The organism is Bordetella tumbae (assembly GCF_965139195.1).
GTDB classification, from domain to species: Bacteria; Pseudomonadota; Gammaproteobacteria; order Burkholderiales; family Burkholderiaceae_B; genus Bordetella_A; species Bordetella_A tumbae.
The window spans coordinates 1-43676 of sequence record NZ_CBCSJH010000044.1 but is presented as its reverse complement, the minus strand read 5'-3'; the positions used below and the strand labels follow the sequence as shown (position 1 = coordinate 43676).

The 43676-nt window shown below is 60.0% G+C and carries 36 protein-coding genes and 2 pseudogenes; 13 read left to right on the top strand and 25 right to left on the bottom strand.

Going from position 1 to position 43676, the window contains the following annotated elements; genetic code table 11:
- From ACNA0J_RS26455 to ACNA0J_RS26425, 7 genes are all read right to left on the bottom strand, one after another.
- Positions 1-1475 (bottom strand): efflux transporter outer membrane subunit (locus ACNA0J_RS26455; RefSeq protein WP_415821874.1); only part of this gene is annotated, 1475 nt, incomplete at its 3' end.
- 41 nt (positions 1476-1516) lie between these two features.
- Complete coding sequence (locus ACNA0J_RS26450) at positions 1517-4633, bottom strand: multidrug efflux RND transporter permease subunit (RefSeq protein WP_415821873.1); 3117 nt, start codon at positions 4631-4633, stop codon at positions 1517-1519.
- Complete coding sequence (locus ACNA0J_RS26445; protein ID WP_415821872.1) at positions 4630-7806, bottom strand: efflux RND transporter permease subunit; 3177 nt, start codon at positions 7804-7806, stop codon at positions 4630-4632. Before ACNA0J_RS26445 ends, ACNA0J_RS26450 begins: the two co-directional genes overlap by 4 nt.
- Positions 7803-9104 (bottom strand): MdtA/MuxA family multidrug efflux RND transporter periplasmic adaptor subunit, encoded by a 1302-nt coding sequence (locus tag ACNA0J_RS26440; RefSeq protein WP_415821871.1) that lies wholly within the window; start codon positions 9102-9104, stop codon positions 7803-7805. Before ACNA0J_RS26440 ends, ACNA0J_RS26445 begins: the two co-directional genes overlap by 4 nt.
- 115 nt (positions 9105-9219) lie before the next feature.
- On the bottom strand, positions 9220-9972 hold the full coding sequence (gene zapD, locus ACNA0J_RS26435; RefSeq protein ID WP_415821870.1) for a cell division protein ZapD: 753 nt from the start codon (positions 9970-9972) through the stop codon (positions 9220-9222).
- Between the two features lie 41 nt (positions 9973-10013).
- Positions 10014-10661, bottom strand: coding sequence for a dephospho-CoA kinase (gene coaE / locus ACNA0J_RS26430; RefSeq protein ID WP_415821869.1), 648 nt, complete (start codon positions 10659-10661; stop codon positions 10014-10016).
- Between the two features lie 142 nt (positions 10662-10803).
- The gene (locus ACNA0J_RS26425) at positions 10804-11676 is read right to left on the bottom strand and encodes a prepilin peptidase (RefSeq protein WP_415821868.1); all 873 of its coding nucleotides are present in this window, start codon (positions 11674-11676) and stop codon (positions 10804-10806) included.
- A gap of 179 nt (positions 11677-11855) precedes the next feature.
- Here ACNA0J_RS26425 and ACNA0J_RS26420 point away from each other — a divergent pair, with 179 nt between their 5' ends.
- From ACNA0J_RS26420 to ACNA0J_RS26410, 3 genes and pseudogenes are all read left to right on the top strand, one after another.
- Positions 11856-12593 carry a copper resistance protein NlpE N-terminal domain-containing protein gene (locus tag ACNA0J_RS26420; RefSeq protein ID WP_415821867.1) on the top strand — a complete coding sequence of 246 codons (738 nt, stop codon included), beginning with the start codon at positions 11856-11858 and terminating at the stop codon, positions 12591-12593.
- 471 nt (positions 12594-13064) lie between these two features.
- Positions 13065-13997 (top strand): annotated as a pseudogene (locus ACNA0J_RS26415) (PIG-L family deacetylase); the annotation flags it as partial.
- Between the two features lie 15 nt (positions 13998-14012).
- Positions 14013-15101, top strand: a 1089-nt coding sequence (locus ACNA0J_RS26410; RefSeq protein WP_462935927.1) for a PLL family lectin, incomplete at its 5' end; no start/stop codon positions are given.
- 88 nt (positions 15102-15189) lie between these two features.
- Here ACNA0J_RS26410 and ACNA0J_RS26405 read toward each other — a convergent pair.
- From ACNA0J_RS26405 to ACNA0J_RS26390, 4 genes are all read right to left on the bottom strand, one after another.
- The gene (locus ACNA0J_RS26405; RefSeq protein ID WP_415821866.1) at positions 15190-15423 is read right to left on the bottom strand and encodes a LuxR C-terminal-related transcriptional regulator; all 234 of its coding nucleotides are present in this window, start codon (positions 15421-15423) and stop codon (positions 15190-15192) included.
- A 186-nt stretch (positions 15424-15609) separates the two neighbouring features.
- Positions 15610-16452 carry a pantoate--beta-alanine ligase gene (gene panC, locus ACNA0J_RS26400; RefSeq protein ID WP_415821865.1) on the bottom strand — a complete coding sequence of 281 codons (843 nt, stop codon included), beginning with the start codon at positions 16450-16452 and terminating at the stop codon, positions 15610-15612.
- 33 nt (positions 16453-16485) lie between these two features.
- Positions 16486-17373, bottom strand: coding sequence for a segregation and condensation protein A (locus ACNA0J_RS26395; protein WP_415821864.1), 888 nt, complete (start codon positions 17371-17373; stop codon positions 16486-16488).
- A gap of 32 nt (positions 17374-17405) precedes the next feature.
- Positions 17406-17594: a DUF3460 family protein gene (locus ACNA0J_RS26390; RefSeq protein WP_415821863.1), complete on the bottom strand. Its 189-nt coding sequence runs from the start codon at positions 17592-17594 to the stop codon at positions 17406-17408.
- A 165-nt stretch (positions 17595-17759) separates the two neighbouring features.
- Between ACNA0J_RS26390 and ACNA0J_RS26385 the strand changes: the two genes are divergently transcribed.
- Both ACNA0J_RS26385 and glpK read left to right on the top strand, forming a co-directional pair.
- Complete coding sequence (locus ACNA0J_RS26385; protein ID WP_415821862.1) at positions 17760-19124, top strand: DHA2 family efflux MFS transporter permease subunit; 1365 nt, start codon at positions 17760-17762, stop codon at positions 19122-19124.
- A gap of 132 nt (positions 19125-19256) precedes the next feature.
- On the top strand, positions 19257-20798 hold the full coding sequence (gene glpK, locus ACNA0J_RS26380; RefSeq protein ID WP_415821861.1) for a glycerol kinase GlpK: 1542 nt from the start codon (positions 19257-19259) through the stop codon (positions 20796-20798).
- A 17-nt stretch (positions 20799-20815) separates the two neighbouring features.
- Here glpK and ACNA0J_RS26375 read toward each other — a convergent pair whose 3' ends face one another.
- Positions 20816-21844 carry a Bug family tripartite tricarboxylate transporter substrate binding protein gene (locus ACNA0J_RS26375; RefSeq protein ID WP_415821860.1) on the bottom strand — a complete coding sequence of 343 codons (1029 nt, stop codon included), beginning with the start codon at positions 21842-21844 and terminating at the stop codon, positions 20816-20818.
- A gap of 191 nt (positions 21845-22035) precedes the next feature.
- Between ACNA0J_RS26375 and ACNA0J_RS26370 the strand changes: the two genes are divergently transcribed.
- Complete coding sequence (locus ACNA0J_RS26370) at positions 22036-24099, top strand: TonB-dependent copper receptor (protein WP_415821859.1); 2064 nt, start codon at positions 22036-22038, stop codon at positions 24097-24099.
- Between the two features lie 67 nt (positions 24100-24166).
- Here the strand turns inward: ACNA0J_RS26370 and ACNA0J_RS26365 are convergent, their stop codons facing one another.
- The 8 genes from ACNA0J_RS26365 to ACNA0J_RS26330 are packed head-to-tail and all read right to left on the bottom strand — an operon-like array spanning position 24167 to position 32108.
- Positions 24167-24688, bottom strand: coding sequence for a MarR family winged helix-turn-helix transcriptional regulator (locus ACNA0J_RS26365; RefSeq protein ID WP_415821858.1), 522 nt, complete (start codon positions 24686-24688; stop codon positions 24167-24169).
- 55 nt (positions 24689-24743) lie between these two features.
- Positions 24744-25718 carry a hydroxymethylglutaryl-CoA lyase gene (locus ACNA0J_RS26360; protein ID WP_415821857.1) on the bottom strand — a complete coding sequence of 325 codons (975 nt, stop codon included), beginning with the start codon at positions 25716-25718 and terminating at the stop codon, positions 24744-24746.
- Entirely contained in the window at positions 25715-27376 is a 1662-nt protein-coding gene (locus ACNA0J_RS26355) for an AMP-binding protein (protein WP_415821856.1), read from the bottom strand. Before ACNA0J_RS26355 ends, ACNA0J_RS26360 begins: the two co-directional genes overlap by 4 nt.
- 5 nt (positions 27377-27381) lie before the next feature.
- Positions 27382-28143, bottom strand: a complete 762-nt coding sequence (locus ACNA0J_RS26350) for an enoyl-CoA hydratase/isomerase family protein (protein ID WP_415821855.1) — start codon at positions 28141-28143, stop codon at positions 27382-27384.
- 20 nt (positions 28144-28163) lie between these two features.
- On the bottom strand, positions 28164-29147 hold the full coding sequence (locus ACNA0J_RS26345; RefSeq protein WP_415821854.1) for a Bug family tripartite tricarboxylate transporter substrate binding protein: 984 nt from the start codon (positions 29145-29147) through the stop codon (positions 28164-28166).
- Between the two features lie 24 nt (positions 29148-29171).
- Positions 29172-30368: a CaiB/BaiF CoA transferase family protein gene (locus ACNA0J_RS26340; protein ID WP_415821853.1), complete on the bottom strand. Its 1197-nt coding sequence runs from the start codon at positions 30366-30368 to the stop codon at positions 29172-29174.
- 1 nt (position 30369) lies between these two features.
- On the bottom strand, positions 30370-31107 hold the full coding sequence (locus tag ACNA0J_RS26335; protein ID WP_415821852.1) for an enoyl-CoA hydratase/isomerase family protein: 738 nt from the start codon (positions 31105-31107) through the stop codon (positions 30370-30372).
- 44 nt (positions 31108-31151) lie between these two features.
- On the bottom strand, positions 31152-32108 hold the full coding sequence (locus ACNA0J_RS26330; RefSeq protein ID WP_415821851.1) for an NAD(P)H-dependent flavin oxidoreductase: 957 nt from the start codon (positions 32106-32108) through the stop codon (positions 31152-31154).
- Positions 32109-32327: 219 nt separating this feature from the next.
- Between ACNA0J_RS26330 and ACNA0J_RS26325 the strand changes: the two genes are divergently transcribed.
- Positions 32328-33431, top strand: coding sequence for a mandelate racemase/muconate lactonizing enzyme family protein (locus ACNA0J_RS26325; RefSeq protein ID WP_415821850.1), 1104 nt, complete (start codon positions 32328-32330; stop codon positions 33429-33431).
- 188 nt (positions 33432-33619) lie between these two features.
- Positions 33620-34459 (top strand): tripartite tricarboxylate transporter substrate binding protein, encoded by an 840-nt coding sequence (locus ACNA0J_RS26320; protein ID WP_415821849.1) that lies wholly within the window; start codon positions 33620-33622, stop codon positions 34457-34459.
- 68 nt (positions 34460-34527) lie between these two features.
- On the opposite strand, the gene ACNA0J_RS26315 is transcribed toward ACNA0J_RS26320, so the two are convergent.
- The 4 genes from ACNA0J_RS26315 to ACNA0J_RS26300 all read right to left on the bottom strand — a co-directional run bounded on the left by ACNA0J_RS26315 (position 34528) and on the right by ACNA0J_RS26300 (position 38766).
- Positions 34528-35268, bottom strand: a complete 741-nt coding sequence (locus ACNA0J_RS26315; RefSeq protein WP_415808803.1) for an amino acid ABC transporter ATP-binding protein — start codon at positions 35266-35268, stop codon at positions 34528-34530.
- Between the two features lie 60 nt (positions 35269-35328).
- Complete coding sequence (locus tag ACNA0J_RS26310) at positions 35329-36429, bottom strand: amino acid ABC transporter permease (RefSeq protein WP_415821848.1); 1101 nt, start codon at positions 36427-36429, stop codon at positions 35329-35331.
- 1 nt (position 36430) lies between these two features.
- Positions 36431-37621: an amino acid ABC transporter permease gene (locus tag ACNA0J_RS26305; RefSeq protein WP_415821847.1), complete on the bottom strand. Its 1191-nt coding sequence runs from the start codon at positions 37619-37621 to the stop codon at positions 36431-36433.
- Between the two features lie 128 nt (positions 37622-37749).
- Entirely contained in the window at positions 37750-38766 is a 1017-nt protein-coding gene (locus ACNA0J_RS26300) for an amino acid ABC transporter substrate-binding protein (protein ID WP_415821846.1), read from the bottom strand.
- Between the two features lie 214 nt (positions 38767-38980).
- Here ACNA0J_RS26300 and ACNA0J_RS26295 point away from each other — a divergent pair, with 214 nt between their 5' ends.
- The 4 genes and pseudogenes from ACNA0J_RS26295 to ACNA0J_RS26280 form a co-directional block, all read left to right on the top strand.
- Complete coding sequence (locus ACNA0J_RS26295; protein WP_415821875.1) at positions 38981-39649, top strand: cell division ATP-binding protein FtsE; 669 nt, start codon at positions 38981-38983, stop codon at positions 39647-39649.
- Positions 39646-40554 (top strand): cell division protein FtsX, encoded by a 909-nt coding sequence (locus tag ACNA0J_RS26290; RefSeq protein WP_415821845.1) that lies wholly within the window; start codon positions 39646-39648, stop codon positions 40552-40554. The genes ACNA0J_RS26295 and ACNA0J_RS26290 overlap by 4 nt, the downstream gene beginning before the upstream one ends.
- A 269-nt stretch (positions 40555-40823) precedes the next feature.
- Positions 40824-41128, top strand: a pseudogene (locus ACNA0J_RS26285) (A/G-specific adenine glycosylase); the annotation flags it as partial.
- Between the two features lies 1 nt (position 41129).
- A partial coding sequence (locus tag ACNA0J_RS26280) for an A/G-specific adenine glycosylase (protein WP_415821844.1) occupies positions 41130-41882 on the top strand: 753 nt, incomplete at its 5' end.
- A 14-nt stretch (positions 41883-41896) separates the two neighbouring features.
- Here ACNA0J_RS26280 and ACNA0J_RS26275 read toward each other — a convergent pair.
- Entirely contained in the window at positions 41897-42718 is an 822-nt protein-coding gene (locus ACNA0J_RS26275) for a helix-turn-helix transcriptional regulator (protein ID WP_415821843.1), read from the bottom strand.
- 99 nt (positions 42719-42817) lie between these two features.
- Here ACNA0J_RS26275 and ACNA0J_RS26270 point away from each other — a divergent pair, with 99 nt between their 5' ends.
- On the top strand, positions 42818-43588 hold the full coding sequence (locus ACNA0J_RS26270; RefSeq protein ID WP_415821842.1) for a class I SAM-dependent methyltransferase: 771 nt from the start codon (positions 42818-42820) through the stop codon (positions 43586-43588).
- Positions 43589-43676 lie beyond the last annotated feature (88 nt).

The window sequence follows — 43676 nt, the reverse complement described above, 5'->3', positions numbered from 1 at the left end:
TCCCATCCCCCACCCAGCGCCGCAATCAACTGCACACTAGCCGTCAACCGATTAGCCATCAACGTCAACGCTGTCCGCTCGCTATTGAGCGCCCCAGCCTCCAACGTAGCCACATCCAGATAGTCAATCGTCCCAGCCTGGTATTGATTCCGAGCCAACTGCAACGATTCCCGCGCCGCTTCCAGTGCCCGATGCTGCACCACCTGCTCTTGTCCCATTACCCGCAATTGGATGAGATAGTTCTCCACCTCTTGCAAGGCGCTCAATACCGTTTGACGATATGCAGCAGCCTGCGCATCGTAGGCTGCGCGGGCCTGTTCCAATTGAGCCTGCCGTGCGCCGCCATCGAACAAGGTCAACGCCAATGCAGGCCCCAGGGACCAGAAACGCGCCGGTGCCGTCAGCCATTGTGCAAACTCACCGCTGCGAAATCCGCCACTGGCGCTTAACGTCAGATCGGGAAACCACGCCGACTGCGCCACGCCGATCTGTGCATTCGCAGCCGCCGTCAAACGTTCAGCCGATGCGACGTCCGGACGGCGTTCCAGCAATTGCGATGGCAATCCCACAGGAATCTGAGGAATCACCTGCGCGAAAGGCTGAGCCGCCAGCGTAAAGCGCGATGGCGCCAAACCGATCAACACCGCGATCGCATGCTCATACTGACCACGTTGCCATTCCAGGTCCACCAACTGTGCGCGCGTACCCTCTAATTGGGCCAATGCCACCGTCACGTCTGATTTGCCGACAACACCTGCGTTATAGAGGTTTTGCGTCAATTTCAACGAGCGCTCATAGGCTGCGACTGTCGACTCCAGCAATCGCTTTTGCTCATCCAGCACGCGCAATTGAAAGTAGTTTTGCGCGAGCGATGACTGCGTACTCAACCGGGTATTCGCCAAATCCGCAAAACTCGCTTGGGCCTCGGCACGGCTGGCTTCGACCTGGCGGCGCACGCGTCCCCAGATGTCGACCTCCCAACTGACCGATGCATTCAGGTCGTATTCATTGCCGGTGCTGCTGGTAGAGCCGCTGCCCGATCCTGATCGGGTCGCGCCGGCACCCGTCCCGACATTAGGGAAAAAGCTGGCACGCGCGCCACGCACCAACGCCTGCGCCTGCCGGTAGTTGGCCTCGGCCTGCACAATGGTCTGATTCGATGCGTTCAACTGGTCCATCAGACCGTCCAGCGTGGCGTCTCCGTAAATCCGCCACCATGCGCCACGTTCGGCAGCGTCCTGCGGTTTCGCCGGCGTCCAGCCGTCCGTTTGGACGGCGTCATTGGGCGGCTGAGCCTGAGCGTCCTTACCCTGCATAGCAGGGCTCGATGGGACAGACACCTGACTCTCGGCTTGCCTATACCCTTCGCCCACGTCAATCTCGGGACGCTGATAATCCGGCCCGACCGCGCACGCAGCCAACAAAGCGCAACACGTCATGGCCGCAGTCAAACGCGGTAAACGTACATCGGCCATTCGACCAGGCCGGAACGATAAAAAAGAAAAAGATGCGCGACTCATTGGCGTTCTACATCAGGTTGCGGGCCTATCGTGCGACGTGCAGCACGGCGGCGAGCCCATAAACGGAAGCGGTCCAGATAAAGATAGACCACAGGCGTGGTGTACAGCGTCAAAATCTGGCTGAGGATCAGACCGCCCACGATCGTCACCCCCAGAGGCTGGCGCATCTCTACACCTGCCCCCGTGGCCAGCAACAACGGCAGCGCCCCGAAAATCGCCGCCATCGTGGTCATCATAATGGGCCGGAACCGGGTCAGGCAGGCCTCGAAAATCGCATCGCGCGGCGACAGATTCAACCTGCGCTCCGCATCCAAGGCGAAGTCGACCATCATGATGGCGTTCTTCTTGACAATGCCGATCAGCAAGAACACTCCTATCAACGCGATGACCGTGAACTCGCTGCCCACCAGCATCAACGCCAACAGCGCCCCGATACCGGCCGACGGAAGCGTCGACAGAATGGTCAAAGGATGCACGAAGCTCTCGTACAAAATCCCAAGCACGATATACATCGTGACCAGTGCGGCCAGAATCAGCCATGGCTGCTGGCTCTGCAAGGCCTGCTGCGCCGCAGCTGTACCGAGGAAACCGGCCTGGATCTGGTCCGAAGGCAGTCCAATACGTGCGACCGCAGCATCGATCGCACGTATTGCCTGGTCTTGCGACACACCCGGCGCGAGGTTGAAAGAGATTTCGTCGGCGGCAAACAAGCCATTATGTTGCACGCTCAATGGTGCGTTGCCCATTTCAAATCGCGCAAAGGCCGCCAATGGCACACGAGACCCGTCGCTCGTAATGACATGCACCTGCTTGAGCGACTCGGCATCCTGGGCAAAGCGCTGATCCACACCCAACACGACGCGGTACTGGTTCAACGGCCCATACATCACCGACACCTGGCGTTGGCTGAACGAGTTGTTCAACACCGCCGAAATATCCGACATATTGATGCCCAGCCGTGTCGCCGCCTCGCGATCAATGATCAAATCGACCTGGCGGCCTTTGTCTTCAACGCTGGAATCCACATCCGTCAGCTCGGGTAACTCGGCCATGGCCTGCCGGACCTTGGGTGTCCACGTGCGCAGCAACGACAGCTCTCCGGCCAGCAGCGTGTAGTCGTACGAACCACTACCCTGCCCGCCGCCCAAAAAGATATCCTGCTGAGGAATCAGGAACACGCGCGCGCCAGCGACGCTCTGCAATTGCCCTCTCAGGCGATTCACGACATCGACTGCACCGGCTTTCCGCTCGTCCTGCGGCTTGAGCTGGATCATCATAAAGCTGCTGTTACTGCCACCGCGGCCGCCCGCGTGAACCGTAATACTCGCCACTGCCGGATCGGCCAGGATGACTTTGCGAAAGTACTCCAGCTTGGGAACCATGGCTTGAAACGAGGTGCCTTGGTCTACGCGAAAAATCCCGATCAATTGCCCCGTATCCTGCTGCGGGAAAAATCCCTTTGGTACGGCGGTATACAGGTACACGTTCAAGCCGATGGTCACTGCCAGCAACACCAGCATCAGACGCCCATGCGTCAACGCCCACGCCAGCGAGCGGCGATAGCCACGCAGCAATGCGTCAAAGAATGACTCGAGCATCCGCCACACACGGCCAGGAGGCTGCTGTTCTAATGCCTGCTGACGCAGCAGCCGTGCGCACATCATGGGCGTCAAGGTCAGTGACACGACCATGGATACCATGACCGATGCCGACAGCGTCACGGCAAATTCGCGAAAAAGCCTGCCAACCACGCCGCCCATCAGCAAGATCGGAATGAAAACCGCCACCAGCGACAGGCTCATCGACAACACCGTAAAGCCTACCTCACGCGATCCACGCAAGGCCGCCCGCAATGGCGACGCACCACGCTCGATATGCCGCATGATGTTTTCAAGCACCACGATGGCATCGTCCACCACAAAGCCGGTCGCCACGATCAACGCCATCAGCGAAATCGTATTCAACGTAAAGCCGCACCAATACATGATGCAGAACGTGCCAATCAACGATACCGGCACTGCCACGCTGGGAATCAGCGCCGCACGCCAATGCCGCAGGAACAGCAGCACCACCAGCATCACCAGGCCGACCGCCACCACCAGCGTGAGTTCAGCCTCGTGCAATGAGGCGCGGATGCTGGGCGTGCGATCCTGTGCAACGGTCAGATCGACATCACCCGGCAAGAGCGCCGCCAACTGCGGCAATTGCGCCCGCACGGCCTCGACCGTCTCGATGATGTTGGCGTCTGCCTGACGCCGCATGATGATCAGAATGGCATTGCGATTGTTGTAGTAGCCCGTCTGGAACAGGTCCTCGACCGAGTCCTCGACGGTCGCGACATCCGACAGCCGGACAGCCGATCCATCGCGCCATGCCACGATCAGGGGTCGATATTGTTCGGCGCGATCGAGTTGATCACTGGCCATGATTTGCCAGTGATACTCGTCGCTTTCGATCATGCCCTTGGGTTTGTTGGCGTTGGCTTCGCTCAGGGCCGTGCGTACCTCGTCCAGCGACACGCCGCGACTGGACAATGCACCAGGAATCAAATTGACGCGCACAGCGGGCAAGGAGCTGCCCCCGACGGTGACTTCGCCGATGCCGTTCACCTGCGCAAGCTTTTGCGCCACGATGGTCGAGGCCAGGTCATACAGTTTGCCCTGGCTCAATGTTTCCGACGTCATGGCCAGCACCATGATGGGCGCCGACGATGGGTTGACCTTGTGATAAGTCGGGTTGCTGCGCATCCCTGTGGGCAGCAACGATCTCGCCGCATTGATGGCGGCCTGTACATCTCGGGCGGCGCCGTCGATATCGCGGCTCAGGTCAAATTGCAGCGTGATGCGCGTAGAGCCCTGCGAATTACGCGAAGTCATTTCGGTAATGCCGGCAATGCTCCCGAGGGAACGCTCTAATGGTGTCGCCACACTGGAGGCCATCGTCTCGGGACTCGCGCCGGGCAAACTGGCCGACACGGAAATGATCGGCAAATCGACTTGAGGCAGCGGCGCGACAGGCAGCAGGCGAAACGCCAGCACGCCTGCCAACACCATCCCCAGGCACAACAGTACGGTGGCGACCGGACGAACGATGAACGGCGCCGACAAAATCATGGCTGCTCCGCCGCGACGCGCGCGCGGCCCCCGCCTCGTCGCGCCAGACGGTCAAACATCAGGTAAATCACCGGCGTGGTGTAGAGCGTCAGGATTTGGCTCAACAAGAGTCCGCCCACCATGACCAGGCCCAATGGCTGGCGCAACTCCGCCCCCGTTCCGGTGGATAGCATCAACGGCAATGCGCCAAACAACGCCGCCAACGTCGTCATCAGAATCGGACGAAAACGCAGCAAGGCGGCCTCGTGTATCGCGGCTCTGGGCGCGAGCCCGCGCTTGCGCTCGGCCTCCAGCGCGAAATCGATCATCATGATCGCGTTTTTCTTGACGATGCCGATCAACAGGATGATGCCGATGATCCCGATCATATCGAGCTGCGTACCGCTGATCATCAAGGCCAGCAAAGCACCCACCGCCGCCGAAGGCAAGGTCGACAGAATCGTGATCGGGTGGATATAGCTCTCATACAGCACGCCCAGCACGATGTACATCGTGACAACCGCTGCCAGGATCAACCATAGCGTGCTCGACAACGAGTTCTGGAATGCCAGCGCCGCCCCTTGAAAACGCGTCTCGATGCCTGCCGGCATGCCGATTTCTGCCTCTGCTGCAGTAATCGCCTCGACCGCGCCCGATAGCGATGCGCCCGGCGCCAGATTGAACGACAACGTCGTCATCGGGAACTGATCCAGCCGGCTGATCGCCAGCATGGTGTGCCCCTCTGAGATGTGCGCCACCGTGGACAGGGGGACTTGTGTACCCGATTCGGATGTCAGGTAAACCTGATTCAATGATTCAGGCGATTTGCTGAATTGAGGCAAGACCTCCAGCACCACACGATACTGATTGGACTGAGTAAAGATGGTCGAGATCAGCCGCTGGCCAAAGGCGTTGTACAGCGCCTCGTCGATCGCTGATGTGGTGATCCCCAAACGCGCCGCCGCATCGCGATCGATATCGACCCAAGTCTGCAACCCGTCGTTTTGCAGATCGTGGGTCACGTCCGTCACCTCCGGCAGCGCAGACAGGCGATCGACCAATTTTGGGGCCCATTCGGCCAACACGTCAATGTCCGGATTGGACAGCGTCATCTGGTATTGCGTGCGGCTGACGCGATCCTCGATGGTCAGATCCTGCACCGGCTGCATATATACCGTCAGCGGCGGTTGCGTCGTCGTGGTGGCCTGGAGCGCTGGCGCAGCCCCTGACACATCGCGGCCAGAGGCGGCCGTTCCTGGTGATCCAAAATGGTCTTTCAAGGCGTCCTGCAACCGCTCGCTGATGGTAGCCAGATCGGCATCACGCTCCTTGTTCGGTTTCAGCGCAATCTGTATGCGGCCGCTGTTCAGCGTGGCGTTCGTGCCGTCCACACCGATGAACGACGACACGGACTCGACGTCTGGATCCTGCAGGATGATTTGTGCGGCCTCTTGCTGGCGTTTTGCCATCGCCGCAAACGAGATCGAAGCCGGCGCCTGAGTGATCGCCTGAATCATGCCGCTGTCTTGCTGCGGAAAGAAACCCTTGGGGATCGCGATATACAGCAGCACAGTGAACGCGAATGTCCCCAACGCCACCAGCAGTGTCAGCGGCTGATGGCGCAGCACCCATTGCAACGAACGATCATAGCCGGCAATGCATCTATCGATAAACGCTCCCGTCGTCCGGTGAAAGCGTCCATAGCGATGCTCCGATTCCGGGCGCAACAAGCGTGCGCACATCATGGGCGTCAACGTCAGCGACACCACCAGTGAGATCAATATCGCCACTGCCAAGGTAATGGCAAACTCGCGAAACAGCCTGCCTACCACCTCGGTCATGAACAGCAGAGGGATCAGTACGGCGATCAACGAAAAGGTCAGCGACACCAGCGTAAAGCCGATTTGCGCGGCGCCTTTTAACGCGGCTTGCATCGGCGTTTCGCCGTCCTCCAGGTGACGGGCGATGTTTTCGATCATGACGATGGCATCGTCCACCACAAACCCGGTCGCGATCGTCAACGCCATCAGGGTCAGGTTGTTGATACTGAAGCCCGCCAGATACATGATGCAGAAGGTGCCCACCAACGACAGCGGCACCACCACGCTCGGGATCACCGTGGCGGTCAAGCTCCGTAAAAAGACAAAGGTCACCATCACGACCAGAGCCACCGCCAGCAACAACTCGAACTGCACATCGGCCACGGACTCACGGATCGTCTGCGTCCGATCGGAAACCACACTGAGGTCCAGCGTAGCGGGCATCGATGCCTGCAACTGCGGCATCATGGCGCGAATCTGGTCCACCACATCAATGACATTGGCGCCGGGCTGCCGCTGCACATTCAATAGAATCGCAGGATTGCCGCCTGCCCAGGCCGCTTGGCGAACGTCCTCGGCGCCTTGCACGGCGGTCGCGATATCGGACAGGCGCAGCGGCGCATTATTGCGATAGGCAATGATCAGATCGTTGTACTCGGTGGGAGACTTCAACTGATCATTAGCGTCGATCGTCGTCGAGCGCTCGGGCCCATCCAGATTCCCTTTAGGCTGATTGACGTTGGCCCCCACCACAGCCGTGCGCAAATCCCCCAATGACATGCCGGTCGAGGCCAACGCAATGGGATTGACCTGAATACGCACAGCAGGCCGCTGGCCTCCGGCCACACTGACCAGCCCCACACCCGGCACCTGCGAGAGTTTTTGCGCCATCCGGGTATCGACCAGATCACGCACCTGCGGCAGCGGCATGGTCGGAGAGCTGATGGCCAGCGTCATGACAGGCGCATCGGCCGGATTGACCTTGTTATATACGGGAGGCACCGGCAAATCGCTGGGCAGCAGATTTGACGCGGCATTGATTGCCGCCTGCACTTCTTGCTCGGCCACATCCAGCGCCAGGTCCAGGCTGAATTGCAGCGTAATCACCGATGCGCCGCCCGAGCTGGTCGACGACATCTGATTCAGGCCAGGCATCTGGCCAAATTGGCGCTCCAGAGGCGAGGTCACCAACGAGGTCATCACATCCGGGCTCGCCCCCGGATACAGAGTCACCACCTGAATCGTGGGGTAGTCGACCTCGGGCAGCGCCGACACCGGCAGCAAACGATAGGAAATAAAGCCGGCAATCAGGATTGCCACCATCGATAAGGTGGTGGCAACCGGCCTCAGGATGAACAGGCGAGAGAGACTCACGGCGTCTTCGTTGCAGGTTGGCCTTGAGCGGGGCGCCCTGATGGCCCTGTGCCCATGGCCTCACCCGGTGTTGCGGGAATGGGCGCGGTGCCCGTCACGATGCTTACCTTCGCTCCCGTGCGCAATCGATCGGTACCCTCAACGACTACACGATCTCCGGGCACCAGGCCTTGATTGACGCCGACACGGTCGCCATTGATAGGCCCCAATTGCACTTGCCGGACTTCGACGGTCTTGTCCTCACGCATCAGGAACACAAAAGGCCCTGCCGACCCTTGCTGCACGGCGGCGGTGGGAATCACCGTCGCATCGTCACGTGTTTGCACCAGCAACCGCACATTGACGAATTGATTGGGAAACAACAGATCGTCCTTGTTATCGAAACGCGCCTTGAGCTTCACGGTACCCGTGGTGATGTCTATCTGATTGTCGACGGTTTCCAATTGCCCCGTGGCAATCACTTTTTCATCGGCACGATCATAGGCCTGTACTTGCAACGTATGGCCCTGTCGAACCTGCGCCAGTACCTCTGGCAATTGCGTTTCAGGCAACGAAAACACGACCGCGATGGGCTCTGTTTGCGTGATCACGACCAACCCGTCGGTGTCCCCAGTCGACACCAGGTTGCCCGGATCGACCTTGCGCAGGCCCAAACGGCCACTGATGGGCGCGGTGATCCGGGTATAGCTCAATTGCAGCTGAGCATTGTCGACAGCAGCCTGGTCGACTTTCTGTGTGCCTTCGTACTGGCGGACCAGTGCCGCTTGCGTATCGAGTTGCTGGCGTGCGATGGAGTCTTGTTTGAACAAGGTCTGATACCGCTGCAAGTCACGCCGAGCATTCGCTAATAACGCCAGGTTCTGTTGCTGCTGGCCCTGGGCCTGCGCTAATGCCACCTCGTAGGAACGTGGATCGATCTGCGCCAGCAAATCCCCCGCCTTGACGCGTTGGCCCTCGTTGAAATTTACCCGGATCAATTCCCCGTCGACACGGCTGCGCACGGTCACGGTGTTATACGCGGTCACCGTGCCCAGAGCACGCAGCACGATGTCGATATTCTGAGTCGATGCTGAGGCGACACGTACAGGCGTTTCAGCCATCGCGCCGGCCCCCATGCCGCGCATTGCCCCGCCTGCCCCGCGCCCATTGCCGCTACCGCGCTGCGCAGCGGGGGTCGATGCCGTCGGCTCGGCGGGCTTGTAAAAGACCCACCACACGACTACAGCGGCGACTGCCAGCAGGATGATGACAACCCATAGGGTCTTGCGGCGAGGCGTGGCAGATCGGCTTTCAGGCATAAGAGGTCAAGACGGACTTCGGGAGCCGATATTGTCCCCTAAGTCAGTGGAATTGCCATATCCACAAAACCGAACTGAAATACGCCGCAACAGATATCAGAGCCGCCTGGAAACGCTAGGCACTGCAAAGCGACATCTGAAACTCGATGTCTTTTGCCACTTGCTGGGGTTTGGCATCACCGTCCTGAGACGAGAAGCGGATCCAGATCATGTACTTATTGGCGCTGATTTCCGGGAAAACACCGCGGGTCGGGTCCACCCAGACGCGTAACAGTTGGAATAGCTTGCCCGCGAGCATTTGCTGATAACCGCCCTGCTCGGCCACGATATCGGTCCGGCGGCCAGACTCTCGCAGTAAACGCAGCGCCATGGCAACCGCATCGTATAAAGGCCGCAGAGGGGAGATCCAGGCTTGCAGATCTGCGACACGGTCTGCTTCGGATTTGTGTTGCCACGCATGATAGGACGGCATATCGACCTGGGTGGCGCCTCCGGGAACGGCCAGCCGGCCGCGCAGGCTGATCAACCATTCGTTTTCGCGCAAAGGCTGGCCCGCACGCCCTTGGCCCGCCAATGCGCTGACGGTACGCTCCATGTCGCCCAGCATGGCTTCCAGGGCATCCTGCGCGACACCGGGGTGATCACGCAATGCGACCAGCGCCATGCGCTGGCGTTCGAGGTCTTGGAGGACGGAGGTCTTGACGTCGGCCCGTTCGGTGGCATCCAGGATGTCGAACAAGGTCGAGACAGCAATCTGATGATGATGGGGGTCGCCTTCGCCGGCGAAAAAGAAAAGCCTATCGAATAGATATTCCAGCCGAAGGTAGGCTCGGATGCGTTCGTTAAATGGATATTCGAAAAGAATCACGCTTGCTACAGGCCTGTTGGTGATCGGCCTCATGGGCCGGATTATTCAGGGAAGCCGTCCACACCACTACGATGCGGCCGGCGCGATGCCGCCGCCATGTGGCACCAGCGGTCATGCAGAGCCTTTGCCCGCGCGCGCAACTGTTCGGCAGTGGTCGCACCATCGTTCACGATGACATCGTCCGCTGCCGCCAGCCGGGTAGCCCGCGCGGCCTGTGCTGCCATGATACGCTGGATAGACTCTGGCGTCAGCCCGCTGCGTGCCTGCACCCGGGCAACCTGGGTTTCCGGATCGCAATCGACGACGCAAATGCGGTCGACCCGGTCGCGCCAACGCCCGGACTCTACCAATAACGGCACGACGTACACGAGATACACGCCCTGGGCTTGTGCAGCGGCACGCTCGGTATGCAGGCCGATGAGCGGATGCAGTATGCCCTCCAGCCGCGCACGGGACTGCGGTTCGCGAAACACCAGGTCCCGCATCCAGGCGCGATCCAGCGCCCCCTCAGCGGTAGCGGCCTCGGCCCCGAACGCCTCAATGATAGCGGGCATCGCCTCTCCGCCCAGTGCGGTCAGGGTATGGGCGATGGCATCGGTATCGACCAACGCTGCCCCCCATTCGGCCAACATATCTGCCACCCGCGTCTTGCCGGACCCGATCCCGCCGGTCAAGCCGATTTTGTACATACCAAGTCATCCAGAGAGTCTTGTTCGTTACCAGATGCCCCTCAAGGAGCGAGGAACCCGTATGTTCCTGAACAGGATACGCCGCCGGGATATTTGGCCGCAATGGCTACGCTGATACGCGATAACCTTGCCGCGATCCGGCTTAGAACCAAGCAGGACGCCCTGCCACCGCAAACAACGCGACCACCCCTGCCAGCGCCAGGTAGGGACCGAAAGGCAAAGCCTGGCCCCGCTGAGCATGGCCGGTGACGCGCAGGCAGCCAGCCGCCAGCACCCCGGTCAGCGACGCCACCAACAATAACGAGGGTAGCGCCGCCAATCCAAACCATGCCCCTAATGCCGCCAGCAGCTTGAAATCGCCATAACCCATGCCCTCGCGCCCAGTTAGCAAACGAAACATGTGAAACAGCAGCCACAAGAAAACATAGCCCACCGCCGCCCCCAACACCGCCAAGGGTAGAGGCGCCAAGGCGTCATTGAGATTGATCAACAACCCGGCCCACACCAGGGGTAAAGTGATTGCGTCGGGCAGCAGGCTGGTTTGCAGATCGATCCAGGACAGCACCACCAGCGCCGCACACAACCCCATGGCACATAGGGCGATCGGCGTGGGTCCGAAACGCCACGCGCACAAACCGAATAGCAACGCGGTCAATATTTCGGTCAACGGATAACGCCAGCCAATATTGCGCCGGCAAGACTGGCAGCGCCCCCGTGCGAGGGTCCAGCCCACGAGCGGTACGCGGCGCCAACCTCGCACCGGCGCCGCACAGAACGGACAGTGCCAACCTGGCCGCCACAAGCTATAGGAAGAACGTGCGGGCGCCGCATCGGAACCATCCGAGAGACTGTCCTGCTGCCCTTGCTGGGATTCCTGGACCTGCTGCAGCCAGTCGTGCTCCATCATGCGCGGCAACCGATGCCCCACTACCGTCAGCCAGCTGCCGACCAGCAGGCCCAATATAGTGGCCAGAGCGACAGCCCAGGCAGGATCAATAGCAAAGGTGTGCCACATAGCAATCAGAACACGGCCGCGAGGGCTCACCAGGAAAGGCGCCATTATTCCGGCATGCGTGAAATTGTTCAAACGGACCGTGACCATTGGGGCACACGCGGTCGATCACCCGGCCGTATCGGAGGCGCACATAAATGCGTAGAATTCGGGACATACTCACTATTTATGCTGCGCCCGCCATGTCCGATTCCGCGCCTGTTCCGTTTCGCCGAAATTCCCTGATTCTGATCGCGACCGTCTTGGCAGGTGCCACGATGGCCGCCGGCTGCGCGCAGCAGCGCTCTGAGGGGTACTACAACCCGCCCCGAGAGAGCACGGTCACAGATGCGCAATACCAAGGCCAGGGGGCCGGTTACCTCCCGCTGGTGCAGGCCCCCTCGCAACTGCAGATCCAGTTGAAAGCCCCGCCTCCGGGCCAGCCTCGCAAGCCCGCCCCGACCGAGGAACAAGCAGCGCAACAAGCCGCCGTCGCCGACGCACAGGCAGAGGCCGCCGCCACGGCTGCGGGCAGCACCTCGGTAGCCGCTCATGCACTCGTGCCCCAGGCTCAGACCTATATGGGTACCCTGCCGTGCATGTCTCCTTCGGCGCAATGCGCTGCCCAGCGCGTCACGCTGACCTTGGCCCCCAACGGCCGTTGGCGCAGCCGCTCGGCCTATCTGGATAATGCAGGCAACCAGGGCACGCCTTCTGCCGAACAAGGCTGCTGGGATGCAACTTCGGAGCGTCCGCCTAGAGTGTTCCTAGCTGATGCTTCCGGCAATCAGCGCGTGGAATTTGTCGTCGCAGCCAATAACGTGCTGCGCGTCAGATCGGTATTGGGCGTCACTCCCAATCTGAACTACAGTTTGACGCGCCAGCCGGACTTGGACCCCATCGACGAACTGTCGCAACAGGCCGCGCCCAAGTGCCCCTGATACCCCTGCATCGGGGTCGGACAGCGGGGATTTCCTCCGCCCTGCTGTCTCACCCATTGCTCCGAGAAACCTCGTCATTCATGCCGGGGAGGTAACGGGCGCAGCCGTAAGGCTGCAAGATTGGTCTGATTTGAGTTGGTGCCTGGATAGATATCCAGTTTTCTGGCTTGGCTTGGATAGTATCTCGGGCATGCAAAACCATTAGCCGCCGGGCTGGCGGTGTTAGCCCATGGAGAAACGGTAAGACCTGAGTGCATGAGTGATGATGTACAACGGCTCGGTTCTGTGAAGTGGGAATCCCTTTCCTTTAGGGAAGGGAGCAGTCAAAGCAACACCCAATAGCGCAACGGCGGGCAACCGGCTACACTCGCCGCGCACCCTCTTCCTGTGTCGCTGGCGCATCGTGTGACAGGAGGGCGCGGCATACGATGCCTGCCCTTCGGCATCGGGTTATCGGCTGCCGGCTCCTTCATGCATTCCATCTTCGTCAGCGCTGCCCGCGCCATGCGCCTCGTGTCGCCATGGCTGGCCGGGTTTGCGATATTTTCCCAGGCATATGCCGCCCCCGAACTCATCTCGCCCCCTCCTGCCTCGCTGAGCGAATGTCACGGCGTTAAAGACCTGACGTTTGTCGCTCACCTGGACGACGACTTGCTGTTCATGAACCCCGATATCGCGTCGAACATTCAGGCGGGAGCCTGCGTGCAAGTGGTGTATCTGACCGCGAGCGATGCCGGTGAAGGCGAAGGCTATATGTTGGGCCGCGAGCGCGGCGTGCGCGCCGCCTATGCCTACATGGCCAAGCAGCCGGACCTGTGGAAAGAAGACATGGTGCAAGTCGGCACCTACCATATCGCGCGCTTTACCCTGCAAGGCAACCCGCATGTGCAGTTGTGGCACATGCGTCTGAAAGACCCCTGGCTGGGCAAAGGCTGGGGCAGCCTGACGCCGTTGAGCCGCATGGAGTCCGTCGCCAACATGACTGCGGACACGTTGGGCCACTATCACGATGTCTACACGCGCGATGAGTTGGTACGCACACTGGCCGACATCATCAACGGATACAACCCGACCACGGTACGACACCTGGATGACACCATTGCCGTGCCCTATACCCAGTTATGCTGGCGTTGTGCGGGTCACGGGCACCCCGATCATATTGCCAGCGCCCGGCTGGTCCGCGACGCGATTGCCCAAGCCCCCGGCAACTATGCAGAAACAGGTTATATCGACTATCCCAGCCAGGAGCACGAGGCCAATCTGGCCGACGCCGAAGCCACCATCAAATCCGAGATCTTCCGGCGCTATGCCTGGGATGATTACCACTATTGCTCCGGACAGCAGGGATGCCAGGAGCCGGCCGGCCCTGCGGCAGCGTGGGTGAAACGCTCATACTATGTGTCGNGCCACGACGTGNCNCCCGACCTGTTTTCAGACTCCCAAGGGGGACTGATGTTATTTGCCGCCGGTGAAAACAACGATGCCGTCAATATGTGGGATGGCCGCAATCATCGTTGGAATACGCTGGGTGGCCGCACCGCCGGTCCGCTCGTGTCCTTTGCCTATCCGGACTCGACGGCGGGGCTCTTTGCCCGCGATACCTTGGGCGGGCTGTGGGTCAACAAACAAAACCCCGACGGATCCTGGAAAGGCTGGCAGGCCATGGCAGGCCTGCGAGTGACCCGCTCTCCCGCCGTTGCCCCCAATGGCGACGCGGCCGCAATCGCCATGGGCAACGATGGCCTGTATTACTGGACGGCCCTCAAAGGCCTGGATAGCGGATGGTCTGCGTGGCAGGCTTTGCCTGCCCTGCCTCATGCACGGGGTAACGCCGCCATTGCCAAGACGCCCGACAATCGTTTCGTCGCCTTTGCGGCCGATCGAGCAGGCCATGTGTACATGAGCGCTCAACGCCATGCGCAGTCCGTGAGCTGGAGCCCCTGGCAACGCGTATCCTCGCCTGTCAGCGACGGCGGATTGGCCGCCATACGCAATAGCCACGGGCAGGTCGAACTGTACTTGCGTGATCGGCATAGTCGCCACCTGGTGCGCATCATCCAGTCTCCTCCGCAGGCTGCCGATGCCACCGATACCGCAGATATCCGCCGGGCTGCGATCACTGATCTGGGCGTCAGCTACGTGGGCAAACCCGCTATCGGCCTGGACCATGACGGCGAAGTCCTGGTCGCCGTGCTGGAACGCCCGGATGGGCCGCTCTGGCTGATTGACGACGGACAGGCCACCCAACTGGAGGCCAAAGCTGCCTCGCTGCCGGCTATGCGCTCACTGCACGGAACCCTCTATGTCGTGGCCCGCAGTGCCGGGCGCGTACAGTCGTACCAGGTGATGGCGCGCAACCGTGATGGCATTTGGGCGACAGCGACGGCCATTGACGCCTTGCCCGACGCTGGCGGCGGACCCTTTGTCGGTATGGCGGCAAACGAATCCGGCATGCTGGCAACGTCTGGTGTCAATACGATAGCCACCCGGGCCGCCACGGTGCATTAATCAATGGGAGGTACGGCGATCAATGCGCCGCTACCCATGACCGCAGCCAGCAGCCGGATAGCGCGCGATCGGCACAGCAAGCCTGACCTCATCGACGGCAGCCGCCATGACGGCACAAGCTGCATGCCAGTTCCACCGTATTACGTACGCCCAGTTTACGGAAAATGCGTGCACGGTGCGCCTCGGCCGTACGCAATGAAATACCTAACTCAATCGCGACGACCTTGTTGGGCCGTCCCGTCGCCAGATACGAGGCGACTTCGCATTCGCGAGGGGTCAATAAACGAGCCGCGGTAATAGGCAGCTCAGGGGAATTCGGCATCTGTCTCTCTCTTGTGCATCGCAATATTGCAAGAGAGTCTGCCAGGGCATACGCAGTTCCAACAACTGTCAGTCCTGACAGGCGGACAAAATGCTCACACTACCCAGGCGCGCCAGATACCAGTCCGGTGGCGACCGCGGAGGCGGGNGCGGGCAAGCCGCGCGGTCGACAGCCGCCGCCTCGGACTTACAGTTCCAGGTTGTCGATCAGACGCGTCGATCCCAGTTTGGCCGCGGCCAGCGCTACCAGCGGCTCGCTCGCCGCAATCTCGGCCAGCTCAGGACGTTGCAGATCGCGCTGGCGGCGTACTGCCAGGTAATCAACCTGCCAGCCGCGCCCGGCCAAGGCCTGCATCGCCTCACGCTCAACCACGGACAAATCATGTTCGCCGGCAGCGATCCGCTGTTTGATGCTTTGCAACGCCGCGTACAGCGCAGGCGCCTCGGCGCGATCCTCGGCCGACAGATAGCGGTTGCGTGAAGACAAGGCCAAGCCGTCGTCGGCGCGAACCGTCTCATGCGCCACGATGTCTACGGGCAACTGGAATTGCCGGCACATCTGACGCACGATCATCAATTGTTGGTAATCTTTTTTGCCAAACACCGCCACGCGCGGCTGCACGCAAGACAGCAGCTTCAGGACGACTGTGCTGACGCCGCCAAAAAATCCGGGGCGGAACTCTCCCTCGAGAATATCGCCCAGGTCATCGGGCGGCTGCACACGATAGCTTTGCGGCTCGGGATACATCTCGCGCTCGTCGGGCGCAAACAGCACATACACGTCACGCTCGCGTTCGAGTTTCTCGATGTCATCGCGCAGCGTGCGAGGATATCGATCGAAATCTTCGTTGGGGCCGAATTGCAGACGATTCACGAAAATACTGGCCACCACCGGATCGCCGTGCTGGCGCGCCAATTTCATCAGGGCCAGGTGACCCTCGTGCAAATTGCCCATGGTGGGTACAAACGACACGCGGTTCTGCCCGCGCAAATGGTCACGCAATTCCTGAATCGTGTGAACGACTTTCAAAAGATTCTCCGAAGACGAGGGCCCGCCGCGCGCTCACGCGGCGGCGGCAACGCTGGTATAGGCCAGGCGCACGTATATGGGCGCATAGGGCTCGGCCTGAGTGATATCCAGAAGCGATTCGCGTGCCAGTTCCAGCATGGCGATAAAGTGCACCACCACCACGGCGACAGGAGCGCCTTCGAGGATGCGCTCCATGAAGAGCTCGCCGAATTCCATGAACCGCACGTCGTTCAGACGGCGCAGGATGTGCGTCATATGATCGCGCACCGAGAGCTGTTCGCGAGTGATGTGATGGTGTTGATTGAGCTTGGCGCGCTTGAGAATATCGGCCCATGCCGCACGCAGGTCATCGAGATTGACCTCGGGCTGCATGCGCTCGAAACTGATATCCGCTACGGCTTGAGCGCTTTTGAAGTCCCGGCCCAATTGGGGCATGGCATCGAGCTTCTGGGCGGCCAATTTCATTTGCTCGTATTCGAGCAGGCGCCGCACCAACTCGGCCCGCGGATCCTCGGGCTCTTCGCCGGTGTCGGTCTTTTTGACCGGCAGCAACATGCGTGACTTGATCTCGATCAGCATGGCCGCCATCAACAGGTATTCGGCCGCCAGTTCGAGGTTGTGCACCCGAATCTGCTCGACATAAGACAAGTACTGACGCGTGACATCCGCCATGGGAATGTCGAGCACGTTGAAGTTCTGCTTGCGGATCAGATACAGCAGCAGGTCGAGCGGCCCCTCGAAAGTCTCGAGAAAGACTTCCAGCGCATCCGGTGGGATGTACAGATCGGTGGGCAGCTGAAACAGCGGCTCGCCGTACAGACGCGCGAACGCGACGGTATCGACGACATCAGGCGTGCTGTCTACCGGGGGTTCCACCAGAGCGGCCAGTGCATCGCCGGAAACCGGCGGTTTGGAGGGCATCAGAGCGCGTTACGAGCGTCGCCGACTGAGCATCAGTCGGCTTGGTACACATAAGGCCTTTGCGGCACGCGAGCGGCGCGAAAGCCTTCGAGGAGCTCGGGATTCTGCGGCTTGTCCCAGAGACGGGCACGCCCTTCGAGCTGGCGCTGCTCGACATCGGGGTGCGATGCCTTGTAGTCCTTGAGGAAAAGCGTGATTTCGGATTCGTAGTTCTTGGCCATGACACCAGCATCAACAGGTTACGGATAACCCAAGTTTACTTCAGCCCGGCCAAAACTCGGCGTTACAATCGACAGGCCCCCGAACCTCTCGCCGACATGCCCTCCGAATCCGCCAGTACTGCCTCGCCACCCAATTCCGCCCAGGACACGACTCGTGCAGCCCGAATGATCCCGTTTATCGTGGGATGCGCGCTGTTCATGCAGATGCTCGACTCCACCGTCGTGGCGACCGCGCTGCCGGCGATGGCGCAGGCGCTGGGATCGACGGCAGTACGGCTCAATGTGGCGATCACTTCCTATCTATTGGCCGTGGCGGTATTTGTGCCCATCAGCGGCTGGGCCGCCGATCGTTACGGCGCCCGGCGCGTATTCATGGCGGCCATCGCCCTGTTCACCCTCAGCTCTGTGGCCTGCGCACTCTCTCAAAACCTGATCCACCTGGTGCTGGCCCGGATCGCCCAGGGCATTGCCGGGGCGATGATGGTGCCGGTCGGCCGCATCATCCTGCTGCGCGTGGTACCCAAGCACGACCTGCTCAAGGCCATGTCGTTCCTGTCCATCCCTGCCTTGCTAGGGCCTGTCATCGGGCCGCCGCTGGGGGGGTTTATGGTCACGTACATGTCGTGGCACTGGATCTTCCTGATCAATATTCCGATCGGGGCGATCGGGATCATGCTGGTTCGACGTTATGTCCCCGAAATCCGCGAAGCGTCGGTGCCCGGGCTGGATTGGCTGGGTTTTCTGCTGAGCGCCGTCTGTCTGGCCACCCTGGTCAGCGCCTTTGAGGCGTTGGGGCATAGCCTGATTCCGCCTACAGCCGTCCTCGGCCTGGCCGCCGTCGGACTGATCTGCGGGTGGCTCTATGTGCAACACGCCAAACGCGCCGAACACCCCATTCTGGACCTGACGCTGATGCGTGAGCCGACCTTTGCGATTTCGGTGCTGGGCGGCAATCTTTGCCGGTTCGCCGTAGGTGCGATGCCATTTTTATTGGCGGTCCAGTTGCAGGTGGGTTTCAACATGACGCCCTTTGCCGCCGGTCTGATTACCTTTGCCAGCGCGGCCGGCGCCCTGCTGATGAAGTTCGTCGCTACGCCTATCGTGCAGCATTTCGGTTTTCGCCGTGTGCTGACGATCAATGCCGTGTTGACCGGCGTGTTCATCATTGCTTGTGCGGCGTTTACACCCACGACCCCGGTCTGGCTGATGATCGCTATTTTGCTGGCAGGCGGCTTTTTCCGGTCGCTGCAGTTCACCGCCGTCAACACCCTGACCTATGCCGACATGTCGCCTGAACGCATGAGCCGTGCCAGCAGTTTCGCAGCGATGGCGCAGCAACTGGGCATCAGCCTGGGCGTCGGCGTGGCGGCTGTCACGCTGAATCTCAGCATCGCCGCGCGCGGCGCTGACAAAGTCGCGATCGGCGACGTCATGATTGCCTTTGTGGTCATCGGCGTCCTGTGCTCGGCCGCCACGTTCTCGTTTCAGCGCTTATCAAGAACCGCGGGAGCGCAGCTACAGCAAGCGTAAAGCGCCAGTAAGGGCCCGGCTACGGCCGCGGGCGCTGACTACCCCTTGTTCGCAACGTCGGTCATACTTGCGGATATAGGCAAACCAAGAACAGCACCCTACGAGACAACGCATTCCCGAGGCCCGAGCAATATGACCAAATCGTTCATCCTGGCCCTGGACCAGGGCACCACCAGTTCACGTGCCATTGTGTTCGACCGCCAAGGCACGGCCCGCGGCCTGGGTCAGCGCGAATTCCGGCAGCACTACCCGCAACCCGGCTGGGTGGAGCACGATGCCAACGAAATCTGGCAAAGCCAGTTGGAGGTCGCCCGTATCGCGCTGCGCAATGCTGGCGCCACGGCGGCCGACGTCGCGGCGATCGGCATCACCAACCAGCGCGAAACCACATTGATCTGGGATCGTGCCACCGGCCAACCACTGGCCCATGCATTGGTCTGGCAAGACCGCCGTACCGCCCCCCTGTGCGATCAACTGCGCGCGCAGGGCCACGACAAGTTGCTGCAGGAACGCACGGGGCTGGTGCTGGACGCGTATTTTTCCGGCACCAAGCTGGCATGGTTACTGGATAACGTCCCCGGCGCACGCGCGGCCGCACAACGGGGCGAAGTCGCTTTTGGCACGATAGACAGCTGGCTGATCTGGCATCTGACTGGCGGCGCCGTACACAGCACAGACCCCAGCAATGCCTCGCGCACTCTGTTATTCGACATTCATACGCAAGACTGGAGCGACGAGATCCTGGCCTTGCTCGACATTCCGCGCAGCGTCCTGCCATCGATCGCCCCCAGCAGCGCCGTGATCGGTCATGCGCTGCCTGACTGGTTCGGTGGCCCCATTCCCATTGCCGGCGTCGCGGGCGACCAACAGGCGGCGACCTTTGGCCAGGCGTGCTTCAAGCCAGGCATGGCCAAAAACACCTATGGCACGGGATGTTTCATGCTGATGAATGTCGGCGATAAACCCGTGGTGTCGCACAACAATCTACTGTCGACCATAGGCTGGGGGTTGCCTGGCGAACAGCACGGATCGAATGCCTCCACGCCCTCTGCCGGGACGCCCACTTACATGCTGGAGGGCGGAGTCTTCATGGCAGGTGCTGCCGTGCAATGGCTGCGGGACGGACTGAAGATCATTCAACGCTCCGACCAGATCGAGGCCTTGGCAGCCAGCGTAGCCGACACGGACGATGTTTTCCTGGTTCCCGCCTTTGCGGGCTTGGGGGCCCCCGACTGGGATCCTTATGCTCGTGGCACGCTGGTCGGGCTGACCCGCGGTACGACACACGCTCACGTCGCACGGGCCACACTGGAAGCCATCGCACTGCAAAGTGCCGAGTTGATGACCTGCATGAAGGCCGACAGCAACATTGAATTGTCTGAACTGCGTGTGGACGGCGGCGCGGCGCGCAACGATCTATTAATGCAAATGCAGGCCGATCTGCTGGGTGTCGCGGTCGTCAGGCCGCGCGTGTCGGAATCCACCGCACGCGGCGCAGCGGGGCTGGCAGGGCTGGCCGTCGGTTTTTGGTCAGGGCTGGACGAATTTGCCAGTCAGTGGGAAGCCGAACACCGCTTTGAACCGCAGTGGAGCGCAGATCGGCGCGCCGCAAGACTGGCGCGATGGCGCCAGGCGGTAGAACACGCCAAAGGCTGGGCACGCCCAGGCAACTGAATGCCCGGGCGACGCGCTTAATTCAGGCTGGCGCCGGAAAGTTTGACGATTTCCTGGTACTTGGCCTTTTCTTTCTTCACAAATTCCGCAAAAGCCTCAGCCGTCATGGGCTGAGCCTCAGAACCCATGGCGAGCAGGCGTTCGCGGATATCCGGTTGGCGCAGGGCATCGGCGTAGGCCTTATTCAGCTTTGCCACCACATCGGGCGGCGTGCCGCCAGTAGTAAAGACACCGAACCAGGTCCCCAGGTCAAACCCTTTGACGCCAGCCTCGTCCATCGTAGGAACGTCTGGCAAAAGCGAAGAACGCTGCAGGGTCGTGACGGCCAGGGCTTTGACCTTGCCGTCCTTGATCATGGGGGCCGAGGCCGCCAGATTGTCGAACATGAAATCCGACTGCCCAGCCAGCAGCGCCAGTTGAGCAGGCGACGCCCCTTGATAGGGAACATGTACCGCCTGGACGCCGGCGCGTGCCTTGAGCAACTCTCCTGCCAGATGGCCAGCGCTGCCGTTGCCGCCTGAACCGTAGTTCAAGCGATCAGGGTTTTTCTTGGCGTAATCGATCAGGTCAGCCAGCGTATTGATGTGGTTGGCCTTGGCGAAATCGACATTCATCACCAGGACATTCGGCACCGCGGCCACGATGGTGACCGGCGCAAAATCCTTGATGGGGTCGTACGGCAAATTGGCGAACAGCCAAGGATTGATGGCATGCGTCGCCACGGCGCCCATGACCAAGGTATAGCCGTCTGGCGCGGCCTTGGCGACCAGATCGGCGCCAATGTTACCGCCCGCACCGGCGCGGTTTTCCACGATGACGGGCTGCCCCAGCGAAGCGCGGACTTTCTCGGCCAGCAAACGGGCTGAAGAATCCAACGGCCCGCCGGGCGGATAAGGCACGATAAAGCGCAAGGGCTTGGTGGGGAAATCGGTGCTTTGTGCAACGGCCGGCGCAACGCTGGCCAGGCCAGTCACGACAGCGGCGGCCCCGAGCACCAGCGTGCGGCGCACTGTCGAAATAAGTGAATGCGATGGTGATTGGAACATGGCGTTGTCTCCACGGCATGGGTTTTTGTAAGGCCCGCAGCATACTCCATGCGATCTCAGGCCGCCAGGCGAATCGAGCAAAGAATGACACGCGGTCCTATTTTGAACACAAAGATACTGCTCCTATACACGCCTGCCGCCGAATAGGGTACCTGTCACCACTGACCCTGTTCACACCACGCTGTGCCCTCATGCAAAATCCCCCCACTTGGCTCCATGTGAGCCGCCTTGCCGCCGCACTGATGTGCATCCATCCCGCCGTGACTCACGCTGATGACGCGCCCGGCGCTGTTTATCAGCCAAGCCCCATCGTCATCACCAGCGCATCACCGAGCGCGCCGCTGGTCTTTGTCACCGATCCCAAGCTGCCTCGCCAACCGCTACCCGCCAGCGATGGAACCGACTATTTGAAAACGATCCCCGGGTTTTCCGCGATAGGCAATGGCGGCACCAATAGCGACCCGGTATTACGCGGACTATTCGGCTCGCGCCTGAATATCCTGAGCAATGGCACCTCCATGCCAGGCGCGTGCGGAGGTCGGATGGATCCGCCCACCTCCTATATTTCCCCATCGAACTTTGATCAATTGACGGTGATCAAGGGCCCTCAGACCGTGCTGTGGGGCCCGGGCGCATCGGCTGGCACCGTCAAATTCGATCGAGACACACCGCGCTTTACCGAATCGGGCGTCCGCTTCGATGGCAGCCTGGTTGGCGGCTCCTTTGGCCGCAATGATCAAGCCGCGGATCTGACCATGGGCAATGACAAGACATACGCCCGCGTGACGGCCAACCACTCGCACTCTCAAGACTACAAGGACGGCGACGGCAACACCGTTCCGTCGCGCTGGGACAAATGGGGTGCCGAGCTGACGTTAGGCTTCACGCCCGATGCCGACACGCGCTACGAGTTGACGGCCGGCACCGGCGATGGCGAGGCACGTTATGCCAGCCGCGGCATGGACGGGACACAGTTCAAGCGAGAGAGCTTTGGTTTCCGTTTTGAAAAAGACCACCTGGGCCATACGTTGAGCACCATACAAACGCAGATGTATTACAACGATGCCAATCATGTCATGGACAACTTCACGCTACGCACGCCGGACCGCATGAGCCCCATGTCCATGGCTCATGCCTCGAACGTCAATCGCACGACTTGGGGCGGCCGGGTTGCTGGCACCTGGACAGTGTCGGATCACACCAGCCTCATCACAGGGCTCGATTTCCAACGCGGCCGGCATCGTGTGCGCCGCGGCACGGACACTGCGTCCTATCGCCGTGAATCGTGGACCACGAATGCGACCTTTGCCAACACGGGTCTGTTCGGCGAAATGACTTGGCATCTCGCAGAAGACGCACAGCGCGTCATTACCGGTGCACGCCTGGACTGGGCGCAGGCCACCGATTTGCGCGGCGCGAAACGTCCCGCCATGCGTGTGTCCAACGCCACGACGGGCGCGCGCCGCAGGGACACGCTGCCCAGCGGCTTTCTACGTTACGAACACGATATGGCGACAGCCCCTGCGACGTGGTACGTCGGGCTGGGGCATGTCGAACGTTTTCCCGATTACTGGGAACTGTTTCCTCCCAGCCGCGGCCCCCAAGGGTCGGTCAATGCGTTTCAGGGCGTCAAGCCCGAGAAAACCACGCAATTGGATATAGGCGCACAGTACCAGACCGACACGTTCGGCGCATGGTTCTCGGCCTATGCCGGCCACATCCACGACTTCATTCTCATGAAATACCTCGAGGCGGGCAAGATGGGCGGCACACAGGCCACCAACATCGACGCGCGCATTTTCGGTGGTGAATTCGGCACCCGCTATGCACTCACGCGCACCTGGACGACGACGGCCACGCTGGCTTATGCCTGGGCCAAGAACACCAGCGATGGCCGCCCCCTGCCGCAAATCCCGCCGCTGGATGCGCGCCTGATGGCCAGCTATGACGATGGCCTGTGGACAGCGGGCGTCTTGTGGCGCCTGGTCGCCCCGCAACACCGCTATGCGTTAAACACAGGCAACGCGGCCGGCAAAGACTTCAGCGCCAGCAGCGGATTTGGCGTGATTTCCCTCAACGGAGGCTACGCTGTGAACAAGCATGTTCAACTCACAGCCGGGATAGACAATCTATTGAACAAGACGTACAGCGAGCATCTGAATCGCGCGGGCAACGCGGCGTTCGGATATTCGGGGAATACTGCTTTTAACGAACCAGGACGTGCGGTGTGGGCGCGGGTGGGAGTGGCTTACTAGGCCTGCGCTGAATGACGGAAGGAACTGGCACCCGCCATCCTTCCCGCACACCCATCCCCCCGAAAAATCAAGTTTCCTTCTTACGCTTGGACGTCTTGACACGATCCAGCGCTAAAGTCTGCTGCGCATGCTCGGTGAGCCGAGTCAAGGCACGCTCGAAGATCTCTCGTTCTGCCGGACTCAAGACTGACAACAAAGCCTCATTGCGCTCCACCGCCTTGGGAAAGACCTTGCGATAGAGATTCTTGCCTTTAGTCGTCAGGCTCAGCTGTACACCGCGGCCGTCGTTCTCATCCGAACCACGCCGCAGCAAACCGCGCTCGATCATTAATGACACCGCCCGGCTCGCCAGGCTTTTGTCGATATTGACCTCTCTGGCCAGTCCCTGCAGCGACATCGGTGCGTAAGCTCCCAGCATGCCCAGAATCCGCCACTCTCGCGGATCCAGATCAAAATCACGCTGGTTCGATTCGGCTGCCAGGCGGCTCCAGTGGTTGGCCAGCATATTCAGGCGAAACGAGACCAGTTCCTTGAAGTGACTCGCGACAGTGGGCGCGGATTCAGGCGAGGGGGCGTCGGTATTAGGCATGGGCGCAAGTATAAAAAATCCCGGTCAACAGTGAAAGAAGCACCGACCGCCGCAATCAATCCCGGTGGTTCAACGCATTGCGCAGCGGATTGAGCCCACTGCGTGCCACACGCCCTTGCAGCTCTCGTCCCAGCGCGGCTTCGCAAGCCTCCACCGTCTCCAGCAAGGCATCGATGTTCACACCGGTTTTCACCCCCATGTTTTCGAATAGATCGATCAGGTCTTCGCTAACGACATTACCGGTGTGTCCGCCGCCATATTTCACCTTGACCGGATGGCCACCCACGCCGCCAATGGCGCAGTCGAAATGGCGCACATTCTGATCCAGCGCCGCCACATAATTGACCAGGCCGGTGCCGCGCGTATCGTGAAAATGCGCGATAGGATGCACATCCGGATAAGCATTGCGCATACGGCGAAACAGGTCTGCCGTCGTCCGCGGTGTGGCAGTGCCCGTGGTATCGCCCAGGGCGATATGGCGTACCCCCGCGTCTCGAAATCGCCCCACATCGGCCAGCACACTTTCTGGATCGACGCGCCCTTCGAATGGACAGCCAAAGGCCATGGAGATCGTGCCGATCAAACGGAAACGGTCTGCAGCAGCTGCCGCCATCTCGGCAACGTTACGCCATTGGTCGGCCCGGCTGCGTGCCAGGTTTTTCTGCGAATGCGTGTCGGTGGCAGATACCAGCAAGCTGATCTCGTTCGCACCAAAACCTGCCTCGGCATCGGCCAATGCACGCTCAACCGCGCGCATGTTGGCACACGTGGCTTTATAAAAGACCCCGGGTTTGCGCGGCAGCGCCTGCAGCATGGCCGACGCATCGGCAAACTGCGGAATCACCTTGGGGTTGGAATAGGACGTCGCCTCGACGCGGGCGAACCCCAGTTCAGCAAAGCGAGTGACCAAATCCACCTTGGCCGAGGTCGCCAAGTGATTTGGTTCATGCTGCAGCCCATCGCGGGCAAAGCATTCGCATAGCACGACATCGCGGCCGTCGTCTTCAAGCGTGAACGCATCGATTGTCATGAAGCCACCGTATCCGAACGAATATTCCACAGCTCGATGGCGTGCTCGCGCAGCTTGTTTTTCTGAACCTTGCTGCTGCCCGTCATGCCGATATGCTCAAACGTATCAACCTGAGCAATATATCTAGGCACCTTGAAATTGGCGCATCGTGCCTTGCACCATGCTACCAACTCATCGTTGGTCGCTTGCTGCCCCGGCTTGAGCAAAATGAATGCGCCAGTCACCTCACCCAACCGGGCATCGGGCACACCGATCACCTGCGCCTGCCGGACGGCAGGATGCGCATGCAGAACCTCCTCGACCTCTGCCGGCGCGACATTTTCCCCACCGACACGGTACATGTCCTTCAGACGACCCACCATGCGCATTCGACCATCGGCGCGCTGCTCTCCCAGGTCGCCTGTGCGCAACCACCCATCGGCAGTAAACGCCTTGGCAGTCGCCTCGGGCATGTTGTAGTAGCCACGCATCACGTTCCAGCCGCGAACCTGGATTTCTCCTTGGCTGGCGCCAGGCGCCAGCACAGCCCCCGTTTCTGCATCTGCAATGCGTACCGCAACACCCGGATGAGGCAACATGAAGCCATCGCGGCGCAATGCGAAATCGTCGGTTTTGTCGCTGACGAGCACGTTAGGCGAAGCCTCGGACTGACCATAGGCATTGCAGACATACGGCACGTTCATTACATCGCGGATTTTCTGCATGACTTCCGGCCCCGCGGCCGCCCACCCACCGGTCAAGTGCAATCGCGCCGGATCGAAATCTTCGTGGCCCATCAACATCAGGAAAATCGTGTCATTGCCAGAGGTCAACGTACAACGCTCTGTGTCCAGCACACGCAAAGCCTCAGCCACGTCGAACTTGGGCATGCTCAGCAGACAGCAACCCGACACCAGCGACACAAGCACCGACAAGGTACTGCCGGCCACATGGAAGAACGGACGAATGCTGAAATAGCGGTCCTCTTCACACACGCCCATGCGCCTGGCGACGCTCGCCGCATCACCGAGCATGTTCGCATGGCTCAACATCACCCCTTTGGGAAATGACGTCGTACCGGAGGTGTACTGAATCAGCAGCACATCGTCGGGCACAACGCGAGCCATCATCGGATCGATCTCTTCGTCGGAAATTTTCTCGGCCGCTGATAAGAATGCGTCGTAAGACACAGCGCCAGCAGGAACGCCCGCACCGCCTACGGTGACGACACGAGCCAGCGCAGGCAACACCGCACCCGGCAATTTCTCGTCGATCGCGGGCTCCACCTGGCGCAGCACCCCTGTGAAATCGATACCCAAGAAACTGTCTGCATAGATCAGCAGCTTGACGTTCGATTGCTGCAGGCAAAACAAGAGCTCTTCGGCCTTGAAGCGCGTATTGACGGGAACAGTCACGGCCCCGATGGAGGCGCAAGCAAAAAACGCCGCGATCCAGCCGCCGGAGTTGCCCAGCATCAGCCCGACATGATCGCCTTTTTTGATCCCGGCAGCGTACAGTGCCTTTGCGATACGGCGGCTATCGACCGCAAGGGCCGACCAGACATGACGCTCACCCGGCCCCACATAAGCCTCATGATCGCCCCGGCCGGCCACCGTCTCTCGCAGCACCTGCGACAGCGTTGTGGGCACCGGAATCCCTGCATCATCCAGCAATCGCATCGTCTTCAACCTTTCTTGCCAAAATTCTCGATGGCTTTTTTCCAATCGCTATGGCGCAGGTTTTCCTGAATCGCCAATAGCTCGATCGCCATCGCTCCCTCGCGCGTAGTCTCCAGACCGTTATCGATGCTGCGCTTGGTCAGTTTCACCGTCAACGGATTTGCGGCGGCAATTTGCGTGGCCATCTCCGTCACCCGCATATCAAATGTCTCTGCATCAAACACATGGTTGACCAGGCCCAATTGTGCGGCCTCGCTGGCGTCGACGAGCCGGCCAGTGAACAAGAGCTCCTTTGCCATGCGCCGCCCCACAATGCGCGGCAAACGCTGCGTCGCACCTACCGTTCCCCAGCCCACTTCGGGATACTTGAAAACGGCGGCAGGGCTGGCCAGCACAAAATCACACGCTGCCGCAATCTCGCAACCCGATCCGAACGCCGGGCCATGCACCGCCGCGATAACGGGTTTGGACACCGCCTCGATCGCAGCATAGGCGGTAAAGCCATTGACGCGCCGCGCCACCATCTCGGCAGGACTCATGCCCTGGCGTTCCTTGAGATCGGCTCCGGCGCAGAATGCGACGCCTTCGCCACGGATGACGACGACCCGTACCTCGCTGTCGTTTTCGAGCGCTTCGCACGCGGCCGTCAACTCCTGGCACATCGCGACGTTCAAAGCGTTGCGGCTATCTGGGCGCGCCAACCACAGCGTGGCTACGCCTTCGGTGATTGCCAAACGTAATGTGGTGAATTCCGGATAAGTCTGCATAGTCAAAGCTACCTTGGATCTCAGTTCTGCAATTTCATGCCAGTAACGCGCACGAGCTCGGCCAGCCGCTGCCCATCCGCGCGGATGTATTCGGTCGCCTGCGCCTTTAGCTGAGGCATGGTTTCGGCATTCTGGATGGCCAGCGTCTTTTGAAACTCGGGCTTGGCCTGTACCGTCTGCAAGGCTGTCGCGAGCTTGTCCACCACCGCAGCCGGCGTCTTGGCAGGTACTGCCAGCGAATACCAGCTGCCCATTTCCAGATCAGGCAGCCCCGCCTGCGCAAAAATCGGTACATCGGGCAAGTCCGCCAGGCGCTTGCTGCCACCATAAGCCAGCGCACGCAAACGGCCGGATTTGATCAATGGCAATACGGCAGAGACGTTCAAAAAACCGGCTTGCACGACGCCGGCCACCATATCATTGGCGGCTGGCGCAGCGCCCTTGTAGGGCACGTGCATCAGATCGACGCCAGCGGCCTTCTTGAACATCTCACCGCCGATATGCGGTGAACTGCCCATCCCTGCCGAACCATAACTGATCTTTCCTGGTTCGGCCTTGGCCAAGGCAATGAATTCCTGCACGGTTTTAGCAGGCACCGACGGATGCACCGTCAGCACATTCGGCACATTGGCCACCATGCCAATGAACTCGAAATCCGTAACGCCGTCATAAGGCACGTGAGTGGCCAGTGGCGTCACCGTGTGAGCGGCAGCCGTTCCCAACAGCAAGGTGTAGCCATCGGGTGCGGCTTTGGCGACATAGGCAGCGCCGATCGAGGCTCCACCGCCCGCCTTGTTTTCAACGATGATGGATTGGCCAAGGACATCACCCAGCTCTTTAGCCAACGCGCGGCCCAGCAAATCTGCCGGCCCTCCGACGGCATACGGATTGACCAGGGTAATAGGGCGGGATGGGTAGTTGTCTTGCGCCATGGCAGCCGGCGTCACTACACCCATGGAAAAAAGCAGTAATGCGTTTTTCAACAAGCGAATACTTTTTCTCATCATTGTCTCCTTGTCTGGAAAAGCTCAGATCGCACCCTCGGCGTGCAAGCGTTGAATCTCCGCATCGCTGAGCGACAGCTTTTCGTGCAGGATGTCGTGGGTGTGTTCACCCAGCATGGGCGGGCGCGTGACGCTGGGATCGTCGAACCCGTCAAAGCGAAACGGAATTTTCAGGCCATGAAAACGGCCGATTTGCGGATGCGGATACTCGACCACCATGCCCCGCGCAGCCACGTGCTCGTTGCCGAGCACTTCGTCGACCTGCAAAATAGGGCCAGCCGGCACGCCCACCGCGTCGCAACGGCGGCATAGCTCATCTCGATCCAGCCGGCTGATCGCTGCTTGCAAGCCTGCCATCACCTCCTCGCGGCGCGCCAGGCGGCCGGCATTTTTCGTGAGCCCGGCATCGCTGGCCCAGTCTTCCAGACCTAGCAAATTGCACAAGGGCACCCAATGTTGATCGCTGCCGGTAATCTGCACCCATTTGCCATCGCCGCAGACAAATGCCGCTGACGGGATGCGCCCAGGATGTTCCGTGCCGAGACGCTCGGGGACTTCTGCAAGGGCGAACCAGCGTGCGGCGGCAAGCGACAACAAGCCCACCTGGCCATCGAACATCGAAAAATCCACATGACTGCCTTTGCCCGTCTTGTCGCGTCCTGCCAGCGCGGTCAGCACAGCAATCGTCACCCAGAGTCCGGAACTCAAATCCGCCACAGGCAAGCCGGGTTTGACTGGACCGCCGCCGCGCTCGCCTGTCAGGCTCATGATGCCCGCCATTGCTTGAAATACGGTGTCGTAGCCTTTGCGATTGGCATAGGGCCCCGTCATGCCAAAGCCTGTGCAACTGACGTAGATCAATTGCTCGTTGACAGCACGCAGCGCCGCATAGTCCAGGCCATACTTGCTCAAGGTCCCGACGGGGAAGTTCTCTAGCACTACGTCCGCCTGCGTCGCTAACTGACGCACGATGTCCTGCCCCTGAGGAGATCGCAGGTTGACCGTGATAGAACGTTTGCTGCGATTGAAGGCGAGATAGTAGGCCGACACCGCTGCCGTGTCGCCCTGCACCATGGGTTCGAACGATCGAGTTTCATCGCCAGTCTTTGGCTGCTCGACCTTGATGACCTCCGCACCCAACTCCGCGAGTATCATCGACGCGAACGGGCATGCCAGTACGCGCGACAGATCCAGAATGGTGATTCCTTCGAGTGGCCTCATTTCACGCCCCCTTGGCCTTGCGAAAGCCTCGCATCATCACGTTGGCGTCGCGCCCGATCTCCAGTGCCGGCGCCAGCGCCAGATCGGCCACCCGGTGAAAGCTCCGTTTGGTCGTTGCCATGGCGATGGGGCTCCAGCCGGCGATCGTGCTGGCCAATGCCAAAGCCACATCGAGCACCTGTGCATCAGGAACCACGCGATTGCATAGCCCCATCGCTTTCGCAGCATGGCCATCCAGCGGCTCGGCTAAAGCCACCAATTCGAAAGCCTGTTTACGCCCGACCTGCCGGACCAGATTCGCCATCACCACGGCAGCCACAATGCCATGCTTCAGTTCCGGATAACCGAATCGCACAGTCTCGGACATCACTGAGAGATCGCAGGCGATGGCGAGGCCTGCGCCGCCACCCAATGCGTTGCCGCGCACAGCCGAAATGACGGGTTTGTTCATCTGCGAGAAAACGAGATGCAGTGCCGTAGTCAAATCCGCGCGCGCGGTCACGGCCTGAGGGTCCTCTGGTGTCAGTGCCGAAAACTCGGTCGTGTCCGCGCCGGCGCAGAACGATTTTCCGGCACCCGTCAGCACCACCGCATTGATGGCAGGGTCGCTATCTGCCGCGCGCAGGCTATCCAGCAATGCCTGCGTCAATGCCGTATTCAAGGCGTTATGTTTTTCCGGACGATTCATCGTCAAAATGCGAACTGCGCCGCGGTCTTCGATGAGCAGGTGTTCCATCATGGTTTGGTATCTCGTGTTATCAACAAGAAAGGCCTGACATGCCGTCAGCCCCTCAGATCCATCTCGTGCAGCCGGGCAGTGGCCTGCCTGAGCTCTTGAGCCAATTGCTCGACCACCTCGGCGGCCGGTCGAATACTGGAAATGAGGCCGGCCGACTGTCCGAGCTCGACCTTTCCCCATTCGATGTCGCCATCCAGGGCCGCCTGCTTGAGCGTGCTTTTCTTGAATAGCGCGTCGTAGTTTTCTTGAGGCATCTGTTCGCGTTCGGCGTCGAATACCGCTTGTGCAAAGGCGTTGCGTATTCCTCTGACGGGCAGGCCTCTGCGTCCGATCAGTGCGGTGTCATGCACGTCGGCTGCCAGTACGGCCGCTTTGTAGCGTTCGTGTACGCCGGCCTCCTGCGTGAGCAGAAACCTCGTCCCCAACTGCACGGCGTCGGCCCCTAACGCGAGCAACGCCGCAATGCCCCAGCCGTCGGCAACGCCTCCACCCGCGATAACGGGAACGGAGACCTCTTGCAGGACGCGGCGCACAGTGACGAGCGTACTGACCTCATTGGCCGGCGGATGTCCGCCCGCCTCGCCGCCTACAACCACCAAGGCATCGACGCCCGCATCGGCCGCCTTTTTGGCATGCTCGAGCGTCGACACCACTTGAATCCACACCGCACCGTATTCCCGGAATCGCGGCAAATGCGCTTTCGGGCCGCCCTGAGAAGCAATCACCACGGGCACACGGCGCGCAGCCATGGCATCCAGTAGCTCGGCAGCCTGAGGTCGATACAGCGGAATATTGACCGCATACGGCTTGTCAGTCGCCGCCGCCAGAGCGTCCAACGTACGGCTGAAATCGTCTACCCGCAGCGGCCCCGCAGCTAGCACTCCGAGCGCACCGGCATTGGACACGGCAGCGGGCAACGCAACATTTGACGACGCCCAGCTCATCCCTGCCTGCACGATGGGGTGCCTGATACCTAACAAATTCGTAATACGGGTAGCCATGAAAATTTCGCCAGACCAAAACTAGTTGATAATTTAAACTACTTTAAAAATCACAACAAGATCAAGCCTGAAAAATAATTTGAATTTTTCTATCCATACTTGCCAATGAAAAAACCATAATTGATTGACATGTGAAACTAATTAGTGGATAAAATCAACTTTATAGAGAAAACAAAAAACAAAGTTTTCCACACCCTCACAAGGCCCTGGAACCTCATCATGAATGCCCCTAGCCCCGCCCCTGGCGAATCGATGATCATTGAGTCGGCCACATACACTCCATGCTTGCAACGCCAGGAAGATCCCTCGTGGAGATTCTCCCGAGGAGGCATCCCGCAGATCCTAGGCTGGATCGTGACCCTCACATCGCGTTCAGGAGAACAAGGCTGGGGACATGTACTCACCACCCCGATAGCCAATCCGGATGCAGCCCGCACAGAAAGCGCGCTCAAAGCGGCATTACCGCTCGTCGTAGGGCATCGCCCGCTGGACCAACAACAGTTGCATGCAGTACTGGCAGAATCCTGCCGCGACCTGCCTTGCATTCAGTCAGGCATCACCTCCGCCGCATTGGAACTGGCCGCACGTTGTCTGAGGGTGCCCTTGCATGCGCTATTGGGAGGCACAGTCCGCCATCGCATCCCGGCCACCAGACTGATTCCGATCAAGTCACCAGAGCTCATGGCAACCGAAGCCCTGCAATTGCAAAGCCAGGGATATCTCGGCCTGAAACTCAAGCTCAATGGCGAAGCTGACACCGACATTGCTCGCGTACGCGCCGTTCGCGCAGCCGTAGGGGCCGACTTGTTGCTCACTGTTGATGCCAATCAGGCTTACGACGCCGACACCGCAATCGAGGTCTGCCGTGCCTTGTCCGAACAACAGGTCACGCTCATGGAACAGCCTGTGCCCGCCGCAGACCGCGATGGCCTGCGGCGTATTACACAAAGCGGCGTGATGCGTATCGAAGCCGATGAAGCCATCGGCTCGTTGCGTGGTTTGGTCGAACTCATCGCCATGGGGGCTGCGCACTCGTACAACTTGAAGGTGCCTTATATGGGCGGCCTGCGCAACACGCTGACTGCCGCACGGCTGTGCGAAGCGGCAGGTGTTCAGTGCCGGCTCGGCGCCATTTTCGGCCCTCGCCTGGCATCGGCTCAGGCGGCCCATCTGGCCGCTGGTCTGCAATCCATAGAAGGCGGAGCCGAGATTGCCGAATCCGAACATTTGCTGGACGACCCATTTGCCGGATTCGACGCTCAGGACGGTCACGTTCTGGTCTCGGACAGCCATGGCAGTGGCGTCAGCCTGCGTGCCCGATAGCAGCTAAATACACAGGAGATGGGAGATGATCACCAAAAAAATAGGCAGCAGAAAGCGACGCAGCCTGCTGCAAGGACTGGCCGCGCTGTCCATGGCGCCGGCCATCGCTGGCAAATCCAGTTGGGCAAGAGAGCCCTATCCCTCGCGTGCGCTGCGCATCGTTGTTCCTTATCCACCTGGCGCAATCAATGATGTGCTGGCGCGCCATTGGCGAACGTTTGACCGCATCGATGGGCAAGGCTGTCATCGTAGAGAACAAACCCGGCGGCAATACCCTGATCGGCACGCAATTTGTCGCCAAATCCGACCCGGATGGCTACACGCTGCTGCAAGTCCCCGCCGCGCATGCCATCAATGCGGCGCTACAACGCCGTTTGCCCTATGACCCAGTCAAGGATTTCAGCTTTATCACCCTGGCTGCCCGGGCGCCCTTTTTGCTGGTCGTCAGCAACGATTCACCGATCAATTCCGTACAAGATCTAGTAGCTGCCGCAAAGAAAGCCCCCGACGCCATCAGCTTTGCCTCATCCGGTACTGGTGGTAATGCGCACCTGATGGGAGAACTGCTCAATAACGTGGCGGACATCCAGATGCTGCACGTACCATACAAAGGCACGGCCGCTGCGATCAATGACATCATTGGCGGTCAAGTCCAATGCACATTCAGCACCTACTCGGGTGCAGCGGCGGCCATCCAGGCGGATCGATTAAAAGTATTGGCGGTGACCAGTGCAAAACGGGCGCCCGTCTTTCCCGATATCCCTACGATTGCCGAATCTGGGTACTCGAGTTACGACGTCGTGGGATGGTGGGGATTCGCAGTGGCGGCCGGAACGCCAACCGTCATCATCGACAGGCTGCACGACGAAATCATACAAGCCTGCAATACGCCGGCCTTGAAAGAAAGACTGGCTGCCGATGCCGTTGAACTCGTGGGCAGTACGCCCGAGGAATTCATAGCCTATCTGAACAAGGACATCGCATTATGGCGTGACCTGAGTCAGAAGGCGCGTATCACGTTGGAGTGAAGAAAGGCGCTGGGGGTGATTGAAGTGGTACGAAACCTACTAAAACCACCCGTGCCAGCGACGAGCAATTAATGCAGAATCTGACTCAAGAAATGCTGCGTACGCTCGTTCTGCGGATTATCAAAGAACTGATCCGGACTATTCTGCTCGATGATTTCACCACGGTCCATAAAGATGACCCGATCAGCGACCTTGCGCGCGAACGTCATTTCGTGCGTCACGCACAGCATGGTCATGCCGCTTTCCTGAGCCAGCGTCACCATCACATCCAGCACCTCTTTCACCATTTCCGGATCCAGCGCCGAAGTCGGCTCATCAAACAGCATGATCTTGGGGCTCATGCACAAGGAACGCGCAATCGCCACACGCTGTTGCTGGCCGCCTGAAAGCTGACCCGGATACTTATTGGCCTGCTCCGGAATACGAACACGCTCCAGATATTTCATGGCCGTAGCCTCAGCCTCGGCACGTGATTTCTTGAGCACCCAGGTCGGACCCAGCGTCAGGTTTTCCAGCACAGTCAAATGCGGAAACAGATTGAAGTGCTGAAACACCATGCCGACATCGCGGCGTATGGTTTCGATCTGCTTCAGGTCATTGGTCAACTCAGTGCCATCGACAATGATCTGACCTTGCTGGTGCTCTTCCAGACGATTGATGCAGCGAATCATCGTCGATTTACCCGAGCCCGACGGACCGCAGATCACAATACGTTCGCCTGGCGTCACATCCAGATTGATATTGCGCAGCACGTGGAACTGACCGTACCACTTGTTCACGTTCTGCAAGCGGATGATGGCATCACTCATGCCTGTACTCCCAAAAGGTGCGCCTGCCCGAGCCGCCGTGAGCGGTCTCGGGCCAGGCAGCTATCGTTTCTGTCCGGCCGCCAAACGCGTTTCCAGACGTTGACTGTATTTCGACATCGAAAAGCAGAACACGAAATAGATCAGTGATATGAATACGTAGGCCTCAATCCCGAAGCCGCGCCATGCCGCATCCGACAGCGCAGCCTTGGCAGCCAGCGTCAGATCGAAAATACCGATGATCACGACCAACGACGTGTCTTTGAACAACGCGATAAAGATGCTGACCAAAGGCGGAATCACAATACGCAACGCCTGCGGCAAGATGATCTTGCGCATTTGCTGCCAGTAGTTCAGCCCCAGCGAGTCGGCGCCCTCATATTGCCCCTTGGGAATGGCCTGCAAGCCGCCCCGCACGGTCTCGGCGATATAGGCTGCCGCGAACATGATGATGGCAATCTGCGCACGCAACAACTTGTCGATGGAAAAGCCCACCGGCAAGAACAGCGGCAACATGACCGAAGACATGAACAACAGGCTGATCAGCGGCACGCCGCGAATCAACTCGATGTACACGACGCACAGGGCCTTGATGGCCGGCATTTTCGATTTGCGGCCCAGGGCCAGCAACACGCCCAGCGGGAAAGCAAAAGCAATACCGAAAGTCGAAAGGATCAAGGTCAGCGGCAAGCCGCCCCACAACGAGTTCTCGACGTAGGTCAGCCCAAACACACCGCCCCACATCAGCAGCGCCACAGCCGTCAGGCCGACCACCCAGATCAGCGCCAGGCGTGCGTTCCAGAAACGGCGCAAGCCGCTGCACACGATGACAGCAATCAAGATGATGGTGGCGATCAGAGGCCGCCATTGTTCATCGTAGGGATAGGTGCCAAACAGGATCAGCCGATGCTTTTCGGCAATGAAGGCCCAGCATGCGCCCGCGGCCTTGCGGCATTCCTGCGCAGTCGACGAGGTGAAGTCCGCCTGCAAGAATGCCCAATCGACCAACGCTGGCACCGCCATGATCAGTATCCAAGCCGTCAACACGGTGGCCAGGATGCTCAAGGGCGACGAGAACAGGCGTTCTTTCCACGTAGGCCACAGGCCCACCTGGTTTTTGGGCGGAGGCAGACCTTCGCTGGGGATAGGCGTAGTCGTACTCATATCAACGCTCCACCAGCGCAATGCGCTTGTTGTACCAGTTCATGAAAATCGAGATCGACAGGCTGACCGTCAGATAGGCCGCCATGATGATCAAGATGCCCTCGATCGCCTGGCCCGTCTGATTCATCATAGTGTTGACCACCGACACGATATCCGGGTAACCGATTGCCACGGCCAGCGAGCTGTTCTTGGTCAAGTTCAGGTACTGGCTGGTCATCGGCGGGATGATCACGCGCAACGCCTGCGGCAATACCACCAGACGCAGCACTCGGGAACGGCGCAGGCCCAACGAGCCGGCAGCCTCCCACTGGCCATGGTTCACCGCCTGGATACCCGAGCGCACGACTTCTGCGATAAAGGCAGCGGTGTAGATCACCAGGCCCGCGAGCAAGGCGGCAAATTCAGGCGACAGCGTCAAGCCGCCGCTGAAGTTGAACCCCTTGAGCTCCGGCATATTCAATGACAGCGACGCGCCGCTGACAAGCCAGCCCAGTATCGGCAAGCCGATGAACAGTGCCAGTGCGGCACGTCCCAAGGGGAAAATCCGGCCGGTGGCCTCTTGGCGTTTCTTGCCCCAGTGCGCCACCAGAATCGTGCCGACAATCGCCAGTGCCAGACCGCCGAGTATCCAGTCCATGGAGCTGCCTTCCAGACCGGGCACCTTCAGGCCACGGTTGGAAATAAACACCCCAGGCAATGGGTTGTATGCCTGGCGCGGACCGGGCATGTTTTCGGTAATCAGCGCGTACCAGAAAAACAGCTGCAACAGCAGCGGTACGTTACGCATCACCTCGACATAGACCGAGCAGACTTTGGCGATCAACCAGTTTTTGGACAAGCGGCCCACGCCGATGAGCGTGCCCAGAATTGTCGCAAAGATAATGCCCAGCACCGCAGCGCGCAGGGTATTGAGCAGGCCTATCCAAATGGCGCGGCCATACGTGTCTGCAGGACTATAGGCGACCGGAGTCTCGCCGATCGCGAATCCAGCCTCTCGATCGAGAAAACCAAAACCAGTTGAAATATTGCGTACCTGCAGATTATGCAGAGTATTAGAGACCAGGAACCACACGGCCCAGGCAACGAGGGCCAGCGCGACAACCTGATAGACCACGGCGCGCACACCGGGATCGTTCCAGCTGAGGCGGCGCTTGGGCGCGGCCACTGGAGCTTTTGGGTTGTTTGTCGTCATGAAAAGCTTCTACAGAAGTCAAAACAGGAATGGCCTGGAACCCGCCGCAGGCCACCTCACTCCTGCCGTCCGCATCGTGCGGACATCAAGGCAAGACGGGATGATCCCGTCTTGCCCGGCAGCGATGCTTAGCGCACCGGCCAACCGTACATAATGCCGCCGTTCTTGTACGAAGCATTCAAGCCGCGTTCAAGTTTCATGGGGCTGTTCATCCCGAGCGTGCGCTCAAAGCTTTCGCCGTAGTTACCGACTTGCTTGATGATGTTGTAGGCCCACTTGTCGTCCACACCCAGGTTCTTGCCCATGCCCGGGGTCACACCCAGGATGCGTTGAATATTGGGGTTGGAATTCTTGGTCATTTCGTCGACGTTCTTGGACGTAATGCCATACTCTTCGGCTTCGATCATGGCGTTCAGCGTCCAACGAACGACGTTGAACCATTGCTCGTCGCCCTGGCGCACCATGGGACCAAGCGGCTCTTTCGAGAAGTCTTCCGGCAAGATGACGTAATTGTCGGGTTTTTCAAGCGTGGTGCGGCTCGATGCCAATTGCGACTTGTCGGTCGTGAAGGCGTCGCAGCGGCCAGCCGAGAAAGCGCGGATGATTTCGTCGTACTTGTCGATCACGACCGGTTTGAACTCGATCTTTTCGCCACGGAACCAGTCGGCCAGGTTGAGCTCGGTGGTGGTGCCAGGCTGAACGCAAACGGTGGCGCCGTTCAGTTCTTTCGCGCTCTTGACGCCCAGTTCTTTGGACACCATCACGCCTTGGCTGTCGTAGTAGTTCACGCCAGCGCCAATCAGGCCCAGGGTGGTATCACGCGTCAGCGTTTGCGTCGTATTACGAGTCAATACATCGACCTCGCCTGACTGCAGTGCAGTAAAACGCTGCTGCGTATTCAGCGGGGTGACTTTGAATTTGGTCGCGTCATTGAACATCGTGGCTGCGACGGCGCGGCACATATCGATGTCGATCCCTTGCCATTGCCCTTTGCTGTCGGCCATGGAGAAACCAGAAATCCCCGTGGACACGCCGCACTGGACGAAACCTTTCTTTTTGACGCTATCAAAAGTGGCCCCCGCATGCGCGGTCGCCGCAGTGGCTAATAATGCAGCAGCCACCGCGGCTAATTTTAGTGCTTTCATTTGGATCTCCTGTAAGAAACGCTTGCTTGCAACGTAATCCGGCAATTCAAGCATCGCCGGGGATGGTAGCGGCTGGAGATATTCGGGGACATGGGGGAAATCCCTCGACAAGTTGAGCAAAAAAAAGGGACGCAAGAAATATGCAACAAGCGTGACACGTCCCACTAACCGGAATACACACGGTACTATTGCTGCTTCATCCTTTCTTGCCGCCATGATCGAATTCCAGCACGTTTTCAAATCGTATGGGCGCGGCCGTAACATCCTGGCCGACATCAATTTCCGCGTAACCGCCGGCGAGTTCCTGTTTGTCTCAGGAGCGTCGGGCGCGGGCAAATCCACCTTGCTGAAACTGATCGGCGGGCTGGAGCCTGCCAGCCGGGGCTCGATCCAGGTCAACGGCCAGCGTCTGGACCAGCTCTCGGCACGCGCACGGCCCTATCTGCGACGTGCCGTGGGCGTGATCCTGCAAGACACTCACTTGCTGTTTGATCGCAGCGCTCTGCAAAACGTCATGCTTCCCCTGGCAGTCACCGGTCAGGCACACGGGCCTGCCAGTGCGCGCGCCCGCGCCGCCCTGGACAAGGTCGGCCTGGCAGGTAAAGAAGATATGAATCCGATCGAACTCTCTGGCGGCGAACAGCAACGCCTGGCGATCGCGCGCGCTATCGTGAACCGGCCTGCGATTCTGATTGCGGACGAACCGACGGCAAACCTGGACCAGGATACGGCGCGACGCATTCTGAATGTGTTTCGCGACTTCAATCGCGTCGGCGTCACGACGCTGATTGCTTCACACGATCAGGCCCTGATGGCGCAATACGCCACCCGCACCCTGCGGCTGGAACCCGGCAAATTTTTTGATTCGGGAGCCCGCGAATGAAATCCTGGTTGCGATTGCATCGCTATGCGCTGATAGTCACCTTGCGCCGATTGGCGGCGCAGCCTTTTTCCTCGTTGGCGAATCTGGTAGTCATGGCTCTGGCCTTGGCCTTGCCGCTATTGGGAGCGGCGATTCTGGTCTCTGCCCAGCCTGTCGCCCGCCAAGTGTCGGTGACGCCAGAGGTCACGTTGTTCCTGAAGACATCCGCCCCCGATGGCGCTGCCGCCGCGATTGCGCAACGCATCCGCGACGACAATGCCGATCAGGTGCAAGCAGTACGTGTCGTGCCGCGCGACGAAGCACTGGCCTCGTTGCGCAACGATCCCACTTGGGATCAAGCCCTGGCCGTGTTACCTGGCAATCCGCTGCCGGATGCCGTGGTCGCCACGCTGACCGAGGGCGAGCAACTCGCGGAGCGCGCCAACACGCTCGCCGATACGTGGCAAAAATGGGAACACGTCGATATGGTGCAGTTGGACAGCGCGTGGGTGCAGCGGCTGGAAGCCATTCTGCGTTTTGCGCGCGTGGGCCTGATATTCCTGGCGGCATGTGTCGCGGCAGTTGTGCTGGCAGCCGTCTTCAATACGGTACGCATGCAGGCCATGCTGCAACGAGAGGAGATCGCTGTGGCGCGTCTGGTGGGCGCTACGGAGTCCTTTGTCCGCCGGCCCTTCCTGTATCTGGGCGCCCTGTCTGGTGCGTTGGCGGCCTTGATCGCCATAGGCGCGGCAGCCGCCGCCCTGACTCCGCTGAATAACGCGCTGGTGGGGCTCGCCCGTAGTTATGGGGCAAACTTTGCCCTGCATTTGCCGGGTTTGCCGATACTGGCGATTGCGGTGGTGGGCACGGGTATCCTGGGCGCACTGGCGGCACGCTGGTCAGTGACCCGTAGCACTCGATTTTAATCGGGGACACATTAAAAGACGGCCGTGCCATGAGACCGATTTTTCGCGCTCATGGCAGGGAAATTCGGCACATATTTTTAATTTTCAGTTACATAGAGACAACAAAAGTTTCGCGCGATTCGTTGCGACGAATGTTCTATGACCATGGCTACATAACTCGTATATATAGTCAGGCCTTTTTTTAAATCATCCAATTATGTACCCATGCTTCGGCGCCTTTGTGGGCGAAGGCGCTGCTCGGCAGGCCCGGGGTGCGATAATCCCGCGCTATGGATTTCGCCCTTCGCATCGTCGCCTGGCAAGCTAGCCACGGCCGCCACGGACTCCCCTGGCAACATACGCAAGACCCGTATCGGATCTGGCTGTCAGAGATCATGCTGCAGCAAACGCAGGTCACGACGGTCATTCCGTACTATCAGCGTTTTCTGGAACGGTTCCCCGACATTGCAACGCTGGCGGCTGCCGACCAGGAAGCGGTCATGCCGTATTGGGCGGGCCTCGGATACTACGCACGCGCGCGCAACCTGCACCGTTGCGCGCAAACCATCATGAACGACTGGGGCGGACGCTTTCCNCCCACGGCCGAGCAGATCGCCACGCTGCCGGGCATAGGCCGATCCACGGCAGCCGCGATTGCAGCCTTTGCGTATGGAGAGCGGTCCCCCATCCTGGACGGTAACGTCAAGCGTGTATTCACGCGGCATTTCGGTGTCGAGGGAGAGCCCACACGGCGTGAAGTCGAACAGCGTTTGTGGGAACTGGCAGATGCGCAAGTCGCTGAGGCGCCCGGCCTGAACATGGCGACCTATACCCAAGGCTTGATGGACTTGGGCGCCACACTATGCACGCGCGGCAAGCCCGACTGTACACGCTGCCCTGTATCCGAGACCTGTATCGCGCGCCGTGATGGGCGCCAGAGCGAACTCCCCACCCCCAAGGCCCGCAAAGCCATCCCCGAACGCCAGACCGGCATGCTGGTACTGCAACGCGATGGTGCAATTTTGCTGGAACAACGGCCGTCGCCGGGTATCTGGGGTGGACTGTGGAGCTTGCCGGAATTCGACGTGGGCGCCGATCCGACCCAGGCCGCACGACAATTGGGTCTGGAGCCCACCCAACGATACGAACTGGCCGCGTTTGCGCATACGTTTACGCATTATCGATTGCATATCAAACCGTGGTATCTGCCCGTGAGCCAGGCTGCGAGCATAGCCGAGCCGACGATGCCGCAGCGCTGGGCGAGCCTGGCGGAGCTGCCATCGCTGGCGCTGCCGGCACCGATACGCAAGCTGTTGGAAGGGCTGCTGGAAGCAGGCTTGCCTGAGTAGGAATTCCAGATTACTCACGCGCCCTTCAACAACATCACCAATTTCAAATCCGGATGCGTCGCCAAGCGAAACGTCGTTTGCTGATAAGCCAGCCGGCCATGACTCGGATGCTGAAACTCGCGTAGACCGCCCTCGCGCTCCACCACGGCGTGCCGTGTCCACCAATGCGCAAACACGTCGCTGTCTCGATTCAGCTCATCGAGCAGCGTCAACACATCCGGCTCATCCAGATGCGCACCCGCATCGGCCCGGAACTCGGCCACGACGCGGCGCGCGCGTTGATCCCAATCCACCACCAACTGACGCGCGGCCGGATCGAGAAAGATATAACGCAATAAATTCGGCTGAGGATCGCGTATGGGCCAATCGTCAAACAGTTCGCTCATCGATGCGTTATGCACCAACACATTCCATGCACGATCGAGCACATAAGCCGGTGCGGTGATTGCATCCACGCACTCACGCAGCAGCCCCGGCGCCTCGCTGCCATCGTCGCGCGGGTGCTGTGGATCCGCGCACTCGGCCAACTCGAACAGGTACGCACGCTCGGCGCGCGCCAACTGCAGCACGCCTGCAATCCGCGCCCACACGGCAGGTGACACGGATACTTCGCGTCCCTGTTCGATCCAGGTGTACCAGGTCACGCTGATCCCGCATAACTGCGCGACCTCTTCGCGTCGCAATCCAGGTGTGCGGCGTCGCATCCCCTCTGGCAACCCGGCCATCTGGGGCGTAATCCGCGCCCGTGCGGCGCGCACGAACTCGCCCAAGGCGTGACGGCGGCGGGTCGAACTGTCAGGTGATGCCGGCAAACCGGCTTGGGGGGAAGCATTCATACCAGGATAAGTAATGGTCTTGTACGCGTATCAACGGACATTTATCTTAACTCCTGGCACGTCATGCCATCTGTCTCAACGCCGTTTTCGGAGTCATTAATGACCCTCTCTGCTTCTCACGACGCCGCTGTCGAGCGTCAGTTCAGTCCACAAGCTGCCGCATATTTGACCAGCTCGGTTCACGCGCAGGGCGAAGACCTGCAACAACTGGCCAGCCTGGCTCGGGGGCAGCCAACGGCTCGTGTCTTGGATCTGGGTTGTGGCGGCGGCCATGTGAGTTTTCTCGTTGCCCCCTTGGTTCAACACGTCACTGCTTACGATCTGTCCCAAGCGATGCTTGATGTGGTCGCCGCCGAAGCTGGCCGCCGCGGATTGCACAACCTGGACACCTGTCAGGGCAAAGCGGAACGTCTGCCATTCGACGATGAGCAGTTCGATCTGTTGCTGTGCCGCTATTCGACCCACCATTGGCAGGACCCCGGACAAGCCATACGCGAAGCAAGACGCGTATTGAAGCCCGGCGGTATCGCAGCCTTTGCAGATGTGGTTTCGCCCGGCGAAGCATTACTCGATACGTGGCTGCAAACGTTCGAAATGCTGCGTGATACTTCGCATGTGCGTAATTATTCGATCGCGGAATGGTCTGCGTTGCTGACGCAGGCGGGTTTTACGCTGCAAAGCACGACATTGCGGCGTTTGCCGCTGGAGTTCTCGTCCTGGGTGGCACGGATGCGTACACCCGAGACGCTCGTGGCCGCATTGCGGGCCCTGCATGCGATTGCGCCGGATGTGGTGCGTGAGCATTTTGAGATTCAGGGTGATGGGTCGTTTACTAGCGATACGGCGACGTTGGTGGTGCGTAAGGGGTGAATGGGCTGCTGGTGTGGTGTTTTGCGTGAGGTTGGAGTTCTTTTGGTCGTCGAGCCGAGGCAATCGGCCCGGCCGGGCTTCACAAAGT

Coding starts and splice junctions, on each gene's coding strand:
- ACNA0J_RS26305 (WP_415821847.1), bottom strand. CDS start 37,621: ATGACGACAAACAACCCAAAAGCTCCAGTGGCCGCGCCCAAGCGCCGC.
- ACNA0J_RS26275 (WP_415821843.1), bottom strand. CDS start 42,718: ATGAATGCTTCCCCCCAAGCCGGTTTGCCGGCATCACCTGACAGTTCG.
- ACNA0J_RS26325 (WP_415821850.1), top strand. CDS start 32,328: ATGAATGCCCCTAGCCCCGCCCCTGGCGAATCGATGATCATTGAGTCG.
- ACNA0J_RS26290 (WP_415821845.1), top strand. CDS start 39,646: ATGAAATCCTGGTTGCGATTGCATCGCTATGCGCTGATAGTCACCTTG.
- coaE (WP_415821869.1), bottom strand. CDS start 10,661: ATGTACAAAATCGGCTTGACCGGCGGGATCGGGTCCGGCAAGACGCGG.
- ACNA0J_RS26350 (WP_415821855.1), bottom strand. CDS start 28,143: ATGCAGACTTATCCGGAATTCACCACATTACGTTTGGCAATCACCGAA.
- ACNA0J_RS26405 (WP_415821866.1), bottom strand. CDS start 15,423: ATGCCGAATTCCCCTGAGCTGCCTATTACCGCGGCTCGTTTATTGACC.
- ACNA0J_RS26355 (WP_415821856.1), bottom strand. CDS start 27,376: ATGCGATTGCTGGATGATGCAGGGATTCCGGTGCCCACAACGCTGTCG.
- ACNA0J_RS26440 (WP_415821871.1), bottom strand. CDS start 9,104: ATGCCTGAAAGCCGATCTGCCACGCCTCGCCGCAAGACCCTATGGGTT.
- ACNA0J_RS26420 (WP_415821867.1), top strand. CDS start 11,856: ATGTCCGATTCCGCGCCTGTTCCGTTTCGCCGAAATTCCCTGATTCTG.
- ACNA0J_RS26300 (WP_415821846.1), bottom strand. CDS start 38,766: ATGAAAGCACTAAAATTAGCCGCGGTGGCTGCTGCATTATTAGCCACT.
- ACNA0J_RS26320 (WP_415821849.1), top strand. CDS start 33,620: ATGATGTGCTGGCGCGCCATTGGCGAACGTTTGACCGCATCGATGGGC.
- ACNA0J_RS26330 (WP_415821851.1), bottom strand. CDS start 32,108: ATGGCTACCCGTATTACGAATTTGTTAGGTATCAGGCACCCCATCGTG.
- ACNA0J_RS26295 (WP_415821875.1), top strand. CDS start 38,981: ATGATCGAATTCCAGCACGTTTTCAAATCGTATGGGCGCGGCCGTAAC.
- ACNA0J_RS26375 (WP_415821860.1), bottom strand. CDS start 21,844: ATGTTCCAATCACCATCGCATTCACTTATTTCGACAGTGCGCCGCACG.
- ACNA0J_RS26370 (WP_415821859.1), top strand. CDS start 22,036: ATGCAAAATCCCCCCACTTGGCTCCATGTGAGCCGCCTTGCCGCCGCA.
- ACNA0J_RS26335 (WP_415821852.1), bottom strand. CDS start 31,107: ATGATGGAACACCTGCTCATCGAAGACCGCGGCGCAGTTCGCATTTTG.
- ACNA0J_RS26390 (WP_415821863.1), bottom strand. CDS start 17,594: ATGGCCAAGAACTACGAATCCGAAATCACGCTTTTCCTCAAGGACTAC.
- ACNA0J_RS26425 (WP_415821868.1), bottom strand. CDS start 11,676: ATGTGGCACACCTTTGCTATTGATCCTGCCTGGGCTGTCGCTCTGGCC.
- ACNA0J_RS26450 (WP_415821873.1), bottom strand. CDS start 4,633: ATGATTTTGTCGGCGCCGTTCATCGTTCGTCCGGTCGCCACCGTACTG.
- ACNA0J_RS26345 (WP_415821854.1), bottom strand. CDS start 29,147: ATGAGAAAAAGTATTCGCTTGTTGAAAAACGCATTACTGCTTTTTTCC.
- ACNA0J_RS26315 (WP_415808803.1), bottom strand. CDS start 35,268: ATGAGTGATGCCATCATCCGCTTGCAGAACGTGAACAAGTGGTACGGT.
- ACNA0J_RS26340 (WP_415821853.1), bottom strand. CDS start 30,368: ATGAGGCCACTCGAAGGAATCACCATTCTGGATCTGTCGCGCGTACTG.
- ACNA0J_RS26395 (WP_415821864.1), bottom strand. CDS start 17,373: ATGCCCTCCAAACCGCCGGTTTCCGGCGATGCACTGGCCGCTCTGGTG.
- ACNA0J_RS26270 (WP_415821842.1), top strand. CDS start 42,818: ATGACCCTCTCTGCTTCTCACGACGCCGCTGTCGAGCGTCAGTTCAGT.
- ACNA0J_RS26365 (WP_415821858.1), bottom strand. CDS start 24,688: ATGCCTAATACCGACGCCCCCTCGCCTGAATCCGCGCCCACTGTCGCG.
- ACNA0J_RS26360 (WP_415821857.1), bottom strand. CDS start 25,718: ATGACAATCGATGCGTTCACGCTTGAAGACGACGGCCGCGATGTCGTG.
- ACNA0J_RS26385 (WP_415821862.1), top strand. CDS start 17,760: ATGATCCCGTTTATCGTGGGATGCGCGCTGTTCATGCAGATGCTCGAC.
- ACNA0J_RS26310 (WP_415821848.1), bottom strand. CDS start 36,429: ATGAGTACGACTACGCCTATCCCCAGCGAAGGTCTGCCTCCGCCCAAA.
- glpK (WP_415821861.1), top strand. CDS start 19,257: ATGACCAAATCGTTCATCCTGGCCCTGGACCAGGGCACCACCAGTTCA.